Origin of the sequence: Rhodovarius crocodyli, from assembly GCF_004005855.1 — a bacterium.
Lineage (GTDB): Bacteria > Pseudomonadota > Alphaproteobacteria > Acetobacterales > Acetobacteraceae > Rhodovarius > Rhodovarius crocodyli.
Genome location: NZ_SACL01000001.1, coordinates 223,741 through 280,008, shown reverse-complemented (window position 1 = coordinate 280,008; position 56,268 = coordinate 223,741). Strand labels below are relative to the sequence as shown.

General features: G+C 70.2%; 53 protein-coding genes (2 of these 53 cut by a window edge). 41 read left to right on the top strand and 12 right to left on the bottom strand.

What is annotated here, in order from left to right; all coding sequences use genetic code 11:
• A protein-coding gene (locus tag EOD42_RS01310) for a hypothetical protein (protein ID WP_127785248.1) crosses the window boundary here: on the top strand, positions 1-1,152 show its 3' portion. Its footprint begins 12 nt before the window's first position; only the last 1,152 of its 1,164 coding nucleotides appear in the window; the start codon falls outside the window, past its left edge; the stop codon is at positions 1,150-1,152.
• 79 nt (positions 1,153-1,231) lie between these two features.
• Entirely contained in the window at positions 1,232-2,320 is a 1,089-nt protein-coding gene (locus EOD42_RS01305) for a TRAP transporter substrate-binding protein (RefSeq protein WP_127785247.1), read from the top strand.
• A gap of 110 nt (positions 2,321-2,430) precedes the next feature.
• On the opposite strand, the gene EOD42_RS01300 is transcribed toward EOD42_RS01305, so the two are convergent.
• Positions 2,431-3,285: a hypothetical protein gene (locus EOD42_RS01300; RefSeq protein WP_127785246.1), complete on the bottom strand. Its 855-nt coding sequence runs from the start codon at positions 3,283-3,285 to the stop codon at positions 2,431-2,433.
• A 34-nt stretch (positions 3,286-3,319) separates the two neighbouring features.
• Here EOD42_RS01300 and EOD42_RS01295 point away from each other — a divergent pair, with 34 nt between their 5' ends.
• The 9 genes from EOD42_RS01295 (at position 3,320) to EOD42_RS01255 (ending at position 10,599) form a co-directional block, all read left to right on the top strand.
• Positions 3,320-3,523: a hypothetical protein gene (locus EOD42_RS01295; protein WP_127785245.1), complete on the top strand. Its 204-nt coding sequence runs from the start codon at positions 3,320-3,322 to the stop codon at positions 3,521-3,523.
• Positions 3,510-4,070: a CvpA family protein gene (locus tag EOD42_RS01290; RefSeq protein ID WP_127785244.1), complete on the top strand. Its 561-nt coding sequence runs from the start codon at positions 3,510-3,512 to the stop codon at positions 4,068-4,070. Before EOD42_RS01295 ends, EOD42_RS01290 begins: the two co-directional genes overlap by 14 nt.
• Before the next feature lie 84 nt (positions 4,071-4,154).
• Positions 4,155-5,627 carry an amidophosphoribosyltransferase gene (gene purF, locus EOD42_RS01285; RefSeq protein WP_127785243.1) on the top strand — a complete coding sequence of 491 codons (1,473 nt, stop codon included), beginning with the start codon at positions 4,155-4,157 and terminating at the stop codon, positions 5,625-5,627.
• A 236-nt stretch (positions 5,628-5,863) separates the two neighbouring features.
• The gene (locus EOD42_RS01280; protein ID WP_127785242.1) at positions 5,864-6,577 is read left to right on the top strand and encodes an SDR family NAD(P)-dependent oxidoreductase; all 714 of its coding nucleotides are present in this window, start codon (positions 5,864-5,866) and stop codon (positions 6,575-6,577) included.
• Complete coding sequence (locus EOD42_RS01275) at positions 6,574-7,377, top strand: 23S rRNA (adenine(2030)-N(6))-methyltransferase RlmJ (RefSeq protein ID WP_127785241.1); 804 nt, start codon at positions 6,574-6,576, stop codon at positions 7,375-7,377. Before EOD42_RS01280 ends, EOD42_RS01275 begins: the two co-directional genes overlap by 4 nt.
• The gene (locus EOD42_RS01270) at positions 7,370-8,323 is read left to right on the top strand and encodes an NAD(P)H-dependent glycerol-3-phosphate dehydrogenase (protein ID WP_127785240.1); all 954 of its coding nucleotides are present in this window, start codon (positions 7,370-7,372) and stop codon (positions 8,321-8,323) included. The genes EOD42_RS01275 and EOD42_RS01270 overlap by 8 nt, the downstream gene beginning before the upstream one ends.
• Positions 8,324-8,345: 22 nt before the next feature.
• A complete protein-coding gene (locus EOD42_RS01265; RefSeq protein ID WP_164867728.1) occupies positions 8,346-9,194 on the top strand; it encodes a metal ABC transporter solute-binding protein, Zn/Mn family in 849 nt (282 codons plus the stop codon).
• An 80-nt stretch (positions 9,195-9,274) separates the two neighbouring features.
• Positions 9,275-9,673: an acyl-CoA thioesterase gene (locus tag EOD42_RS01260; RefSeq protein WP_127785239.1), complete on the top strand. Its 399-nt coding sequence runs from the start codon at positions 9,275-9,277 to the stop codon at positions 9,671-9,673.
• A gap of 137 nt (positions 9,674-9,810) precedes the next feature.
• Positions 9,811-10,599 carry a DUF2076 domain-containing protein gene (locus EOD42_RS01255; RefSeq protein ID WP_127785238.1) on the top strand — a complete coding sequence of 263 codons (789 nt, stop codon included), beginning with the start codon at positions 9,811-9,813 and terminating at the stop codon, positions 10,597-10,599.
• A gap of 177 nt (positions 10,600-10,776) precedes the next feature.
• Here the strand turns inward: EOD42_RS01255 and EOD42_RS01250 are convergent, their stop codons facing one another.
• Both EOD42_RS01250 and EOD42_RS01245 read right to left on the bottom strand, forming a co-directional pair.
• Positions 10,777-11,628, bottom strand: a complete 852-nt coding sequence (locus EOD42_RS01250) for an MBL fold metallo-hydrolase (RefSeq protein WP_127785237.1) — start codon at positions 11,626-11,628, stop codon at positions 10,777-10,779.
• A gap of 3 nt (positions 11,629-11,631) precedes the next feature.
• Positions 11,632-12,612, bottom strand: coding sequence for a Bug family tripartite tricarboxylate transporter substrate binding protein (locus EOD42_RS01245; protein ID WP_127785236.1), 981 nt, complete (start codon positions 12,610-12,612; stop codon positions 11,632-11,634).
• 60 nt (positions 12,613-12,672) lie between these two features.
• Between EOD42_RS01245 and folP the strand changes: the two genes are divergently transcribed.
• The 3 genes from folP to thiD are packed head-to-tail and all read left to right on the top strand — an operon-like array spanning position 12,673 to position 15,868.
• The gene (gene folP / locus EOD42_RS01240) at positions 12,673-13,725 is read left to right on the top strand and encodes a dihydropteroate synthase (RefSeq protein ID WP_240654754.1); all 1,053 of its coding nucleotides are present in this window, start codon (positions 12,673-12,675) and stop codon (positions 13,723-13,725) included.
• Complete coding sequence (gene glmM, locus EOD42_RS01235) at positions 13,722-15,080, top strand: phosphoglucosamine mutase (RefSeq protein WP_164867727.1); 1,359 nt, start codon at positions 13,722-13,724, stop codon at positions 15,078-15,080. Before folP ends, glmM begins: the two co-directional genes overlap by 4 nt.
• Positions 15,077-15,868 carry a bifunctional hydroxymethylpyrimidine kinase/phosphomethylpyrimidine kinase gene (thiD, locus tag EOD42_RS01230; protein WP_127785234.1) on the top strand — a complete coding sequence of 264 codons (792 nt, stop codon included), beginning with the start codon at positions 15,077-15,079 and terminating at the stop codon, positions 15,866-15,868. The genes glmM and thiD overlap by 4 nt, the downstream gene beginning before the upstream one ends.
• A gap of 225 nt (positions 15,869-16,093) precedes the next feature.
• On the opposite strand, the gene EOD42_RS01225 is transcribed toward thiD, so the two are convergent.
• Complete coding sequence (locus EOD42_RS01225) at positions 16,094-17,302, bottom strand: FAD-dependent monooxygenase (protein WP_127785233.1); 1,209 nt, start codon at positions 17,300-17,302, stop codon at positions 16,094-16,096.
• Positions 17,303-17,492: 190 nt separating this feature from the next.
• Between EOD42_RS01225 and EOD42_RS01220 the strand changes: the two genes are divergently transcribed.
• The 5 genes from EOD42_RS01220 to EOD42_RS01200 all read left to right on the top strand — a co-directional run bounded on the left by EOD42_RS01220 (position 17,493) and on the right by EOD42_RS01200 (position 23,297).
• The gene (locus EOD42_RS01220; RefSeq protein ID WP_127785232.1) at positions 17,493-17,831 is read left to right on the top strand and encodes a P-II family nitrogen regulator; all 339 of its coding nucleotides are present in this window, start codon (positions 17,493-17,495) and stop codon (positions 17,829-17,831) included.
• 19 nt (positions 17,832-17,850) lie between these two features.
• Positions 17,851-19,176 (top strand): ammonium transporter, encoded by a 1,326-nt coding sequence (locus tag EOD42_RS01215; RefSeq protein WP_127785231.1) that lies wholly within the window; start codon positions 17,851-17,853, stop codon positions 19,174-19,176.
• 238 nt (positions 19,177-19,414) lie between these two features.
• Positions 19,415-21,874 carry a DNA translocase FtsK gene (locus EOD42_RS01210; RefSeq protein ID WP_127785230.1) on the top strand — a complete coding sequence of 820 codons (2,460 nt, stop codon included), beginning with the start codon at positions 19,415-19,417 and terminating at the stop codon, positions 21,872-21,874.
• Positions 21,875-21,987: 113 nt separating this feature from the next.
• The gene (locus tag EOD42_RS01205) at positions 21,988-22,659 is read left to right on the top strand and encodes a DUF4412 domain-containing protein (protein ID WP_127785229.1); all 672 of its coding nucleotides are present in this window, start codon (positions 21,988-21,990) and stop codon (positions 22,657-22,659) included.
• Entirely contained in the window at positions 22,659-23,297 is a 639-nt protein-coding gene (locus tag EOD42_RS01200) for a LolA family protein (protein ID WP_127785228.1), read from the top strand. The genes EOD42_RS01205 and EOD42_RS01200 overlap by 1 nt, the downstream gene beginning before the upstream one ends.
• Before the next feature lie 6 nt (positions 23,298-23,303).
• On the opposite strand, the gene EOD42_RS01195 is transcribed toward EOD42_RS01200, so the two are convergent.
• On the bottom strand, positions 23,304-24,287 hold the full coding sequence (locus tag EOD42_RS01195; RefSeq protein WP_127785227.1) for a Bug family tripartite tricarboxylate transporter substrate binding protein: 984 nt from the start codon (positions 24,285-24,287) through the stop codon (positions 23,304-23,306).
• Positions 24,288-24,409: 122 nt separating this feature from the next.
• Between EOD42_RS01195 and EOD42_RS01190 the strand changes: the two genes are divergently transcribed.
• From EOD42_RS01190 to EOD42_RS01180, 3 genes are read left to right on the top strand one after another with little or no spacing between them, the layout of a single operon-like run.
• Positions 24,410-25,504, top strand: coding sequence for an NAD/NADP-dependent octopine/nopaline dehydrogenase family protein (locus EOD42_RS01190; protein WP_164867726.1), 1,095 nt, complete (start codon positions 24,410-24,412; stop codon positions 25,502-25,504).
• Positions 25,501-26,913 (top strand): NAD(P)-binding domain-containing protein, encoded by a 1,413-nt coding sequence (locus EOD42_RS01185; RefSeq protein ID WP_127785225.1) that lies wholly within the window; start codon positions 25,501-25,503, stop codon positions 26,911-26,913. The genes EOD42_RS01190 and EOD42_RS01185 overlap by 4 nt, the downstream gene beginning before the upstream one ends.
• A 17-nt stretch (positions 26,914-26,930) precedes the next feature.
• Positions 26,931-27,341 carry a VOC family protein gene (locus tag EOD42_RS01180; RefSeq protein ID WP_240654752.1) on the top strand — a complete coding sequence of 137 codons (411 nt, stop codon included), beginning with the start codon at positions 26,931-26,933 and terminating at the stop codon, positions 27,339-27,341.
• Here the strand turns inward: EOD42_RS01180 and EOD42_RS01175 are convergent, their stop codons facing one another.
• A complete protein-coding gene (locus EOD42_RS01175; RefSeq protein ID WP_127785223.1) occupies positions 27,342-28,259 on the bottom strand; it encodes a threonine/serine dehydratase in 918 nt (305 codons plus the stop codon).
• A 148-nt stretch (positions 28,260-28,407) separates the two neighbouring features.
• On the opposite strand from EOD42_RS01175, the gene EOD42_RS01170 reads away from it, so the two are divergent.
• From EOD42_RS01170 to ptsP, 5 genes are all read left to right on the top strand, one after another.
• On the top strand, positions 28,408-28,854 hold the full coding sequence (locus EOD42_RS01170) for an HPr kinase/phosphorylase (protein ID WP_240654750.1): 447 nt from the start codon (positions 28,408-28,410) through the stop codon (positions 28,852-28,854).
• A complete protein-coding gene (gene rapZ, locus EOD42_RS01165; protein ID WP_127785222.1) occupies positions 28,851-29,933 on the top strand; it encodes an RNase adapter RapZ in 1,083 nt (360 codons plus the stop codon). Before EOD42_RS01170 ends, rapZ begins: the two co-directional genes overlap by 4 nt.
• 34 nt (positions 29,934-29,967) lie before the next feature.
• Positions 29,968-30,381, top strand: a complete 414-nt coding sequence (locus EOD42_RS01160) for a PTS sugar transporter subunit IIA (protein ID WP_127785221.1) — start codon at positions 29,968-29,970, stop codon at positions 30,379-30,381.
• 118 nt (positions 30,382-30,499) lie between these two features.
• On the top strand, positions 30,500-30,781 hold the full coding sequence (locus EOD42_RS01155) for an HPr family phosphocarrier protein (protein ID WP_127785220.1): 282 nt from the start codon (positions 30,500-30,502) through the stop codon (positions 30,779-30,781).
• A gap of 80 nt (positions 30,782-30,861) precedes the next feature.
• The gene (ptsP, locus tag EOD42_RS01150) at positions 30,862-32,754 is read left to right on the top strand and encodes a phosphoenolpyruvate--protein phosphotransferase (protein WP_206020213.1); all 1,893 of its coding nucleotides are present in this window, start codon (positions 30,862-30,864) and stop codon (positions 32,752-32,754) included.
• 100 nt (positions 32,755-32,854) lie between these two features.
• On the opposite strand, the gene EOD42_RS01145 is transcribed toward ptsP, so the two are convergent.
• Both EOD42_RS01145 and EOD42_RS01140 read right to left on the bottom strand, forming a co-directional pair.
• Entirely contained in the window at positions 32,855-33,829 is a 975-nt protein-coding gene (locus EOD42_RS01145; RefSeq protein ID WP_127785219.1) for a Bug family tripartite tricarboxylate transporter substrate binding protein, read from the bottom strand.
• Between the two features lie 33 nt (positions 33,830-33,862).
• The gene (locus EOD42_RS01140) at positions 33,863-35,014 is read right to left on the bottom strand and encodes a multidrug effflux MFS transporter (RefSeq protein ID WP_164867725.1); all 1,152 of its coding nucleotides are present in this window, start codon (positions 35,012-35,014) and stop codon (positions 33,863-33,865) included.
• A gap of 133 nt (positions 35,015-35,147) precedes the next feature.
• On the opposite strand from EOD42_RS01140, the gene EOD42_RS01135 reads away from it, so the two are divergent.
• Positions 35,148-35,621: a nucleoside 2-deoxyribosyltransferase gene (locus EOD42_RS01135; RefSeq protein ID WP_127785217.1), complete on the top strand. Its 474-nt coding sequence runs from the start codon at positions 35,148-35,150 to the stop codon at positions 35,619-35,621.
• Here EOD42_RS01135 and EOD42_RS01130 read toward each other — a convergent pair.
• A complete protein-coding gene (locus tag EOD42_RS01130; protein WP_240654748.1) occupies positions 35,618-36,172 on the bottom strand; it encodes a nucleotide exchange factor GrpE in 555 nt (184 codons plus the stop codon). The two genes, EOD42_RS01135 and EOD42_RS01130, sit on opposite strands and share 4 nt — an antisense overlap.
• Before the next feature lie 229 nt (positions 36,173-36,401).
• Between EOD42_RS01130 and EOD42_RS26470 the strand changes: the two genes are divergently transcribed.
• Positions 36,402-38,519 (top strand): beta strand repeat-containing protein, encoded by a 2,118-nt coding sequence (locus EOD42_RS26470; RefSeq protein WP_127785215.1) that lies wholly within the window; start codon positions 36,402-36,404, stop codon positions 38,517-38,519.
• A 39-nt stretch (positions 38,520-38,558) separates the two neighbouring features.
• Here the strand turns inward: EOD42_RS26470 and EOD42_RS01120 are convergent, their stop codons facing one another.
• The gene (locus EOD42_RS01120; protein ID WP_127785214.1) at positions 38,559-39,548 is read right to left on the bottom strand and encodes a tripartite tricarboxylate transporter substrate binding protein; all 990 of its coding nucleotides are present in this window, start codon (positions 39,546-39,548) and stop codon (positions 38,559-38,561) included.
• Positions 39,545-40,348, bottom strand: coding sequence for an alpha/beta fold hydrolase (locus EOD42_RS01115; protein WP_127785213.1), 804 nt, complete (start codon positions 40,346-40,348; stop codon positions 39,545-39,547). Before EOD42_RS01115 ends, EOD42_RS01120 begins: the two co-directional genes overlap by 4 nt.
• Before the next feature lie 158 nt (positions 40,349-40,506).
• Here EOD42_RS01115 and EOD42_RS01110 point away from each other — a divergent pair, with 158 nt between their 5' ends.
• The 10 genes from EOD42_RS01110 to EOD42_RS01065 all read left to right on the top strand — a co-directional run bounded on the left by EOD42_RS01110 (position 40,507) and on the right by EOD42_RS01065 (position 53,515).
• Positions 40,507-41,490 (top strand): Bug family tripartite tricarboxylate transporter substrate binding protein, encoded by a 984-nt coding sequence (locus EOD42_RS01110; protein ID WP_164867724.1) that lies wholly within the window; start codon positions 40,507-40,509, stop codon positions 41,488-41,490.
• A 133-nt stretch (positions 41,491-41,623) separates the two neighbouring features.
• Positions 41,624-42,871, top strand: a complete 1,248-nt coding sequence (locus EOD42_RS01105) for an HdeD family acid-resistance protein (protein WP_127785211.1) — start codon at positions 41,624-41,626, stop codon at positions 42,869-42,871.
• Complete coding sequence (locus EOD42_RS01100; RefSeq protein WP_127785210.1) at positions 42,868-43,998, top strand: MFS transporter; 1,131 nt, start codon at positions 42,868-42,870, stop codon at positions 43,996-43,998. Before EOD42_RS01105 ends, EOD42_RS01100 begins: the two co-directional genes overlap by 4 nt.
• A gap of 142 nt (positions 43,999-44,140) precedes the next feature.
• Entirely contained in the window at positions 44,141-45,112 is a 972-nt protein-coding gene (locus tag EOD42_RS01095) for a Bug family tripartite tricarboxylate transporter substrate binding protein (RefSeq protein WP_164867723.1), read from the top strand.
• 190 nt (positions 45,113-45,302) lie between these two features.
• Entirely contained in the window at positions 45,303-47,501 is a 2,199-nt protein-coding gene (locus tag EOD42_RS01090; protein WP_127785208.1) for a glycosyltransferase, read from the top strand.
• Between the two features lie 16 nt (positions 47,502-47,517).
• A complete protein-coding gene (locus tag EOD42_RS01085) occupies positions 47,518-48,552 on the top strand; it encodes a class I SAM-dependent methyltransferase (RefSeq protein WP_164867722.1) in 1,035 nt (344 codons plus the stop codon).
• Between the two features lie 163 nt (positions 48,553-48,715).
• Positions 48,716-50,284 carry an ABC transporter substrate-binding protein gene (locus tag EOD42_RS01080; protein ID WP_206020211.1) on the top strand — a complete coding sequence of 523 codons (1,569 nt, stop codon included), beginning with the start codon at positions 48,716-48,718 and terminating at the stop codon, positions 50,282-50,284.
• A gap of 11 nt (positions 50,285-50,295) precedes the next feature.
• Positions 50,296-50,499 carry a hypothetical protein gene (locus EOD42_RS01075; RefSeq protein ID WP_127785205.1) on the top strand — a complete coding sequence of 68 codons (204 nt, stop codon included), beginning with the start codon at positions 50,296-50,298 and terminating at the stop codon, positions 50,497-50,499.
• Positions 50,496-51,896, top strand: a complete 1,401-nt coding sequence (locus EOD42_RS01070) for an amidase (protein ID WP_127785204.1) — start codon at positions 50,496-50,498, stop codon at positions 51,894-51,896. Before EOD42_RS01075 ends, EOD42_RS01070 begins: the two co-directional genes overlap by 4 nt.
• Positions 51,893-53,515: an amidase gene (locus EOD42_RS01065; protein WP_127785203.1), complete on the top strand. Its 1,623-nt coding sequence runs from the start codon at positions 51,893-51,895 to the stop codon at positions 53,513-53,515. Before EOD42_RS01070 ends, EOD42_RS01065 begins: the two co-directional genes overlap by 4 nt.
• Positions 53,516-53,763: 248 nt before the next feature.
• Here EOD42_RS01065 and EOD42_RS01060 read toward each other — a convergent pair whose 3' ends face one another.
• Positions 53,764-54,555, bottom strand: a complete 792-nt coding sequence (locus EOD42_RS01060) for a class II aldolase/adducin family protein (protein WP_127785202.1) — start codon at positions 54,553-54,555, stop codon at positions 53,764-53,766.
• A gap of 173 nt (positions 54,556-54,728) precedes the next feature.
• On the opposite strand from EOD42_RS01060, the gene EOD42_RS01055 reads away from it, so the two are divergent.
• Together EOD42_RS01055 and EOD42_RS01050 are read left to right on the top strand one after the other, a co-directional pair.
• The gene (locus tag EOD42_RS01055) at positions 54,729-55,724 is read left to right on the top strand and encodes an alpha/beta fold hydrolase (RefSeq protein ID WP_127785201.1); all 996 of its coding nucleotides are present in this window, start codon (positions 54,729-54,731) and stop codon (positions 55,722-55,724) included.
• Positions 55,725-55,835: 111 nt separating this feature from the next.
• Positions 55,836-56,268: the 5' portion of an SDR family NAD(P)-dependent oxidoreductase gene (locus tag EOD42_RS01050; protein WP_127785200.1), read on the top strand. Its footprint extends 359 nt past the window's final position; only the first 433 of its 792 coding nucleotides appear in the window; it begins with the start codon at positions 55,836-55,838; its stop codon lies beyond the right edge, outside the window.

The following is a 56,268-nucleotide window of genomic DNA, read 5'->3' as shown; positions in this document are numbered from 1 at the left end:
GTCGCGGCGGAGGAGCGGCGCGCGGCCTTCGTGGCGCGCCGGCCGATGCTGGCGACGCTGCTGGTCATCGCGTGCTGCTTCATTCTCTATGCGCTGGCCGCCGACCGGGTGCTGCAGAGCACCGATCTGTCGGGCCGGCTGGCCGAGAACTGGGCCTTCGCCGATGACCCGGCCGCCCTGGCCGGGCAATGGTTCAGCGCGCTGCTGCTGCTGCTGCTGCACGCCATCCCGGACAGCGGGCCGCAGACGCTGCTGCTTGTGACCGTCGCCACCGGCGCCTGCCTGATGGGGGCGCTGCACTGGCGCCTGATGGGGCGCGGCTGGCCGGTGATGGGCGGCACGTTGGTGGTGATGGCCGTCGCGCTGAACCCGGTGATGCTCATTCTCGTCACCTCCGGTTCCACCCTGCTGCTGGCGGCCATCATGATGGCGCTGGTAGGCATGGCCTTCGACCGCGCTTCCTCGGTGGGTGACAGCCAGTCGCTGATCGCGCTGGGCCTGGCGCTGGCCGGCATGATCATGACCACGCCGACCGCCATCTATATCCTGGCGCCCATGCTGGTGCTGCTGCCGCTGGCCCTGCGGGACGTGCGGGACGGCGCCTCCGCCGTCGCACTCTATCTGTTGACGCTGTTTCCCACTGTCGTGGCGCTTGGCGGCATCCTGGTGGCGGCGGCGACGCTGGGTGAGCCGCCGAAATTCGCCTTCCTGCGCTGGTCGGCCGCCATGCACGGCGCGGATGCCGCCGCGCAGTCGCTCTGGCTGGCGGAACATGGCGGGCAGTTCCTGCTGCCGCTGGGCCTGCTGATGGCCTGGATGCTGGCTGCCGTGCCCCTGTCCGCGCTGCCGCTGATGCTGGTGATCGGCACGGCGGCGGAACGGGCGCGCCCGGCCTTCGCGCTGATGGCGCTGCTGGTGGCGCCCATCGCCGGTGCCATGGCCACATGGCGGTGGCACATAGCTGATCCGCTATGGGCCGCCGCGGCGGGCTTCGCCTTCTCACTGGGGTGGCTGGCATCGCGCGTGCTGCGGCCGTGGGAACGCTTCCTCACGCTTATGCTGTTGATTTTGGGGCTTGTTCTGGCCTGGAGCCCCTTGTGGATGTGGGATGACGAGCTGCGGCTGGCCTGGAGGGGCGCGCTGTTCTGGTAAGTAATGCTCACCTTTTATTGTTAGAAATATCGCGCTACACGCCCGAGCCTTTTCGATAATTGCAAGGATCGGATAGAATATGGAACGCCGCCACATCCTGGGCGCCGCTGCAGCCGCGGCTCCTGCCGCGCTTGCCACCCCCGCCCTGGCCCAGAGCCTGCCTGAGGTGCGGTGGCGCCTCCAGTCCTCCTTCCCGCGCGTGTTCGACATTCTGTTCCACACCGCAGAGCGTATCGGCAACCGCGTCGCCCAGCTGACCGACGGCAAGTTCCGCATCCAGCCCTTCCAGGCCGGTGAGATCGTGGGCGGCCTGCAGGTGCTGGACGCCGTGCAGGCCGGCACCATCGAGTGCGGCCACACCGCCACCTATTATTTCGTGGGCAAGGACGTGTCCTTCGCGCCCTTCACGGCGCTCGCCTTCGGCCTGACGGCCCGCCAGCAGGTGGCCTGGTTCCGCCATGGCGGCGGCAATGAGCTGCTGGCCGACCTGCTGAAGGAATACAACGCCGTCGGCTTCTCCGCCGGCAACACGGGCGCCCAGATGGGCGGCTGGTTCCGCAACGAGGTGCGCAGCCTGCAGGACCTGCAGGGCCTGAAGTTCCGCATCACGGGGTTGGCCGGGCAGCTGTTCACGCGCCTGGGCGCCGCCCCGGTGCTGACCGCGCCGTCCGACATCTACCCGAGCCTGGAGCGCGGCGTGATCGACGCGGCCGAGTTCACCGGCCCGCATGACGATGAGCGCGGCAACTATGTGCGCGTCGCCCGCAACTACTACGCGCCGGGCTTCTGGGAGCCGGGTGCGAACCTGCACCTGATCATCAACCAGCGCGCCTTCGCGGCCCTGCCGGACCTGTACAAGCACGCGCTGGAGATGGCCTGCCTTGAGGCCGACAGCGAGATGATCAGCCGCTACGACCACTTCAACCCGCTGGCGCTGCGCCGCCTGGTGGGTGCCGGCGCGCAGCTGCGCTTCTGGCCGCGTGAAGTGCTGCAGGCCGCCTGGCGCGCCAATGAGGAGATGATCGCGGAGCTGTCGGGCCGCAACCCGCGCTTCAAGGCCATCATGGACAAGTACCTGCCGTACCGCAGCGACCTGTTCCAGTGGTTCCGCGTGGCCGAGAACAGCTACGACAACTTCGCCTTCGCGGCGGCCCAGCAGCGCCAGTAACGCGGTGCGGGCGTGCAGGGGCTCAGCCCCTGCCGGGCCCTGGGCAAAGAAAAAGCCGGAGAGGGACGGGTGTCCCTCTCCGGCTTTTTTGTTTGCGGTAGGCCGGGGCCTTACAGCTGCTGTTCGGCGGCCGCGAAATGCGCCTCGCCATTGGCGCGGGTCCGTGCCTCGCGGCCCGGGTTGCAGTCGTATTCCTGGAACAGGGTGCTGTCCGGGTTCACCACGTCCAGCTTGGCGCGCACGCGGCACACCAGGCGGGCATGGTTGCGGGTGCTGGCGCCATGCCAGCGGCGCAGCGCCTCGTCCCAGCCCAGCTCATGGCCCCAGCGGGCCAGCACGCCGCCGGCCCAGTCGGTGGAGATGCGGGCGTCCAGCGGCCAGGTCTCGCCGCGGGCATGCACGCGGGCGTTGATCTGCAGGCAGCCGGCCATGACGGTGCGGCGGCTGGAAGCGGCGCGCAGCAGCCGGGCGGCGGCCTCGCCGTCCTCGGGGATCACGGTGCGGCCGCCGATGTTCATGGCATAGGCGTGCAGCCCGCTCTCGGACAGGGCGATGGCGGTCAGCAGGCCGCGCGGCAGGCCGTGGATCTGCTCGGCGCGGCGGGTGCCGTCCAGGCAGGCGGCGCGGGGGCCGCCCTGCATGAAGGTGCTGGAATTGAGGGTGCTGCCCATGGCCACCGGCAGAAGCTCACGCGGGCGGTCCGGCATGCGCGGCGCATCGGCGGAGGCATGGCGGCTGGAACGGACGCGGCGGCGGTTGGCGGTGTGGCGGTTGGTGGTGGCGCGCTGGGCGGTGGGGCGATGGGTGGTAGTGCGGCTGGCCTGCGGGGTGCGGGCCGGCCGGGCCTCGTTGCGATGGGAACGGGCGGCGGTGCGCTCGCTCCGGGCATCAGCGGTGCTGGGAACCAGCACCACGGGGGCCGCGAGCAGGGTGGCAACCGCGAAGGCGGCGGCGGCGTTACGCACCTGACGAGCAGCGGATGGAAGTGGCTTTCCCTTGTTGGAAATCGCCATCCTGGACGCGCTCACGTCGGTCGTTTTGGGGCCGAGCTTCTTCATCATGCAACACGCCGTAGCATGGCGTGAAGATGGCGTGCAACCCAAGGTGAATATTCCCACAGATTACGCGCCCTGGCCGCATCCCCTCCGCGCCGCTATACCGCATCTGCGTGATAGCCGAGAGGATGTGGATGAACTGGGTTGATGGCGTTGCTCTCGGCGTATTGGTGCTGTCAGGCGTCATGTCGTTCTGGCGCGGCTTCGTGCGGGAAACGCTGGGCATCGCCGCCTGGGTGGGCGCCATCGTCGCGGGTTTCGCGCTGCGCCCCCAGATCAAGCCGCTGTTCGAACACTACATCGATCCGCCCTGGCTGGCCGACGGCCTGGCGGTGGGCGCGGGCTTCCTCGTGGTGCTCATCCTGCTGACCTTCGTGGTGAACACCCTGGCCAACCGGGTGGAGGACAGCGCGCTCGGCGGTGTCGACCGCTCCCTCGGCTTCGTGTTCGGGCTGGTGCGCGGCGCCTTCCTGATCGTACTCGCCTATATCATCGCGGGGCTGTTCCTGCCCTCCACCGACCGCTGGCCCGATGCGGTGCGTGAGGCCCGCGGCCTGCCCTGGGTGGTGCAGGGCGCCGAGGCGGTGGCCGAACTGCTGCCCCCGGAATACCGCCCGCGCATAGCAACCCCGCCAGAACGCCGTGAGCCAACGCAGGAAGACTTGTTGCGTCCGCGCGTCGGCAGCCGCACATAGGGGCCGCATTCACGGTGCTGTCACAGGCACCGCACCTGCCCCCATTTGAGGCGCCTGCCGGGACGCCACGAGGATGAGGTATCCATGCCGCTGACGACCAACCCCTTCGAAGACGACAAATTCCATGAGGAATGCGGCGTCATCGGCATCTGGAACCATCAGGACGCGGCGGCGCTGACCGCCCTCGGCCTGCACGCGCTCCAGCATCGAGGCCAGGAGGCGTCGGGCATCGTCTCGCTCTCCGCCGGGGCCAGCTTCCATATCCACCGCGGCCTTGGGCTGGTGGGCGACATCTTCGGTGATGCCAAGGTGATGGCGGGCCTGCCGGGCCGCGCCGCCGTGGGCCACAACCGCTACGCCACCACCGGCGAGACGGCGCTGCGCAACGTGCAGCCGCTGTATGCGGATTTCGAGTTCGGCGGCTTCGCCGTGGGCCACAACGGCAACCTGACCAACGCGATGATGCTGCGGCGCGCGCTGGTGAAGCGGGGCTGTCTGTTCCAGTCCTCCACCGACTCGGAGGTGTTCATCCACCTCATCGCCATCAGCCTGTATGCCAATGTGCAGGACCGGCTGATCGACGCGCTGAAGCAGGTGGAAGGTGCCTATTCGGTCGTCGCCCTGCACAACGGCGCGCTGATGGGCGCGCGTGACCCGCTGGGCGTGCGCCCGCTGGTGCTGGGCAAGCTGGAGAACGCCGCCGGCGGCGACGGCTGGATCCTGGCCAGCGAGACCTGCGCCCTGGACATCGTGGGCGCCGAGTTCGTGCGCGACATCGAGCCGGGCGAGCTGGTCGTGATCAACGACGACGGCGTGACCAGCGTCCGTCCCTTCGAGCGCCAGCGCGAGCGCTTCTGCATCTTCGAATACATCTACTTCGCCCGCCCCGACTCCATCATGGAGGGCATCGGCGTCTATGAGACGCGCAAGCGCATCGGCGCGGAGCTGGCGCGCGAGAGCAATGTGGATGCCGATGTGGTCGTGCCTGTGCCCGACAGCGGCGTGCCCGCCGCCATGGGCTATGCGGCCGAGGCCAAGATCCCGTTCGAGCTCGGCATCATCCGCAACCACTATGTGGGGCGCACCTTCATCGAGCCGACCGACCAGATCCGCCACCTGGGCGTGAAGCTGAAGCATTCGGCCAACCGCGCGATGATCGAGGGCAAGCGCGTCATCCTGGTCGATGACAGCATCGTGCGCGGCACCACCAGCAAGAAGATCGTGGAGATGGTGCGCCAGGCGGGTGCCGCCGAGGTGCACATGCGCATCTCCTCGCCGCCCACCACTCATTCCTGCTTCTACGGCATCGACACGCCCTCTCGCCGGCAACTGCTGGCCGCGCAGCACGACGTGCAGGAGATGGCGAAGCTGATCGGCGTGGACAGCCTGGCCTTCATCTCGCTGGACGGCCTGTACCGCGCGCTGGGCCATGCCCGCCGCGACAACGCCAACCCGCAATTCTGCGACGCCTGCTTCACGGGTGACTACTCCATCCCGCTGACGGACTGGCCGCAGGAGCAGGCGGCGCTGGCGGCGGAGATGGCGGTGGGGAAGTAGCGGTCAGGGGCTCCGCCCCCGACACCTCCGCCAGGACCGTAGTGGCCCTGGACCCCGGGGAGTCGGCACCTCGGCTTGGGAACGCCTCTCTTCTTGATTATAAAATGAATCTGGTGCCCCAACTGCCAGGGTAAGGCGCCAAGTATCGGTTTCCAAAGGCCTCTCGGCCTTTGGCGGGGTCCAGGGGCAGCGCCCCTGGTGGGGCATGGGGGAGAAGCCCCCATCGAGGGAACAGCATGACACTTCCACTTTCCGGCAGCGTGGCGCTTGTCACCGGTGCTTCACGTGGCCTGGGCGCCGCGGTTGCCATCGAGCTGGCGCGGCTGGGCGCCCATTGCGTGCTGACCGCCCGTACCCAGGGGGGGCTGGAGGAAACCGACGACGCCATCCGCGCCGCCGGCGGTTCCGCCACGCTGGTGCCGCTGGACCTGACCACGGCCAAGGATGAGTTCGACTATATCGGCCCCTCGATCGTCGAGCGGTTCGGGCGGCTGGACATCTTCGTGCATGCCGCGGCCGTGCTGTCGCGGCTGACGCCGGTGTCCCACATCGTGCCGCGCGACTGGGACCAGTCGGTGGCAGTGAACATGACCGCGCTGTACCGGCTGATCCGCAGCGTGGAGCCGCCGCTGCGCGCCGCCCCCGCCGGCCGCGCCGTGGTGGTGACCGATGCGGTGGCGGAGGAGCCCTCGGCCTATTGGGGCCTGTACAGCGCCGCCAAGGCCGGCGCCGCGCACATGACCCGCGTGTGGGCGAAGGACGCCGCGCAGTCCGACCTCCGCATCAACCTGGCCGAGCCCCCGCCGATGGCCACCGCCACCCGCAAGGTCGCCTTCCCCGGCCAGAACCCGGCGGAGTTGACCCAGCCCGCCCAGGTGGCGCCGCTGCTGGCCGCGCTCTGCCTGCCGGCGGAAACCCGCCACGGCGAGACCATCCGCCTGCAGCCGTGAACTACCGCCACGCCTTCCACGCCGGCAATTTCGCCGATTGCATGAAGCACGCGCTGCTGGTGTGGCTGCTGCAGATGCTGACGCGCAAGCCCACGCCCATCCGCGTGCTGGACGTGCATGCGGGCATCGGCAGCTACGACCTGTCGGGGCCGGAGGCGGTGCGGACCGGGGAGTGGCATGAGGGCATCGCCCGGCTGCTGAATATCGAGACCGGCCCGCTGGTCGATTACCTGGATGTGGTGCGCCCGCGCCTGTATCCCGGCAGCCCGGCCATCGCGCAGGCGATGCTGCGCCCGATCGACACGCTGGTGCTGAACGAACTGCACCCCGAGGACAACGCCACGCTGAAGCGCGGCTTCAAGGGTGTCGCCGTGCATCAGCGCGATGCCTACGAGGTCGCGCGCGCCCTGACGCCGTTTCCCGAACGCCGGGGCCTGGTGCTGTTCGACCCGCCCTTCGAGCAGGGTGGCGAGTTCGATCGCCTGGCAGAGGGCATGGCCGGCGTCTGGCAGCGCGCGCGCGGCCATGTGCAGGCCGCCTGGTACCCGATCAAGAACCGCGCGCCCGTCATCCTGTTCCATCAGGCGCTGCGCGATGCGGGCATCCGCGATATCGTCACGGCCGAGCTGTGGCTGCGTGACCCCACGGACGCCACCCGGCTGAATGGCTGTGGCCTGGCGGTGGTGAATCCGCCCTGGGGGTTCGAGGCAGAGGGCGGCGCCATCCTGGCCGCGCTGTCGGAGCGGCTGTCCGACGAGGCGGGGGCAGGCTGGCGCATGCTGCGGGTGTGCGATGAGTAAGGTTGCCGTTCTCGGCGCGGGCGCCTGGGGCACCGCGTTGGCATTGTCGGCGTTGCGGGCGGGTTCGCGCGTGACGCTCTGGGCCCGCAGCAATGCGGCGGAGACGGCGGCCAGCCGCGCCACGCCGCGCCTGCCGGGCGTGGCGCTGCCGCCGGAACTGGCCATCACGGGCGACATGGCCCAGGCGTTGGAGGGTGCCGACATCACCATCCTGGCCGTGCCGGTGCAGCATCTGCGCGGCGCGTTGGCCGATGTGGCGCCGCGCCCCGCGCTGATCGCCAGCAAGGGTGTCGAGGCCACCAGCCGCCTGTTTCCCACCGAGTTCCTGGGCTGGCCCGCGCTCGGCATCGTCTCGGGCCCCAATTTCGCGCATGAGATCGCGGCCGGGCTGCCGGCGGCGGCCGTCATCGCCAGCGAGGACGCGGCGCTGATCGAGGCCGCGATCGCGGCGCTGGCCGGCCCGCGGCTGCGGCTTTACGCCAGCGCCGATGTCATGGGCGTGCAGGCAGGGGGCGCGGCCAAGAACGTGCTTGGCATCGCCGCAGGCTGCGCGACCGGTGCGGGCTTCGGCGAAAACGCCCGCGCGGCCCTGATCACGCGCGGGCTGGCGGAGCTGTCGCGGCTGGTGCTGGCGCTGGGGGGCAGGGCGGAGACCGCCGCCGGCCTGTCCGGCCTTGGCGACCTGATGCTGACCGCCTCCTCGCCCAGCAGCCGCAACACCGCGCTCGGCATGCGGCTGGGTGAGGGGTTGAGCCTGGATGAAGCCCTTTCCCGCAGCCGTGGCGTGGCCGAGGGCGTGGCCACCGCCCCCGCCTTGCTGGCGCGGGCCGCTGCGCTGGGCGTGGAAATGCCGATCTGCGCGGCGGTGGCCGAAATCCTGTCGGGGCGGCTGACCGTGCCGGCGGCGATGGAGGCGCTGCTCGCGCGGCCCTTCCGCACAGAGTAGCGATACATTATATCATTGCGGCATGATCCTTCGCCGCGCCCTCCTTCTCGCCCCGCTTGCCGCCCCGGCCCTGGCCCAATCCAGGCCGGTACTGGTGGCCTCCTTCTCCATCCTGGGTGACCTAGTGCGCCGCGTGGCGGGTGACGCCGCCGAGGTGCGGACCATCGCGGGCCCCGAGGTCGACGCGCATCACTTCCAGCCCCGCCCCTCCCATGCGGAGGCACTGCGCGGCGCCACCCACGCCTTCCAGAATGGCTGGGGCTTCGATGACTGGTTCGCGCGGCTGGCGCGCGGTGCCGGGGGCAACGCCCGCATGGTGACAGTGACAGAGGGGCTGCCGGCCCGCCCCGTTCGCGGCGGCGGCCATTCCCATGGCGGCAGCGACCCGCATGCCTGGCAGGATGTCTCGGCCGCGCGGCACTATATCCGCCGCATTGCCCAGGCCACGGGGCTGGACGCCGCCGCCCAGGAAGCGCGCCTGGCGGAGCTGGACGCCTGGGTGAAGGCCGAGATCGGGCGCGTGCCGGAGGCCCGCCGCGTCGTGGTGACCAGCCATGACGCCTTCGGCTGGTTCGCCGCGGCTTATGGCGTGCGCTTCCTGGCGCCGCAGGGCGTCTCGACCAGCGCCGAGCCCAGCGCCCAGCAGGTGGCCAACCTGATCCGCCAGCTGCGCGCCGGGGGCATCCGCGCGCTGTTCATGGAAAACCTGACCAACCCCGCCACCCTGAACCGCGTGGCCGCCGAGGCCGGCGTGCAGGTCACCGGCCGTCTCTATGCCGATGCGCTGTCGCCGCCCGATGGCCCGGCCGCGGATTACGAGGCGATGATGCGCCACAACGTCTCGCTGCTGGTGCGCGGCATGCTGGCCTGAAGGGCAATTCGCGCGGCCGCTTGCCGATTCGTCACCCCGGCGCGGATGACCGCGCGCCCGCGCCGCGCTAAAGCCCGATCATGTCCGAAAAGCCAGCCCCGCCCTGCCCCCCGCAGGAGCCGCCCGCGATCCGCACCGTGGCCATGCCGGCCGACACCAACCCCGCCGGGGACATCTTCGGCGGCTGGCTGATGTGGCAGATGGACCTCGCGGCCGGCAACGCCGCCGCCAGGCGCGCCCGGGGCCGCTGCGCCACCATCTCGGTGGAGGGCATCACCTTCCTGTCCCCGGTGCTGGTGGGTGATGAGGTGAGCCTCTATTCGCGCGTCCTCTCGGTGGGCCGCACCTCGATGAAGATCGCGGTCGAGGCCTGGCGGCGTGAGCGCGAGAGCGACGAGATGAACAAGGTGACCGAAGCCACCTTCACCTTCGTCGCCATCGACGCGGCCCGCCGCCCGCGCGCGGTGCCGAAGGAATAGTTCTTTCCCCGGAATGTGACCGATTGATTCCCCGCTTGAATCGCGGGCGCAGTCGGGCCACATCTCGTTCCTGAACGGCATGTAATATTCGCCGTCGCACGTGAGTGTCCATCATCTGGAAGGAACCCCGAGGGGCCATGACCGACGAAGAACGCCGTATCATCACGGAGTTCGTGCAGCGCATCGCTGGCGCCAATCAGCCTGCCGCAGCCGCCTCCTCCCCCTGGGGGGGGCGCATGCCGAGCGTGGGCGCCCAGCCCCAGCAGCCGCCCTTGCCCCCGGTCGACCGTGACGCCGATCAGATGATCGACGGCCTGTTCCGCCAGTATCCGGAAGCGCGCTACCGCATCACCCAGACCGCCTTCGTGCAGGAGCACGCGCTGGTCGAGGCGAACAACCGCATCCAGCAGCTCGAGTGGGAGCTGGAAAGCTCTCGGCGGCAGGAGGAGGCCGGGCGCAATCGCGGCTTCCTGGGCTTCGGCGGCGGCCGCGCCGCGCCCATGCCCCCGCCGCCGCAGCCCCAGTATCCGCCCGGCTATAACCCGCAGGCCCTGCAGGGCCGCCAGGGCCCGGGCTTCCTGGGCACGGCGCTGACCACCGCCGCCGGCGTGGCCGGCGGCATGGTGCTGGGCAACATGCTGATGAACGCCTTCAGCGGCCATTCCGGTGCGGCCGCTGCCGCGCAGAGCGTTGCGAACGACCCGGCCGGCGCCGCCGCCGGCGCCTTCGGCCAGGAAGCGGTGCCCGCATCCTCGCCCTGGACCAATCCGGGCGGCAGCACGGGCGGCCAGGACGCGGCCGGCGCCTATGAGCAGACCGGCTACGACCAGGGCGGCTATCAGCAGGACGCCACGGGCGGCTACGAGGACAGCAGCGCGGGCGGCTACGACGACGCCTCGGGCGGTTACGAGGACGAAGAGTACTGATCGTCCCTGTCTGCGCCAACACCATCGGCGAAGGCGGCAGGGCTACTATCAGAATGCCGCGGTCCGGTTGGTGCCGGATCGCGGGCGGGAGCGGCGGTTGCGGGGTTTCGCCGCCGAGGCCCGGCGCCTGATCGCCATCCGCCCGCTGGGCGACCGCGTGCCGATGCTGGAGGCGGCCTAGATTTCCACCACCAGGCCATCCTGGGCGATGGTCAGCGTGCCGGCGAAATCGGCTGCCACCTCGGCGCGCAGGGTCTCCAGCATCTCGGGCGTGGCGTTCGGGCGCAGATGCGTCAGCACCAGCTGCTTCACCCCGCATTCCTGCGCGATCTTGCCCACCGTATCGCCGCAGGCCAGCGTGTGTTGCGCCAGCTTCTTCAGGTGGTCGCTGACCAGCAGGCTGCCCGCGGTCCAGCAGCACAGCACCAGCACATCGGCGCCCTGGGCCAGGCTGCGCAGCCCGGGGCAGTCCACCGTGTCGCCGCTGAAGGCGAACACCTTGCCGCCCAGCGTGAAGCGATAGCCGTAGCAGATCCATTGCTTCAGGAAGGCCGCCGGCAGGGTCGGCAGGCCATGGCCGTGGCTCATCTCATGCGCCACCGCTTCCCAGCCCTTGCCGGTCACGGGCTCGCCCAGGCCGATATCCTCGGCGATGACGGGTGACCAGCCGCCATGGGCGGGCTCGCCCAGGCTGCGCCAGTTCAGGTCGCGGTCATAGATCTGGGTCAGCAGCGCATCGACGATGCGCTTCGTGCCCGGCGGCCCCTGGATCAGCAGCGGCTCGCGCCGGCCCTCGATCCAGGTGGTCAGGATCACGTCGTACAAGTCGCCGATATGGTCGAAATGGTGATGGGTGATCAGTACGCGGGTCAGGTTGCGGAAATCCGCCCCGGCCTGGGCGAGGCCATGGATGGCCCCGCGCCCGGTGTCGATCATCACCTCCTCCTCACCGCTGCGCAGCAGCAGGGAGGTGGCGCGCCGGGTATCGAGCCGCGGGCCGCCCGTGCCCATCAACGTCACGCTCGGCATGGATCAGTTCTCGATCCGGAAGCCGCTGGCCTCGATCAGCGGGCCCCAGCGGCGCACATCCGCCTGGATGTTGGCGGCGAACTCGGTCGGGCCCAGCGGCAGGGGCGGCATGTCAAGCTGCGTCAGGCGGTGGCTCTGCTCCGGCAGGGCGATGGTGTCCAGCGCGGCACGCGCCTGGTTGGCGATGGTCGAGGCGGCGGTGTGCCCCGGCGCGAACAGCCCGTACCACAGCACGGCCTCACCCATCTGGCGCAGCTGCGGCCCCAGCTCCGCGAAGCTCGGCACATCCGGCAGCAGGGGGGAGCGCGTGTCGCCCGTGATGGCCAGCGCGCGCAGGGAGCCATCCTGCAGCCGGCCCACGATGGTGCCGGTGGTGGGGAAGCCGCTGTCGACCTCGCCCGCCAGCAGGGCGGTCATCAGCGGGGCGCTGCCGCGATAGGGGATGTGCCGCAGCTTGCAGCCCGTCGCCTGGTTGAACAGGTCGCCCAGGAAGTGCGAGGGCGTGCCGGCGGACAGCGAGCCATAGGTCGCGTTCTCGCCCTTCTCACGCGCCCAGGTGATGAAATCGGCCAGGTTCTGCGCCGGGTGATCCCGCTTGACGGTCAGCGCGAAGTTGAAGGCCGTCAGCCGCGCGACGGGCGCCAGGTCCTTGATCGGGTCGAAGGTCATGCGCGGATAGACGAAGGGGAAGAACACCGGCACGACGATGGGGGCCACCATCAGCATCTCGCCGTCGCCCGAGGCATGGGCGAGAGCCTCGGCCGCGACCAGGCCACCGGCGCCGGCGCGATTTTCCACCACCACGGGGCGGCCCAGCCGTTCGGCCATGCCCTCCGCCAGCAGCCGGGCCAGGATGTCCAGGCTGGCGCCGGGCGGGAAGCCCACCAGCAGGCGGATCGGCCGGCCGGACTGCGCATGGGCGCCGAAGGGCGACAAGGCAGGCGCTGCGAGGCCCGCGAGTGCGAGGCGGCGGGAAAGTGTCATGGCGGGCTCTCGTCTCGGTTGTGGCGCCAGCCTAGCGCGGCTTCCCGCCGGGGCGAACCCATGAGGCTTGCACTGATGCGTGCGCTGGGGTTTCTGCGGGGCATGGACATTGCGGAACCCTGGGGCCTGCTGGCCGGCGAGGAAGCCCTGGCGGCCGTGGCGGCGGGCCGGGCCGTGCCGCTGGCGGGCGGGGCACTGGCCTTTTCCCTGGTGCGGCTGGCGGGTGCGGTCATCCCGGCCACGGACCTGCCGCCCGCGCTGCGCGAACGCATGTCGGCCGCCCCGCCGCCCTTCGCCGGGCTGCCCGGCGACCGGCCGCTGATCATGGGCATCCTGAACGTCACGCCTGACAGCTTCTCGGACGGCGGCCTGCACGATGCGCCCCAGTCCGCCATCGCCGCCGCCCGCGCCATGCTGGCCGAGGGCGCGGACCTGATCGACATCGGCGGCGAATCCACCCGCCCCGGTGCCGCGCCGGTCACGCCGGAGCAGGAACTCGCCCGCGTGCTGCCCGTGGTGCGCGCCCTGGCGGGTGAGGCCGTGCTGTCCATCGACACCCGTCACGCCCTGGTCATGGCCGAGTGCCTGGCGGCGGGGGCCCATATCATCAACGACGTCTCGGCCCTGCGGCATGACCCGCAGGCGGTGGGCGTGGTGGCCCGCGCCCAGGCACCCGTCATCATCATGCACATGCCGGGCGACGATCCGCGCACCATGCAGTCCCTGGCGCATTACGAGGACGTGGCGCTGGAGGTGGCGGGCTTCCTGGCCGGGCGCATCGCGGCGCTGGAGGCAGCGGGCATCCCCCGCGCACGCATCATGCTCGACCCCGGCATCGGCTTCGGCAAGACCGCGGCGCATAACCTGGAGCTGACGCGCCGCCTGCCGGTATTGGCCGGGCTGGGCTGCCGGGTGCTCTATGCCGCGTCCCGCAAGACCTTCATCGGCCGCATCGCGGGTGTCGAAACCCCGGCCGACCGCATGCCCGGCAGCCTGGCCGTGGCGCTGGCGGCGCTGGAGCGCGGCGCCACCATGCTGCGCGTGCATGACGTGGCCGAGACACGCCAGGCCGTCGCGCTCTGGCAGGCGATGACGGAGGCGCGTAAACCGTGACCATGACGAGACGACTTTTCGGCACGGACGGCATTCGCGGCACCGCCAACAAGGCGCCCATGGACGCGGCCACCGCCCTGCGGCTGGGCCAGGCGGCCGGTCGCTTCTTCAACCGGGGCAGCTATCGCCACCGTGTCATCATCGGCAAGGACACGCGGCTGTCCGGCTATATGCTGGAACCGGCGCTGACGGCGGGCTTCGTCTCGGCGGGGATGGATGTGGTGCTGGTGGGGCCGCTGCCGACGCCGGCCATCGCGGCCCTGACACGGTCCATGCGCGCCGATCTGGGCGTGATGGTCTCTGCCAGCCACAACCCGTTCGAGGACAACGGCATCAAGCTGTTCGGCCCGGAAGGGCTGAAACTGTCGGATGCCGACGAGATGGCGATCGAGCGCCTGATGGCCGGTGACCTGACCGACGCGCTGGCGACCCCGGGGCGCCTCGGCCGCGCGAGCCGGCTGGAGGATGCCCCCGGCCGCTATATCGAGGCCGCCAAGCAGACCTTCCCCCGCGGCCTGACGCTGGAGGGCATGCGCATCGTCGTCGATTGCGCGCATGGCGCCGGCTACAAGGTGGCGCCCACCGTGCTGTGGGAGCTGGGCGCCGAGGTCGTTCCCATCGGCGTGACGCCGGACGGCTTCAACATCAACAAGGGTTGCGGCAGCACCCATCCGGGGCCGCTGGCGGATCTGGTGCGGGAACGCCGCGCCGATCTCGGCATCGCGCTGGACGGCGACGCCGACCGCCTGGTGCTGGTGGATGAGGAAGGCACCGTCATCGACGGCGACCAGATCCTGGCCCTGATCGCGGAACGCTGGCACGCCGAGGGGCGCCTGCGCGGCGACGGCGTGGTGGCCACCGTCATGTCCAACATGGGCCTGGAGCGCATGCTGGAGGCCAAGGGCCTGACCCTGCACCGCACCGCCGTGGGCGATCGCTATGTCAGCGAGCGCATGCGCGAGATCGGTTGCAACCTCGGCGGCGAGCAGTCGGGCCACATGATCATGTCCGATTTCGGCACCACCGGGGACGGTCTGGTGGCGGCCCTTCAGGTGCTGGCCCTGCTGGTCGAGGAAAAGCGCCCGGCCAGCGAGGCCTGCCGCCGCTTCACCCCCCTGCCGCAGAAGCTGAACAATCTGCGCCACAGCGGCGGCAAGCCCCTGGCCCGGCCCGAGGTGAAGGCCGCCATCGCCGCCGAGGAAGCCGAGCTGAACGGAAAGGGCCGCGTTCTGATCCGCGAATCCGGCACGGAACCCGTGATCCGCGTGATGGTGGAAGCCGAGGAGGAAGCCATGCTGGACCGCACCATGCTGCGCCTGACCGACATCATCCGCGCGGCGGCGAACGCGCCGTGAAGGGCCGCGTCCTCATCGTCGCGGGCAGCGATTCGGGCGGCGGCGCCGGAATCCAGGCCGATATCAAGGCGGTGATGGCCATGGACGCCTATGCCGCCACGGCCATCACGGCCCTGACGGCGCAGAACACGCTGGGCGTGTTCGGCGTTGTGCCGGTTCAACCAGAGTTCATCCGCCAGCAGATGAAACTGGTGCTGGACGACATCGGCGCGGACGCGCTGAAGACCGGCATGTTGCATGATGTGCCGACCATCGAGGCGGTGTGCGCGGAAATTGAGCAGAGCGCGGCCGGCGTGCCCCTGGTGGCCGATCCGGTGATGGTCGCGAAGGGCGGGCACCGCCTGTTGCAGGAGGATGCGGTGGAGGCGCTGAAGCGCCGCCTGCTGCCGCTGGCGACCGTGATCACCCCGAATATCCCCGAGGCCGAGGTGCTGTCCGGCCGGGAGATTCGCGATGAAGCCGACATGCAGGCCGCCGCCGAGGCCATGCTGGAACTGGGTGTTCCCGCCGTGCTGCTGAAGGGTGGTCATATGGAGGGCGAAGTGCTCGTCGACCTGCTCGTGACGCGCGCAGGCACGGAACGCTTCGAATCCAGCCGCATCCGTTCGAGGCACACCCATGGCACCGGCTGCACCATGGCCAGCGCCCTGGCGGCCGGGCTGGCGCAGGGAATGAGCCTGAGTGCCGCGACCGTGCGGGCGCGGGACTATGTGCGGGCAGCGATGCTGGCGGCACCAGGGTATGGCGCTGGGCATGGGCCGTTGAACCATGGGGTGCGGCTGGGGTGAGGCCCCGGGGCGTTGCCCCGGACCCCAGTCAGGGGCGCTGCCCCTGACAACCCCGCCAGGACCGTAGCGGCCCTGGACCCCGGGGAGTTGGTGCAAAATATTGAAAACGTTGATATTTATAATAATATAAGCGACCCGCCTGCGAAGGCCGGGCGCCAAACTCCCATCAGGTCCAGGAGATATTATCTCCTGGTGGGGGTCTCGGGGGCAAAGCCCCTGAGCCTTTTACCCCATCGCCGCCCTGGCAAACGCCTGTTTCAGCGGCCCGATCCGATCCACCGCCGCGATCCCGAGCCGCCTCGCCAGCCTGACCGGCCCGAAACCGTTGCCGAACAGCCGTTCCAGCGCATGTGTGGCCCCCAGCATCGCCACCGTCTTGGGCCGCCGCGCGGCCTGATAGCGCGCCAGCAGGGCTGCGCTGCCAGGGTCATCGCCGGCCTCGACCGCCGCTGCCACCAGCTCCGCCAGGGCCGTCGCGTCGTGGAAGCCCAGGTTCAGCCCCTGGCCCGCGATGGGGTGGATGCCGTGCGCCGCGTCGCCCACCAGCGCCAGGCGTTCGGCCGTATAGCGCGCGGCGTGCAGGGCGCTGAGCGGGTACGACCAGCGCCGGCCGACCACCGCGACCTCACCCAGAGAGCCGTCGATGCGGCGCGCCAGCTCACGCGAAAACGCCGCGTCATCCAGCGCCATCATGCGCTTCGCGACCTCCGTGCGGTCGCTCCAGACGAAGGCGGAGGCATAGGGGAAGGGCGATCCGGGCGGTGCCTCGGCCAGGGGAAGCTGGGCGAAGGGGCCGGCGGGCAGGAACATCTCCAGCGCCTGGTTGCCGTGCGGGTGTTCATGGGCGAAGGCGCCCACCATGCCCAGGCGGCGGTAATCCAGCCGGTCCACGGATATCCCGGCCTCGCGCCGCAGCGGGCTGCCGCGCCCTTCGGCCGCGACCAGCAGGCGGGCCGTGATGTCCTGGCCGGTGGAAAGCCGCAGCCGCACGCCGGCGGGGCCGCGTTCCAGCACCTCGGCGGTGGCGGGGGCGAAGACGGAGAGGCTGTCGAGCATCGGCAGGCGGGCGTTCAGCGCCACCCGCAGGCTGCGCGCCTCCACCATCCAGCCGAAGGCGTCCACGCCGCTCTCATCCGCGCGGAATGTCAGGCCCAGCCTGGAAGGCGGGCGGCCGGGCTCGCCATCGGCCACGCGGATGCTTTCGATGGGGCAGGGGGGCGCGGGCAGGTGTTCCCAGATGCCCGCGGCCTCCAGCACGGGCCGTGACCCGCGTGAGATGGCGTAGCAGCGCCCGTCGAACTCGGGCATTTCCATGGGCGGCAGGGGGGCCGCGTCGATCACGGCGGCGCGCACGCCGCGCGCGGCGAGTGCCGTGGCCAGGGTGGCCCCCACGGGGCCCGCGCCCACCACCGCGACGGAAACTTCGAGCGTCATGCCCGCCTATATGCGCGCGCGGTGGCATCCCTGCCACCCCTGCATGGCCGAGGCAGCCTGCACGCGATTTGTGCACATCTTGTCCAGCCTATTGTTTCTGGCGTGTCACGCCCCCTCCCGCCCGGCGCCTCTGACGTGGCATGCCGCAATGAGCGTCATGCGCGACGCTTACACAGGCAGGAGACAAGGGATGAAGCTGGTTGTGGCCATCATCAAGCCCTTCAAGCTGGATGAGGTCCGCGAGGCCCTCACGCCGCTTGGGGTGCAGGGCCTCACGGTGACCGAGGTGAAGGGTTTCGGGCGCCAGAAGGGGCAGACCGAGATCTATCGCGGTGCCGAATATCAGGTGAGCTTCCTGCCGAAGTTCAAGATCGAGGTCGTCGTGCCCGACGACCTGGTGGATGGCGTGGTCGAGGCGATCTCCACCTCCGCCAAGACGGGCAAGATCGGTGACGGCAAGATCTTCGTCCTGGATGTGGAACGCGCCCTGCGCATCCGCACCGGCGAAGCTGACGCCGCGGCGCTGTGATATCGAGGGGATACGCACCATGAAGCTGTTCACGCGCGCCGCCGTCCTGGCCGCGCCACTTTTCGCCGCGATGCCCGCCATGGCGCAGGACGCCACGGTCAACACCGGCGATACCGCCTGGATGCTCGTCAGCACCGCCCTGGTGCTGATGATGACCATCCCGGGCCTGGCGCTGTTCTATGCGGGCATGGTCCGCAAGAAGAACGTGCTGGCCACGCTGGCGCAGTCCTTCGCCATCACCGCCATCGCCTCCATCGTGTGGGTCGTGGCCGGCTACAGCCTCGCCTTCGGTGAGGGTGGCGCCTGGGTGGGCGACTTCTCCCGCTTCATGCTGGCGGGCCTGGCCGAGGGCTGGGACAAGCCCTTCACCCTGGGCACGGGCGACGCCGCGGTGGCCTTCACCATCCCGGAAAGCGTCTTCCTGACCTTCCAGATGACCTTCGCGATCATCACCCCGGCGCTGATCACCGGTGCCTTCGCCGAGCGCATGAAGTTCTCGGCGCTGGTGATCTTCACCATCCTGTGGTCGCTGATCGTCTACTCCCCGATCTGCCACTGGGTCTGGCATCCGAACGGCTGGATCTTCGGCCTGGGCGCGCTGGACTTCGCGGGCGGCACGGTCGTGCACATCAACGCCGGCGTGGCGGGCCTCGTGGCCGCGATCGTGCTGGGCAAGCGCGTGGGCTACGGGACGGACAACCTCTCCCCGTACAACCTGGCCTTCGCCGTCATCGGCGCCTCCCTGCTGTGGGTGGGCTGGTTCGGCTTCAACGCGGGTTCCGCCGGTGGTGCCGGCGCGCGTGCGGGCATGGCCTTCCTGGTGACGCACCTGGCCGCCGCCGTGGCCACCATGGCCTGGCTGCTGGCCGAGTGGATGACCAAGGGCAAGCCCTCCGTGCTCGGCGCCATCTCGGGCGCCGTGGCCGGCCTCGTGGCCATCACGCCTGCCGCCGGCTTCGTGCTGCCGGGTTCCGCGATCATCATCGGCCTGCTGGCCGGCCTCGCGGGCTTCTGGGGCGCGACCGCGCTGAAGCATGCCCTGGGCTATGACGACAGCCTGGACGCCTTCGGCGTGCACGGCATCTGCGGCATCGTCGGCGCGCTGCTGACCGGCCTGTTGGCCTATGGCCCGCTGTCCGCCACCACGGCGCTGCCGGAAGGCACGAGCGGTTCCTTCGATCAGTTCCTGATCCAGGTCTACGCCGTGGCCGCGACGCTGGTGTACACCGCCATCGTCACCTTCATCCTGCTGAAGATCGTGGACGTGATCGTCGGCCTGCGCGTCTCCGAGGAAGAGGAGCGCGAGGGCCTGGACGTGACGCAGCACGGCGAGCGTCTGGGCTGAGCATCGCTGCAGCTTGAGAAAGGGGGGCCGGGGCGAAAGCTCCGGCCCTTTTTGTTGGGCTTCCCCCGACGCGGCCCGACGCGCTATTCTGGACATCCCCCCGACAGTGCAACCCGATCCCTGGCATGTGATCTGTTCGCCCCCGCTCACAGATCCCACGCCAAGCTTTTGATTGATCGCGTGATTCACGCCTGCGGTGCTCCGCACCTACGGCGATCACGCTCAAGGACCGGAACCGATGGCTCGTGCCGAGATTGCTGATGACAACGGGGGCAGCCGCTTCGCCTCGCCGGCCGTAAAGGCCGCGCTGGCGCGCAGCGGGGCGCATGTGATGGCGCTTCTGGCGGGTTTCGCCGGTTTCGCGCTGCTGCTGGCGCTGGTCACGCATCACGCGGCAGACCCCTCGGGCTCCACCGCCACCTCCCTGCCGGTGCGCAACCTGGCGGGGCCGCTGGGCGCCACCGTCAGTGACCTGCTGCTGCAGGGGGTGGGCTTCGCGGCCTATATGCCGGCCGTGGCGCTGATGGCCTGGGCCTGGCGGCTGGCCATGGGGCGCGGCATTTCCCTGTTCCCGGCGCGGCTGGCGGCCGTGCTGCTCGGCATGCCGGTCCTCGCGGCGGGCTTCTCGTCCATTTCCTCCAGCGTGGAGGTGCCGGTGCAGGCCGGGGCCGGCGGGGCGCTCGGCCCGCTGGTGGCCGCGGGCATCACCGGCTGGCTGCAGGCCATACTGGGGCCGCTGGGCGCCGTGATCGGCCATGGCCTGCTGGCCATCCTGTGCGTGCTGGTATTGCTGGCGGCACTGGCCTTCGCCCCGCATGAATACCGCCGCGCCGCCGCCATCACCGGCGATGCGGCCGCCACCGTGGCCCGCGCGGGCGCCGCCCGCCGCCACCTGGTCACCCGCGTGCTGCTGGGCACCGGCCGCGCGGTGCTGTGGCTGTTCGGCTTCGGCCGCCGCCGCAAGGTCGAGGCCGGCGCCGATCTGCGCGGCCTGCTGCAGGCCGCCGATGCCGCGGCCGACACCCACCACGCCCCGCGCGACCATTGGCGCGAGGAACCCTCCGCCCCCGCCACCCCCGCGCCCTTCGAGGCCGCCGAGGCACCCGCCCCCGCCCGCCCCAGCGTCGGCCCCGCCCGCAAGCCCGCCGGCAAGCCGGTGCAGCCCATCCTGCCGCTGGAGCCCGGCCGCAGCCTGGTGCCGCCCATGGAACTGCTGCGCGAGGCGCCGCCGCGCGGCGACTACAACGGCGACACCGCCGCCCTGCAGGCCAATGCCCGCCGGCTGGAGACGGTGCTCTCCGACTTCGGCGTGAACGGCACGATCGTCGACATCCGCCCCGGCCCCGTCGTCACGCTGTATGAGCTGGAGCCCGCGCCGGGCACCAAGGCGTCCCGCGTCATCGGCCTCGCGGACGATATCGCGCGCAACATGTCCGTCACCGCCGTGCGCATCGCCACCGTGCCGGGCCGCACCGTGATGGGCATCGAGATGCCGAACGCGAAGCGCGAGACGGTCTATTTCTCCGAGATGCTGAACAGCGAGGAATGGACGCGCACCAACGCCCGCCTGCCCATGGCGCTCGGCAAGGACATCGGCGGCACGCCGGTGCTGGCCGACCTCGCGCGGATGCCCCACCTGCTGATCGCGGGCACCACCGGCTCGGGCAAGTCGGTCGGCATCAACACCATGATCCTGTCGCTCCTCTACCGTTTCGGGCCGGAGGAATGCCGCTTCATCATGATCGACCCCAAGATGCTGGAACTGTCGGTCTATGACCGCATCCCGCACCTGCTGGCGCCCGTGGTGACCGAGCCGCCCAAGGCGATCGGCGCCCTGAAATGGACGGTGCGGGAGATGGAGCGCCGCTACCGCGCCATGTCCAGCATCGGCGTGCGCAACATCGGCGGCTACAACGAGCGCGTGAACGCGGCCCGTGGCCGTGGCGAGGTGCTGACCCGCAAGGTGCAGACCGGCTTCGACCCCGAGACCGGCAAGCCGGTGTTCGAGGAACAGTCGCTCGCCCTGGAACCCCTGCCCATGATCGTGGTCGTCATCGACGAGATGGCGGACCTGATGATCGTGGCCGGCAAGGAGATCGAGGCCGCAGTGCAGCGCCTGGCGCAGATGGCGCGCGCCGCCGGCATCCACGTCATCATGGCGACCCAGCGCCCGTCGGTGGACGTCATCACCGGCACCATCAAGGCGAACTTCCCGTCGCGCATCAGCTTCATGGTGACCAGCAAGATCGACAGCCGCACCATCCTGGGCGAGCAGGGCGCCGAGCAGCTGCTGGGCCAGGGCGACCTGCTGTTCATGGAAGGCGGCGGGCGTATCAAGCGCGTGCACGGCCCCTTCGTGAGCGACGAGGAAGTCCAGCGCGTGGCCGACTGGCTGCGTGAGCAGGCCGAGCCGAACTATGTGGATGAGGTGACGGAGGCCGCCGAGGACGACGAGGGCGGCTTCGGCGGGTCGGGCGGTATCAATTCCGCCTCGGACGGTGACAAATCATTGTTCGACCGCGCCGTGGACATGGTGGCGCGCGAGGGCAAATGCTCCGTCAGCCTGGTCCAGCGGCACCTGTCCATCGGCTACAACAAGGCCGCGAAGCTGGTGGAACAGATGGAAAAGGAGGGCATCGTCGGGCCCGCCAACCATGTCGGAAAGCGCGAGATTCTCGTCCGCCGTTCGGACGATTGAGGCGTTGATGCCCCGGTGGCACCTTCTTGCCGCCGGGATCCGCCCCCATATGCCGGGCGGAGCCAACGCCAGATCCCAGGTGAAGCCGATGCCTGGAAAAAGGAGTATAAACCATGCGCAAAGCCGCACTTATCCTGCCGCTGATGATGGCTGCCGCACCCGCCATGGCCCAGGATCGTCCCGCCTCCATGTTCCCGACGCGTGACGTGACGATCACCTATCGCATCAACAGCGACGGGCCGGTCAGCCAGACGACCATGGCGTTCCAGTCCTCGACGCGCAGCATGCGCATGGATATGGGCCAGCAGGGCTATCTGGTGGCTGACCAGCGCGCCGGCAGCGGCTTCATGGTGATGCCGCAGCAGCGCATGATCATGGACATGCCCACGAGCCAGAACCCCGCCGCCCGCATCGGGCGCGAAAGCGCGACCGCGCGCTTCACGCGTGAGGGCAGCGACCGCGTGGCGAACACCCCCTGCACGAACTGGCGCATCGAGGACCAGGGCCAGTCCGCGCGCGCCTGCATCAGCAATGACGGCCTGACGCTGCGCGTGGCCAACACCCAGGGCCAGGTGATCATGGAGGCGACCCAGGTGGATTATGCCGCCATCGATGCCAGCCGCTTCGCCCGGCCGCAGGGCTTCCAGACCATGCAGCTGCCCCCCGGCATGGCCGAGATGATGGCCCGCCAGGGCGCCCAAGGGGGTGCCCCCGGTGGCGCACCTGGGGGCCAGCCCTTCCCGCAGCGCGGCACCGCCCTGCCGCCCCCGGGTGTGACCCGCTGATGAACCGCCGTGCCCTGATCGCGCTGCCCGCCTTGGCCTTGCCGAAGCTGGCGCTGGCCCAGGCGGGCCGCCCCGCAGCCCGCGGCCGGGTGGACCCCGCCGTGGTGCAGCGGGTGGAGGCCTATTTCAACGGCCTGACCACCCTGCGCGCCCGCTTCACCCAGGTGGCGGAAAACGGCGCCACGGCCCAGGGCACGGCACTCATCTGGCGCCCCTCGCGCATGCGCTTCGACTATGACCCGCCGGAGCCCACCCTGCTGGTCGCGGCGGACAACCAGTTCTTCCACTATGACCGCGCGCTGCGGGAACCCACGGTGGTGCCCGTCAACTCCACGCCGCTGGGCGTGCTGCTGCGCAACCCGCTGCGGCTGTCGGGCGACGTGACCGTGACGGAGACCGAGCGCGGCGGCGGGCTGATGCGCGTGACGGTGCGCCGCACCTCGGCGCCGGAGGAAGGCAGCATCACCCTGATCCTGGACGATGACCCGCCGGCCCTGCGGCAATGGGCCGTGCTGGACGCCCAGGGCCGCACCACCCGCGTCACGCTGCACAATGTCGAGCTCGGCGTGCGGCTCGATCCCTTCCAGTTCCAGTTCAACAACCCCCGCTTCCGCGAGGAGCTGGAACAGGCGCGCTGAGCGCCGTCAGTTCATGCTGGCGCCGGAGGCCCGGACCAGCTCTCCGTGGCGCCTGATCTCGGCGGTCAGGAACTCCGTCAGGCGCTGCGGCGGGCCGCCGAGGATATCCAGCCCCTGTGCCGCCAGCCGGGTCTTGGCGTCCTCATCGGCCAGGATCTCGTTCACCAGCCGGTTCATCGCGGCCACGATCGGCTGCGGCGTGCCGCGCGGGAACATCAGGCAGAACCAGGTGCCGAATTCGAGCCCGGGCATGCCCAGCTCGGCGGCGGTCGGCACATCGGGCAGGGCAGGGGCGCGGCGGTCGCTCAGCACCGCGATGGGCGTCAGCATGCCGGCCCTCACTTGGTTCTGCACCCCAGTCACCAGGTTGAACATGGCCTGGATGCGCCCCGCGATCAGGTCGTTGATGCCCTGGGCCACGGCGTTGTAGGGCACATGCACCATGTCGGTGTGGGTGGCCTGGCGGTACATCTCTCCCGCCAGGTGCATTGAGCTGCCATTGCCCGACGACCCGAAGGAGATCTGGCCGGGATGGGCACGGGCATAGGCGGTGAAGCCCGCCAGGTCCCGCACGCCCATGCCGTTGGTCACCACCAGGATGTTGGGCACGTTGCCGATCAGGATGCAGGGCTCGAAGTCCCGCAGCGGGTCGAAGGGCAGGTCCCGGTACATGGCCGGGTTGGTGGCCAGCGTGCCGGCCCAGCCATACAGCATGGTGTAGCCGTCCGGCGCGGCCCGCGCGGCCAGCGCGGCGCCGACATTGCCGTTGGCACCCACCCGGTTGTCCACCAGCGTGCGCTGGGGCAGGCGCTTGTCCAGCTCCTGCGCCAGGATGCGGGCGATGGTGTCGGCCGTGCCGCCGCCGCCGGCCGCCGGCACGATCATGCGCAGGGAATGGTCGGGCCAGCCCGCGGGCAGCCCTTGCGCCATGGCCGCCGCCGGCGTGGCGAGGACGGTCGAAAGCAGCACGCGGCGGGTGGTCTCGGCCATGGCAAGCTCCTGATGCGGCGCCATTCTGTCGTGCCCGCCGCATGGAGGGAAAGACATTCCGCACGGCTGGACAGGGCGCACGGCGGTGCCGATGCTCATGCCGCGAGCAGAAGGGATGCGCGATGCGGCTGGCGGTGCTGGGGGCAGGGGCGGTGGGCCCGGGTATCGCGGCGCTGGCGGCCTCTCGCGGGCATGAGGTGGCGATCTGGTCGCCCTCCGGCGCCGGAACCGCCGGGCTGGGCGACAGCATCGAGGCCGAGGGGCTGCTGGCCGGCCGCTTTCCGCTACGCGTCGCGCGCGACCTGCCCGATGCGCTGGGCGATGCGGAGGCCGCGGTGCTGGCCGTGCCGGCCTATGCCTTTCCTGCCCTGCTGCCGCGCATCGCGGCGGCGCTGCCGGCCCATGTGCCTTTGCTGATCTCGCCCGCGTCGTCGCTCGCGCCGCTGGCCTTCGAGGCGCTGATGGCGGGCCACGGCCACCGCGCGCCGGTGGGCTGCCTCGGCACCACGCCCATCGGCGGCCGCCGCACCGCGCCGGACCGCGTGCGCGTGGCCATGATCCGCAGCGCGCTGGACATCGCGGCCATCCCGGCGGACCGCGCGCCCGAGATGGCTGCGCTGGCCGAAACCCTGTTCGGCAACCGCTATATCCCGGTGCGGGACGCGCTGGCCGTGGCGCTGGTCGGCTCCAACCCCATCATCCATGGCGTGCTGGCCCTGACCAACCTGACGCGCATCGAGAAGCGCGAGGCCTGGCCGCAATATGAGATGATGACCGAGGCCGCCTGCCGCATGATGACGGCCATGGATGCCGAACGCGCGGCGCTCGCCGCCAGCTTCGGGCTGGAGGTGCCGAGCCTGCCCACCCTGCTGCACCGGGCGAACGGCGTGCCGCTGGGCCCGATGCATGAGATGGCGGCCGCCATCGCCGCCGGGCGCGGCGCGGTCTATGGCCCCACCGACCTCGGCAACCGCTACGTGACGGAGGACGTGCCCTATGGCCTCGTTTTCTATCTGCGGCTGGCGGCTGCCCAGGGCGTGGCCATGCCCGTCACGGCGGCCTGCGCCACGGCGCTGGCGGCGGCCTCGGGCGGGGCGCTGGATGTGAACCCGCTGCTGGACGGGCTGGATCTGTCTGCCCTGGATCAACAGTTACGTCATGGAATCGGGCGCGTGGACAAGCCGGCCCCGAAGGGTGGATATTGCAACGCACCATGAACCATAGCCCGCCCCTCGGTCTCGCCGCCCTCGAACAGGCGGTCCGGCGCGACCTTGAGATGCTGAACCTGCCGGCCAAGGACTGGGTGCCGCGCCGGCCGGGCGTGCGCGACGTGGTGGTGGTGGGCGCCGGCATGAACGGCATCGCCGCCGCCGGCGCGCTGAAGCTGAAGGGCATCCGCAACATCGAGGTGCTGGAGGCCGCCGCCGCGGGCCAGGAAGGCCCCTGGGTGACCTATGCGCGGATGGAGACGCTGCGCAGCCCGAAGAACCTCACGGGCCCCTGTTTCGGCATCCCGAGCCTGACCTATCGCGCCTGGCATGAGGCGAGCTTCGGCCTGGATGCCTGGAACGCGCTGTACAAGATCCCGAACCAGGACTGGCAGGACTATCTCGGCTGGCTGCAGCGCATGCTGCGCCTGCCCATCCGCCACGGCGTGACCATGAAGTCCATCCAGCCGGCCGACGGGCTGCTGCGCGTGGTCACCGACAGCGGGGAGCCCATCCTGGCCCGCCGCGTTGTGCTGGCCACCGGGCGCGGCGCGGTGGGCGGCATGTTCTGGCCCGGCTTCGTGCCGGAGGAGATGCGCCCCCACCTCGCGGCCCACACCAACGACATGATCGATTTCGCCGCGCTGCGCGGGAAGTCGCTGGCGGTGATCGGCGCGGGGCCATCGGCGCTCGACAACGCGGCGGTGGCGATGATCAACGGCGCGGCCAGCGCGGATGTCTATGTCCGCCGAAAGGTGCTGCCGCAGATCAACAAGGGGCGCGGCACCGGCAGCGCCTATCACCATGGCTGGGGTGAACTGCCGGACGAGGACCGCTGGCAGGTCATGACCTATATCCAGGACCTGCAGGCCCCACCCCCGCATGAGACGGTGCACCGGGTGATGCGCCTGGGCGTGAACATCCACCTGGACATGCCCACCGCCTCTGTCCGGCGTGAGGGCGACAAGGTCGTAATGCGCTTCGCCGACGGCAGCGAGCGCGTGCATGACTTCCTGATCGTCGGCACCGGCTTCCTGGTCGATATGGACCGGGTGCCGGAATTGTCAGCCTTCGCCCCGCATATCGCCCGCTGGGCCGACCGCTATGTGCCGCCGCCCGAGCTGGTGCGACATGACCTGGCGGCCTTTCCCTATCTGGGGGCGGGGTTCGAGCTGCTGCCGCGCGACCTGGGCGCGCCGCCTGAACTCAAGCAGATCCATCTGCTGAACTACGGCGCCCATACCAGCTTCGGCGGCATCGCCAGCGACATCCCGGCCGTGGCCATCGCGGGGGAGCGCGTGGCGCTGGCCATCCTGCGCGGCCTGTTCCGCGAGGATTTTGCGAAGCTGCGCGAGGAGTTGGAGGCCTTCGACGAGCCGGAGCTGGAAAGCACGCCCTTCTTCGTGCCGAGAAGCTGACCGTCATGTCGCACCGCATGTCGCTGATCACCCTGGGCATCCAGGATGTGGAACGCTCGAAGCGCTTCTACCGCGAGGGCTTCGGCTGGGAGCCGGTGTTCGAGCACGACGACATCGCCTTCTACCAGATGAACGGCTTCATCCTGGGCCTGTGGGCGAAGGCCGCGCTGGAGGAGGACATGCGACGCGGTGGTCTGGCCTCGCCCGGCGCCTTCGCCCTGGCGCATAATGTGGGCTCGGCGGCCGAGGTGGATGCGCTGATCGCGAAGCTGGCCGCGGCCGGCGCGCAGGTGCTGCGCCCGGGCGACGAGCCGCCCCATGGCGGCTATCGCGGCTATGTGGCCGACCCTGACGGCCACGCCTGGGAGATCGCGTGGAACGCTTCCTGGCCCATCGATGCCGAGGGCCGCGTCACCTTCGCGCTGTAGTCACCCGATCGCGGTATTCCCGCCGCAGACCAGCACGCCCACGCGCGCGCCCCTGGGCGGCACCCAGGCGCCGCTGAGCAGCGCGGCCAGCGCCGTCGCACCCCCGGGCTCGGCCAGGATGCGGGCGGCTTCCCACAACCGGGCCTGGGCCGCGCGGATCGCGTCGTCGGCCACCAGCACGCTGGTACGGATGTTCTGGGCGGCGATGGGGAACATGGCCGCCCCCACCTGCTTCGCGCCCAGGCTGTCGGCCGCGACGCCGGAGACCGGCACCTCGACGGGCTTGCCCGCGGCCAGCGCCGCATGCAGGGCGCAGCTGGTCTCGGGCTCCACCGCGATTACCTCGGTCGCGCAGCCGGCGTGCCAGGCGGCCATGCCGCCGATCAGCCCGCCGCCACCCACGGCCACCAGCAGATGCGTCAGGCGCGGGGCCTGGGCTTCCCATTCCAGCGCCACCGTTCCTTGCCCCGCCAGCACCTCGGGCTGGTCGTATGCGTGGACTTCGAGCGCGCCGGTCATGTCCCGATGCGCCTGGCTGGCCGCCAGCGCATCGGCATAGCGCGCGCCGCCCACCACCAGGTTTGCGCCATAGGAGCGGATGCGCGCCTGTTTCTCGGGTGCCGAGACCTCAGGCACAAAGATGTCCGCCCGCACGCCCATCGCCTGCGCGGCATAGGCGACGGCGGCGCCGTGATTGCCGCCGGAGGCCGCGACCACCCCATGCGACAGGTCACCCGCCAGCCGCAGGCGGTTGAAGGCGCCGCGCGGCTTGAAGCTGCCGGTCACCTGCGTCAGCTCCAGCTTCAGGTTCAGCGCGGGACCGAACACGCCCTCGGGCAGTTCCAGCACCGGGGTGGTGCGGATGTCGGCGCGGATGCGCGTGTGGGCGGACTGGATGTGAGAGCGCGTGATGGCCATGCCCCGGCATGCCAGGGGCAGGGCGCGCGGCCAAGCCCCGCCGGCCCCGAAACGGCACACGCATGGGTTGAGTCGCGGAACACTTCCGTCGTTACCATTATTGCGCCATATTTCCGCCCCGAATGAGGCAAGCACCGGACCCCCGCCCATGCGCCTTCACGCAAGCTGCGTCTCCCTCCGGGGTGCGGCGGTGCTGCTTCTTGGCGCGCCGGGCGCCGGCAAATCCTCTCTGGCACTGCGCCTGATGGGGAACGGCTGGTCCCTCGTCGCGGATGACCGCGTGGTGCTGGAAGCGCGCGAGGGCGCCCTATACGCCGCCGCCCCCGCCGAGGGCGCGGGCCTGCTGGAGATCAGGGGCCTCGGTATCTATGAAGGGCTGGAACATGCCGGCGCGCCTGTCGCGCTGGTGGCGGAGCTGACGCCCGCCGCCGCCATTCCCCGCCTGCCGGAACCGCGCTGCTGGCAGGCGCTGGGTATCGAGGTGCCCCGCTGCGCCCTGGATGCGACTGACCCCGCAGCCGTCGAGAAAGCCGCCTGGGCCCTGGCCGCCGCCACCGGCCGGCACCGCATGCGCGCGGGTTTCCTCGCGCAATGACCGCCCGCCGCCCCGTCGTCATTGTCACCGGCCTGGCCGGGGCGGGGCGTGCCTCCATCCTCAACATGCTGGAGGACATGGCTTTCGAGACGGTGGACAACCCGCCGCTCGCGATGCTCGAATCGGTGCTGGGCGACGGCGCGCTGCCGGTGGCGGTGGGGGTCGATACCCGCAGCCGCGGCTTCGAGCCCGCCGAGTTGCTGATCGTGATCGAACGCCTGCGCCTGCGCCCCGACCTGGACGTGACGCTGCTGTTCGCCGCCGCCGAGGAAAGCGTGCTGCTGCGCCGCTATTCCGAGACGCGGCGCCGCCATCCGCTGGCCCCGGGCGGGGAGCTGGGCACCCGCGTGCAGGACGGCATCCAGCGCGAGATCGCCCTGATGGCCCCCCTGCGCGAGGCCTCGGACCTGCTGGTCGATACCTCCGAGCTGCCGCTGCCGCAGCTGCGCCTCAAGATGGAGGAGCGCTTCCGCCCCGACGGCGCGCCGGGGCTCGCGATCACGGTGATGTCCTTCGCCTTTCCGAAGGGGCTGCCGCGCGAGGCCGACCTGGTCTTTGACCTGCGCTTCCTGGCCAACCCGCATTATGTGCCGGCGCTGAAGCCGCTGACCGGGCAGGACCCGCGCGTGGCGGCGCATGTGGAGGCCGACCCGGCCTTTCCGGGCTTCTGGCGCAACTTCACGGCGCTGCTGGACCCGCTGCTGCCGCGCTATGTACTCGAGGGCAAGAAATACTTGACGATCGCCCTGGGATGCACGGGCGGCAAGCATCGTTCCGTGGCCGTTGCGGAAAAACTGGCCGCGCATCTTGAACGCATGGCGGCAGAACATGGCTGGCGCGTAAACCTGACGCATCGGGAACAGCCCCCGAAGGAATACATCGCCGCCCACAATCACCATATGCAGTCAACCGCCGGACAGGAATTGCCGTCCGGCGTGGCAGGGGCTACAGCCCCGCGCCCGGATCGTGTTTCAGAACATTGCCCGGATGGCTCCCCCGCCATCCCGGAACCACCTCACCCTTCCACCCCCGAAGGGGCTGCCCGTGACGGGTCGCCCCGGACCTTGGCGAGACTATGAGCGAAGCCCCCCTAGCAGTGAGCAGCAACACCCCATGATCGGTATGGTTCTTGTCACCCATGGGCGGCTCGCGGAGGAACTGCGGTTGGCCATGGAACATGTCGTGGGCCCGCAGCGCGGGGTTGCAACCGTGTGCATCGGCCCGGACGACGACATGGAAACCCAGCGCAGCCAGATCAAGGAAAGCATCGGCTCGGTCGATGACGGTGACGGCGTGGTGCTGATCACGGACATCCTGGGCGGCACGCCTTCCAACCTGGCCTTGTCCCTGGCGAACGGGAAGGTGAAGGTGGTGGCCGGCGCCAACCTGCCCATGCTGGTGAAGCTGGCCAAGCTGCGCAGCGTGGAACCGCTGGGCGAATGCATCGACCATGCGGTACAGGCGGGGCGCAAGTACATCACCGCCGGTGGCGACGGGCCGGGGAAGCCTGTCTGCCAAGGGGGATGACCAAGGTGGCCGGCATGGCAGCTGACGTTACACGGGGGAACGGAAAGTGATGGATCAGAACATCAATAGTGACCCAACTGGCGCCATATTCTCCGGGCAGGATTGCAACTGTCCTGAGATGCCGGGGGCCCATGTGCTGAAGCGCAAGGTTCAGATCATCAATTCCCGCGGGCTGCACGCCCGCGCCGCCGCCAAGCTGGTCAGCGAGGCGGAGCGCTTTTCCGCGTGCATGCACGTCGTCCGTGACGGAGAGGCGGTGCCCGCCTGTTCCATCATGGGGCTGATGATGCTGGGTGCCGGCAAGGGGACGGAAGTCGAGATCACCGCCGAGGGCTGGGACGCGAAGGAGGCCCTGGAAGCCGTGGCGGGGCTGGTGGAAGCGGGCTTCCACGAGGACTAACCCCGGAGCCTTTCCTCCGGGCTGTCATGTGACTGCGTGAGCGACGCCTGCTGCGCCCGCGCCCTGAACCGGAACAGACGATGCCGCCCAAGGTCGAGGCCAAGCCAGAACCCAAGCCCGAGACGAAGCCCGAGGCCAAGCCCGCCGTGAAGGCGGTGGAAGCGGCGCCCCCCGCCCCGTCCAAGGCCAAGCCCGCCAAGAAGGCGCCGAAGGAGGCGCTGTACCGCGGCATTCCGGTGGCGCCCGGCATGGCCATCGGCACCATCTACGACACCACCGAGCCCACCGCCGAGGCCCCGCGCCGCGCCATCCAGGCCGAGCATGTGGAGATCGAGCGCGAGCGCCTGAACAGCGCCGCCGCCACCGCGCGCAAGCAGGTGACGAAGCTGAAGTCCCGCCTGGCCATCCTGCCCGAGGAAGCCGAGGACGAGCTGGCGCCCCTGCTCGATGCCTATCTGATGATGCTGGGCAATTCGCGCCTGCTGCGCGGCGCCCGCAAGCGCATCGGCGATGCCCTTCTGTCGGCAGAGACCGCCGTTCTGGACGAGAGCGAGGAAATCGCGGCCGTCATCCTGAACGCCAAGGACGACGACAAGTCCGGCCTGCTGCGCCGCGCGGGCGAGGTGCGCGAGATCGCGCGCCGCCTGATCCGGCACCTGACGGCCACGCCCTTCCGCTCCTTCAAGGAGGTGCCGCAAGGCGCCATCCTGGTGGCGGAGGAACTGACGCCTGCCGATGCGGCGCTGCTCGACCCCTCACGCATTGCGGGTGTCGCGACCGATGACGGCGGCGCGGACGGCCACACGGCCATCATGCTGCGCGCGCTGGGCATCCCCTCGATCGTCGGCTGCGCGGGCCTGACGGAGGCCGCCAAGCGCGGCGATTTCGCCGTGCTGGACGGCGGCGCCGGCACCATCGCCCTGCACCCCGGCGAGGCCACGCTGGCCAGTGCCAAGGACAAGGTCGCGGCCTATGCCCGCGAACGGGCCAAGCTGTCCAAGCTGCGCCGCCTGCCGGCCGAGACCACGGATGGCGAGCTGCTGGAGCTGCAGGCCAATCTGGAGATCCCGGCGGAGCTGCCGCTGATCGCCCAGGCGGGTGCGCAGGGCATCGGCCTGCTGCGCAGCGAGTTCCTGTTCCTGAACCGAGACAGCCTGCCGGACGAGAACGCCCAGTTCGACGCCTACCGCTCCATCGTCGAGGCGATGGGCGGCGATGCCGTGACCATCCGCGTGCTGGACTGGGGCGGCGAGAAGGACATGGAGGCGCTGGGCGAGGGCGTGCCGGCGCCCGGCGGGCCGAACCCGGCCCTGGGCCTGCGCGGGTTGCGGCTGCTGCTGAAGAAGCCGGAGCTGCTGGAGGAGCAGTTCGCCGCCATCCTGCGTGTGGCCGTGCGTGGCCCGGTGCGCGTGATGCTGCCCATGGTGACCATCCCGCAGGAGGTGGCCCAGGCGCGCGACATCTATGAGCGCGTGGCCAAGCGCCTGCGCCGCCGCGGTGAGACCCTGCCCGAGAAGCTGCCGCCGCTGGGCGTGATGATCGAGACGCCGGGCGCCGCCCTGGCGGCCGATGCCATCGCGCTGGAGGCCGATTTCTTCTCGATCGGCACCAATGACCTGGCGATGTACACGCTGGCGGTGGACCGCGCCGAAACCGAGGTGGCGCATCTGTATGACTCGCTGCACCCCGCCGTGCTGCGCCTGGTGCAGTTCGCGACCGAGGCCGCGCTGCGCATGCGCATGCCCGTCAGCGTCTGCGGCGAGATGGCGGGCAATGCCAAGTTCGTGCCGTTGCTGATGGGCCTCGGCCTGCGCAGCCTGTCGATGAACGCCAGCTCCATCCCGCGCGTGAAACAGGCGGTGCGTGGGCTGACCATCGACGATTGCGCGCGCTTGGCGCGGCGGGTGATGGAACAGAGCGACCCGCAGCGGATCAGGGAACTGGTCGAGGCGTTCGCGGCGGAGAAGCTGTAAGGACTTCTTCTTTTTCTGAAGGAAAAGAAGTTGACGATTGGCATGGAGGTGAAGGGCCCCCTTCACCTCCGGCGCAGCCTAAAACTGCCAAAAAAGAACATCAATCCAGGGTGATGTTATGATCCCTGATGATCTTCCCCCAACGCTCCGTCTCCGGCCCCATCCGCCGCGCGAATTCGCCGGGCGCGTTCTCCAGGAAGATCAGCCCCTGTTCCGCCAGGAAGGTCTGGGTCGCGGGCTCACGCCCCACGCCGGTATAGGCATCGTACAGCCGGGACTGGATGGCGTCCGGCGTCGCCTTGGGGGCGATCAGCCCGTACCAGGTCACCACCTCGATATCGATGCCCTGTTCCTTCATCGTCGGCACGTCGGGCAGGTGGGGCACGCGCTCGGGCGTCGTCACCGCGATGGGCTTCACCTGGCCCTGGCGGATGGGCGACAGCATGCTGGGCAGCGCGTCGAAGAAGGCCTGCACGTCATTGGACATGATGGCCACCATGCTGTCCGAGACACCGCGATAGGGCACATGCGTCATGGACAGGTTCCGGCCCGTGCCCATCATCTCGAACAGCAGGTGCTGGGCGGTGCCCACCCCGACCGAGCCGTAGTTGAGGCCGCCGGGCCGGCTGCGCGTATAGGCGATCAGTTCCGCCACATTGTTCACCGGCAGGTCCTTGTTCACCACCAGCACGAGGGGCGAGGCCGCGAACATGCAGATCGGCGCGATGTCGCGCAGCACGTTGTATTGCGGGTTGCGGTCCAGGTTCGGGAAGATGGTCAGCGGGCCGAGGTTGCCCATGCCGATGGTGTAGCCGTCGGGGGCGGCGCGCACGATCTCACCCACGCCGATGCGGCTGCCGGCGCCGGGCTTGAAGTCGTTGACGATGTTCTGGCCCAGGCGCTGGCCCACGCGCTCATTGATGAAGCGCGCCACCAGGTCATTCAGGCCGCCGGGCGCCCAGGGAATGACGAAGCGGATAGGCCGGGTGGGGTAGGGGGCCTGGGCGGCGGCGAAGGCGGGTGCCAGGGCCGGTGCGGCCAGCAGCCCCGCGAGGGCGCGTCGGGTCGTGTTCATGGGCGGGCAAGCTGAGGCCCGCCCACGCAATCGTCAACGGCGGAACCAGACCAGGGCCGCCAGCGTGAAGCAGATGACCATCATGGATGCCATCGGCATGCCCGTTCCGTCGCTCCAGGCGCCCATAACGACGCCAGACGCGGCACCGATACCGAACTGCAATGTGCCCAGGATGGCCGAGGCCGTGCCCGCCACCGGCGCGAAATGCTGCATGGCCAGCACCGTGTTCACCGGAAAGACGATGCCCATGCAGGCCATGATGACGAACAGGCAGCCGAAGATGACGAAGAAGGGCGCGCCCAGCCAGCTGGCCACGAACAGCAGCACCGCATCGGCCAGCAGGATGAGCATGAGGTAGCTGATCAGCTTTTCCCGCGTCAGCCACTCGGCCAGCTTGCCGGTGAACTGGCTCATCATGATCAGGCCGAAGGCGTTGAGGCCGAACCAGATGCCGAACTGGCTGGCGGGGATGCCGTGCACCTCCATCAGCACGCTGGGGGAGCCCGAGATGTAGGCGAACATGGCGCCGGAGCAGAAGCCGGTGGTCAGGCCCGGGCGCAGCATGCGCCAGTCCGTCAGCAGCCGGGCATAGTCGGTCAGCACCGCGGAGAAGGGCACGCGGCGGCGACGCTCCTCGGGCAAGGTCTCCGGCAGCACGAAGGCCACCATCGCCAGGGCCAGGCCCCCGAAACAGGCCAGCACCAGGAAGATGGCGCGCCAGCCGGCGACATGGGCCACCAGGCCGCCCAGGAAAGGCGCCAGCATGGGGGCGGCACCCATCACCAGCATCAGCCGGCCCATCAGCCGCACGGGGTCGCGCAGATGCGCCACGTCCCGCACGACGGCGCGGGAGACGACCATGCCCGCGCAGCCGCCCAGCGCCTGCAGCACGCGGAAGGCCACCATCTGCGGCAGGCTGCCCGCCATGGAACACGCGACGGAGGCCAGCACGAACAGCCCCACGCCGAAATACAGCGGCGCCTTGCGCCCGTGCCGGTCCATCAGCGGGCCATAGACGATCTGCCCGCAGGCCATGCCGAGGAAATAGGCCGCGACCGTGACCTGGGCGGAAGCGGTGTCGCTGCCGAGCGCCGCCGCCATCTCGGGCATGGCCGGCAGGTACATGTCGATGGACAGCGGCGCGAAGGCGGCCAGCATGCCGAGGATCAGGGGAAGGGTGTTCACGCACCGCACAATAGGCGCGATGCGGGCGGCGCCTACCCCCCTGCCTCGGGAATGCGGCGGGCGGTACACAACCGGAACGTGTGAGGTTGGGCGCGGGCTTGTAAGCATCCCCCCGGGCGTGGTTTCTGGCCTCATGCGCATCTATCTCGCCGGGCCCGACGTGTTCTTCCCCGATGCCGCGGCACGCGCCGCGCGGCTGAAGGCGGCCTGCGCCGTCTTCGGCTTCGAAGGGGTGTTCCCGCTCGACGACCCTGCCGAGCCGCCGCTCTACCCGGCCGATTCGCCGGAATGGCAGCGCATCTTCCTGGCCAATGAGGCGCATATCAGGGGTTGTGACGCGATGATCGCGAACATGACGCCCTTCCGCGGCCCCTCGGCCGATGCCGGCACGGCGTGGGAGATGGGGTTCATGCGCGCCCTGGGCCGCCCGGTGCTGGGCTGGACCGAGGAGACGCGGGACTATGCCCCGCGCGTGGTGCCGGACGGCATGCAGGTCGAGGCCTTCGGCCTGGCCGACAATTTGATGCTGGAAGGCGGCGCCGTCGCCGTGTTCCGGGGCGAGGGCGCCTTCGAGGCCTGCCTGCGGCGGCTGGCGGCTGGCGGCTAAGCCTTAGCCGCCACCACCACCATGGCCGGGCGCAGCAGCCGCCCGTTCAGCGTCCAGGCGGAGCTCCAGGCCTGGATGACGGTACCCGGCTCCACGCCCTCGGGCGCCGGCTGCTCGGACATCGCCTGGTGCAGCTCGGGGTCGAAGGCCTTGCCGGTCGCGTCCTCGCGCTTGATGCCGTTGCGCTCCAGCGTGGCGATGAAGGACTTCTCCACCCCCTCGAAGCCGCCGCGCAGCTTGCCCAGCAGTTCGGCCTCGCCCTCGACCGGGGCGGGCAGGGCAGAGAGGCCGCGGCGCAGGTTCTCGGCCACTTCCACGACGTCGGTGGCGAATTTCTGCACGGCATAGGCGCGGGCATCCTGCACCTCACGCGTCGAGCGGGCGCGCAGGTTCTGCATCTCGGCCTCCGCGCGCAGCCACTTTTCCTTCATGGCCGCCACTTCCTCGGCCAGCTGCTGGATGCGCTGTTCCGGGGTCAGTTCCTGCGCGTCGGTCTGCGCTTCGGCTGGGGTCTGGTTGTCCTCGGGGGGCGTCTGGTTCGTGTCGGTCATGGTTTCCATCGCGGATGGTCGCGCGGGCGTGGATGTCAGGCCATCACCTAGGCGGCATGGCGCCCCGTCACAAGCCCTTGAAAGGGCGGAAGGGCGCGCCTGTGAGGCTGCGATGTCATGAAATCATCACCCGATCGGGCCCTTCCGCGCCTTCTGCGGCACAGCGTGCGGGGGCATGGTCCGCGCGCCTTACGAACCCGCCTGCCAGCGCCCCGCCGGAGAGATACCCATGGCCACCACGACCATCGCCAACGGCACGACGCGCACCACGCGCCTCAACATGTCGGGCACCGACATCCTGAACGTGGCGGCGGGCGGCGTGTTCACCGTGGCCGACAATGCCCAGACCGTCCGCTTCAACGCAGCGACCAGCAACGGGCAGATCACCAACTCCGGCACGATCGAGAACACCAATTCCGGCGGCCGCGCCATCCGCGTGGAGACGGGGGTGGGCACCACCACCTTCAACGCCACCATCACCAACAATGCGGGCGGGCTGATCACCGCGGTCGACGACGCGATCCAGGTCCAGGCCTCGACCTTCACCGGCGTGGCGACGCTGGCCATCGGCAATGCCGGCACCATCACCTCCGCCACCGGCCAGGCGCTGGACCTGGCGGGCGGCGGCGGCACCTTCGTCTCCACCGTGACGAACACCGGCACCATCACGGCGCAGACGAATGACGCGGTGCGCATCTTCACCGGCAGCTTCACCAACACGGGCGGCACCGTCACGGGCGGGTCCGCCGCCGGCTACACCGTCAGCGCGGACGGCGTGCAGTTCGAGGACAACGGCACCGGCACGCTGGTCAACCAGTCCGGCGGCACCATCACGGGCGACCGGCACGGCGTGAATGCGGGTGTGGGGTCGGTCCTCACCGTCACGAACGGCGCGGGTTCCACCATCACCGGCAACAACGGGTCGGGCGTGGGGTCGGACGGGTCGGCCACCATCACCAACTACGGCACCATCAGCGGCAATTTCAGCGACAGCGCGGGGTCGGACATCAACGGCTCCACCCCCGGCGCCACGGATGGCGGCGGGCCGGACGGCATCAATGACGGCGACGGCGACGGCGTGGACGTCGACTTCCAGATCACCCTGTACAATTACGGCCGCATCGAGGGCACGGGCGCGGGCGGCACCGGCAGCGACGGCTATGCCAACACGGCCGAGGGCGTGGCCGCCGGTGGCGGCCTGATCCACAACTACGCCGGGGCCACCATCATCGGCCTGGGCCGCGGCATCCTGATCGACGACAGCTCGACCGGCAACGCGCCCTACGCCACCACCATCATCAATGAGGGCACGATCACCGGCACCCAGGTGCTGGGCATCAAGATCGTCGGCACGCAGAACGACACCATCGACAACAGCGGCACCATCAGCACGGGCGGCACCTATGCCATCCTGATGGGCGACGGCAACGACACGCTCGTGATCCGCAACGGCTCCTCCATCACGGGCCTCAGCGACGGTGAGGCCGGGACCGACCAGCTCGACTACAGCCACTGGACCGGCACCGGCATCAGCGTGAACCTGACGGACGGGCTGGCCACCGGCACGGGCGGCGTCGCGGGCTTCGAGAACGTGACGGGCAGCGGCCTGGCGGACCTGATCCACGGCAGTGCCGTGGCCAACCTGATCTCGGGCGGGGAGGGCGACGACCAGCTCTATGGCTGGGCCGGCGACGACACGCTGGGCGGCGGCGCGGGCAATGACGTGCTGTACGGCGGTGCCGGCAACGACACGCTGATGGGCGGCACGGGCGACGACGTCTATCTGATCGAGGATCTGGGCGACGTCATCTCCGAGGTTTCGGGCGAGGGCACGGACACGGCCTATGTGGCGGTCACGGGCTACACGCTCGGCGCCAATGTCGAATACGGCTATCTGGTGGGCGCGGCCTCCGCGCTGACGGCGGGCTCCACCGGCACCAACCTGATCGCCAATGCCTCGATCGGCAGCGTGCTGACGGGCGGCACCGGCGACGACACGCTCTGGAGCCAGTCGGGCAACGACACGCTGAACGGCGGCGCGGGCAACGACATCCTGCGCGGCAGCAGCGGCAATGACCGCTTCGTGGGCGGCGCGGGCGACGACCAGATGGTGGGCGGCAGCGGCGCCGACACCTTCGGCTATGAGGCCGCCAGCTGGGGCTATGACCAGATCTGGGGCTTCAGCGTGGCCCAGGGCGACAAGCTGGACTTCACCGGCAGCGGCCTGACCTATGCCGAGCTGACCGTCTATGAGGTGGGCGGCAGCACGGTGGTGGCGCATGGCGCCGACCGGATCGACATGTATGGCGTGACCGGCCTGACCTCGGGCGACTTCATCTTCGGCTGAGGCCGGGAAGGGGGGGCGGATGCCCCCCGAAGCCGGGGCTCAGTCCGCGGTGATGCCGCGCTCGCGGATCACCCGCGCCCACATGGCGGTCTCGCGCTTCAGGCGCTCTGCGAAGGGGGCGGGCGCCTCGCACACCACATCCATGCCCTGGGCGGCCAGGACCGGCGCGGTCTCAGGCGCGCGCAGCACCGTTTCGGTCAGTTCGGAGATGGCCTGCACCACCGGCGCGGGCGTCGCGCGGGGCACCAGCAGCCCGTACCAGCTGGTGACGTCCATGCCCGGGAAGCCGCTCTCGGCCAGGGTGGGCACATCCGGCAGGGCGGGGGTGCGGATGGCGGTGGTCAGTGCAATGGGCACGGCCCGCCCATCGCGCACCAGCGGCAGGGCCACGGGCAGGTTGCTGGCCAGCAGCTGGGTCTGGCCGTTCAGCAGGTCCGCCACGGCCTGGGTGGTGCCGCGATAGGGCACGTGCTGGATGTCGATGTCCGCCCGGCTGCGCAGCAGTTCCATCGCCAGGTGCAGCTGGCTGCCGACGCCCGGCGAGCCATAGGTGACGGCGCCCGGGTTCGCCTTGGCCTTGGCGATGAGGTCCGCGACGGAGCGGATGCCCGACTGCGTGCTGGCCAGGATGATGTTGGGCGTGGTCGCCATCATCGAGACGGGCGCGAAATCACGCTCCACGTCGAAGGTCAGGCCGCGCAGCAGGGTGGGGTTGATCGTCAGGTTGCCGGCGGGGATGACCAGCATGGTCGTGCCGTCGGGTGCTGCGCGGCGCACCAGGTCGATGCCGATGTTGCCGGCGCCGCCCGCGCGGTTGTCCACCGCCGCCGTCTGGCCGCTGCGGGCCTGGAAGCCCTGCGCCAGGGTGCGGGCCAGGATGTCGATGGGCCCGCCCGGGGTGAAGGGCGCGATCAGCGTCAGCGGCTTGCGTGGGAAATCCGCCGGCGGGGAGGCGGGTGCCTGGGCGAAGGCCGGGGCGGCGAGCAACAGGCCGGGCAGGGCCAGGGCGTGGCGGCGCGTGGGCATCATGGGCGGGTTCCTTCTCGGCAGGCGAACCAGGGGTGCAGAAGGGCGGCCAGTTCCGCCGGAGCCTCCTGCGGCAGGGCATGGCCTGCCCCGGGGATGAGATGCAGCGGCGAGCCCACGGGCAGCGCGGCATGCAGCGCGCGGGCATTGGCCGGGGGTGTCACGACGTCCTCGGCGCCGGCGGCGACAAGGGCCGGGAAGGGCAGGGCGGCGGCGTCGGCCGCCAGGTCTCCGGCGCCCAGGGCATGGACGGCATCGGCGTAGCCCGGCGGGTTCACGGCGGCCATGGCGCCGCGCACCGCGGCCAGCACCTGCGGTTTCCGCTCGGGCTCGAACACCAGCCGGGCGGCGCGCCGGGCGGCGAATTCGGCGGGGCCCAGTGCCTCGAGATCGGCGATGCGGGCGGCCACGGCGGGGGGCAGCGGCGCCCCGGCCGGCACGCGATACCCGAGCGCGGGTGACAGGAAGCCAAGCCGCGCCACGCGCCCGGGTGCCAGGCGGGCGAAGGCGCCGGCGAACAGGCAGCCCAGGGAATGCCCCAGCAGACCCACCTGATGCAGGCCCAGCGCCTCCAGCACGGCGGCCAGCCGCGCGGCATAGGCAGCGGGGGTGGGGGAGGCCACCCGGGCAGAGGCGCCATAGCCCGGCGCCCACCAGGCCAGCACGTCCCAATCCGTGGGCAGCGCCTGGATCAGCGGCAGCCAGCTTTCGGCATTGCTGCCGATGCCGTGCAGCAGCACCAGGGACGGGCCGGGCCCAGGGCGGCGCAGCAGTTCGGTCTGGGCGATGGTGAGGCGCTGCATGGGAGCCCCTGTCATGGGAAGCAATGTTCAATAATGAACATGAAAAGCAAATATGAACAAAGCTACGCCCCAGGCCCTTTCCTGTCGAGAGCATGTTCCCCTTCGGCCCATGGGAATGCCAAGATGTACGAACAACAAGACAATTGCCGAGGAAACCCATGCCACCCATCAGCCTGCCGCGCCGTGCCCTGTTGGCCGGGCTTACCCTGCCCGCGCCTTTGCTGGGCGCGCCCGCCCTGGCCCAGTCCTTTCCCACCCGCCCCCTGCGTGTCGTGGTGCCCTTCGCCGCCGGCGGGCTGACGGACAGCCAGATGCGCGTGGTGTGCGAAGGCGCGGCCCGCCGCCTGGGCCAGGCGATCGTGGTGGAGAACCGCAGCGGCGCCGGCGGCATCCTGGGCGCCCAGGCCCTGGCCAATGACCGCGCGGCGGACGGCTACCTGTTGAGCCAGATGCCCTCCAGCGTGTTCCGTTATCCGCTGGTCGCCGCGCGCCCGCCCTTCAACCCGCTGACCGACTTCACCTACATCATCCAGCTGACGGGCTATGTGTTCGGCGTGGCGGTGCGGCATGACAGCCCCTTCCGGACGCTGCGCGACGCGCTGGACTACGCCAAGGCCAATCCCGGCCGCTTCACCTTCGGCACCACGGCCACCGGCGGCACCCCGCATGTGACGATGGAGCAGGTGGCCCGGCTGCATGGCGCGGAACTGACCCATGTGCCGTTCCGCGGCTCCTCCGAGATCATTCCCAATGTGCTGAACGGCTCCGTCGAGGCGATCGCCTCCTCCTCCGACTGGTTGCCGCTGGTGCGGGAAGGACGGCTGCGCGCGCTGTGCACCTGGGGCGCCGCGCGCTCCGAGAACCTGCCCGACACGCCGACGCTGAAGGAGCTGGGCTTCAACATCGTGCAGACCGGCCCCTATGGCATCGCGGGGCCGAAGGGCATGGACCCCGCGGTGGTGAAGCGCATCCACGATGCCTTTCATGAGGCACTGAGCGACCCTGAGCACCTGACCACCCTGCGGCGCTTCAGCATGGTGGTGGACTATCTGGACACCGCCGCCTTCACCGCCAGCATCCCGCCGCTGATCGAGGAGAACCGGGTGGTGGTCGAACAGTTGAACCTGCGGGAACCCCGCTGAGAATCAATGCCTTGTGATCGGCTGTTCCTGGCCCGCCGGCGCCGCTATTTTGGCGTCGGCGGGTAAAGGGTGACGCGTGGGACAGCTTGTCTTTCTTCTGGTCGGTTCGGATTCCCTCCGCCGGAGATGGTATGTGATCGCGGCCCTGGCGGTCGTGCTGCTGGCACTCGGCCTGGTGATGATGACCGATGCCTCCCACGGGGTGGTGGTGGCCACCACCGCGGTGCTGGGGGTGCTGACGCTGCTGCACGGGCTGCTGGTCACCGTCTCCTCCATGCCCGGGGTGCCGGGCAGCGGCGGCTGGCTGAATCTGGCACGCGGTGCGGCGCTGGCCACCAGCGGGGGGCTCATCCTGGCCCAGCTGGCGGGCGCGCCCCTGCCGGCCGGGGTGCTGGTGGGCATCGCCTTCGTCGTGGATGGCGGGTTGCGCATCTTCGGCGGCCAGCTGATGCGCTTCGCCGCGTGGCGGCGCGTGGTGCTGTGGGGCGCGATCGAGGTCGTGCTCGGCCTGCTGTTCCTGGTCGGCTGGCCGATTTCGGGTGAGCGCGTGGTGCCGTTTTCGGTGGGCATGCTGCTGGTCGTCTCGGGCTATGTGCTGCTGCGCATGGGGTGGGAGCTGCGGCAGCTGGAACCCGAGGCCGCCATCCTGCTGCTGTCGGTCTTCGGCGGGCGCGGCTGGCAGGACAATGCGCCCGTGCTGCTGGGCGGCAGCGACGGCGCGGCGCCCTCGCATCCGCTGATCATCCATGTCTGGACGCCCGCGGTCTCGGCCGGGGTCAGGCCCACCGTGCCGGTCATCAACCGCTATGTCGCGGCCATGGACAGCACGGGGAAGGTCTCGACCGGCCATTGCTCGCTGGAGGCGGGGCCCGTCTATATCAGCCACTACCCGGCCAATGAGATGGCCTATGCCCCCGACCAGTTCGCGCTGACGATGCGCGCCACGGCCGACAACGACCAGCCGGGCCGCTTCCTGCCGAACCTGGCCGCCGAGATCGCGGAATGGTGCCCGCCCGACCAGCAGCTGGTGTTCCACCATTACGATGAGCGCCGGCTGCGGGCCTATTGGGCCGGCTACCGGCAGGACGACACCTACAACACCTCCAACCGCAACTGCGCCATCTGCGTGGCCGCCGCGCTGGAATCGGCGCTGGAGGGGCGGCTCGCCTCGCCCCGGCCCTGGCTGCGCATCCTCAGGCTGCTGTGCAACCCGGACATCTGGTCGGCGGCCGCCCTGCGCAAGCACGCGTCCTCCATTACCTGGACGCCCGGTTCCGTGCTGGACTACGCCCGGGCGCTGCGGGAAGTGGTGGAGCCGCATGAGAGCCATCCCGCCCAGCGCCTGCGCCGGGCCTTCCGCCTGGTTCTGGGGGTGCGATGAACCGCCTGCTTTCCGGCGTGGCCGTCACCACGGTCGCGATGATGTTCGGGCTGACCTACAGCCTGTCCGCCGCGCTGATCGCGCTGGACCTGGCGGCGCGTGATCTGAGCGAGGCCGTGATCGGCGCCAATGCGGCCATGCATGCGCTGGGCGTGCTGACCACCGCGATGTTCCTGCCGCGCGTGGTCATGCGGCTGGGGGTGCGCCCCATGGTGCTGGGCGCGCTGGCCCTGGCGGCGCTGGTGCTGCTGGGCATGCCGGCGCTGCCCTACCTGTGGCTGTGGTTCCCGCTGCGCTTCCTGCTGGGCGTGGCGGCGGAGGTGCTGTTCGTCCTCTCCGAGACCTGGATCAACAGCCTCAGCGCCGAGGAAACGCGGGCGCGTGCCATGGCGGCCTATACCGCGGCCATGTCCGTGGGCTTCGCGGCGGGGCCGTTCATCCTCTCGGTGGTGGGGCGGGGCGGCATGGCGCCCTGGCTGATCGGCGCGGGGCTGGCGGTGGCGGCCATGGCGCTCATCGCCTCTCCGCGCGTCACGGCGCCCGTGTTCGACCGCCCGGCCCATGGCGGGCCGCTGCGCTATTTCCGCCTGGCGCCGCTGGCCATGGCCGCCACCGTGCTGAATGCCGCGATCGAGACGGCGGGGCTGTCCTTCCTGGCGCTGTATGCGGTGCGCCTGGGCTGGGCCGAGGCCGATGCGACCGCGCTGATGACCTGCATGATGGTGGGCGCGATCCTGCTGCAGCTGCCCATCGGCTGGCTGGGCGACAAGATGGACCGGATGGTGCTGGTGCGCTGGCTGGCCGTGCTGGCGGCGCTGGGCGGACTGGCCTGGCCGCTGGTGCTGGGCTGGGCCTGGGCGGCCTATGCGCTGCTGTTCTTCTGGGGCGGGGCCTTCATGGGCATCTATGCGGTGATGCTGGCCGTGGTCGGCAGCCGATTCCAGGGCGGTGAGCTGGTGGGCATCTATGCCGTGATGGGGCTGGCCTGGGGTGGCGGGGCGCTCGCCGGCCCCCTGCTGGCCGGGGCGATGATGGAGGGGCTGCCCCCGCACGGGCTGGCCTTCTTCGCGGCGCTGGCCTGCGGCAGCTTCGCACTGGTGGCGTTCAGGCTGCGCGGGCGCGATTAGCGCCGGCGAACACCGCGGGGGCGGCCGCGTCCGGACTCTGCCCGGAAATCAGGCGGTTCCGGCCGGAAGCAGTTGAATTTCCCCACCCCGGCGCGGCGGGGGCGTGCTTCCATGCCGCCAGTCCATGTCCGGGGAGAGTCCGATGTCGCGCCGCCTGTTCCTTGCCAGCCTGCCAGGCCTGGTTGCCCCTTTGGCCGCCCCCGCCCTGGCCCAGCCCGCCTGGCCCACCCGCCCCGTTCGGATGCTGTGCGGCTTTCCCCCCGGCGGCCTGCCCGATGTCTATGCCCGGCTGCTGGCGGAACGCTTCCAGGCCGCGCTCGGCGCGCCGGTGGTGGTGGAAAACCGGGTGGGCGGCGGCGGCACCCTGGCCAATGAGATGCTGGCCCGGACCGATGACGGGCACACGATGCTGTCCACCTCCATCTCCATGACCGCCGGCGCGGCCTTGCGCGCCGGGCGGCTGAACTATGACGTGATGCGCGACATCGCCCCTGTCTCCGGCATCTCGGTGGTGGCGAACGGGCTGTTCGTGCATGCCTCCGTGCCCGTGAACACGGTCGAGGAGTTCGTGGCGCTCGCCAAGGCGCGGCCCGGCACCTTCAACTGCGGGTCGCCGGGCAACGGCACCTCGCCCCATGTCACGCAGGAATACTTCAAGCTGCGCACCGGGGTGGACATGGTGCATGTGCCCTATGCCGGCACCGGCCCGCTGATGCCGGCCTTCCTGGCGGGGCAGGTCACGGTCGTGATCGACAACATCCCCCTCTATATGTCCCATGTGCGGGAGGGGCGGCTGAAGCTGCTGGCCGTCAGCACCCCCGCCCGCTGGCCGAGCGCGCCGGAGGTGCCCACCATCGCCGAGACGGTGGCCCCCGGCTTCGACGTGCGCGCCTGGTTCGGGCTGGTCGCGCCCATGCGCACGCCGGAGGCGGTGCTGGAGCGCATGAACGCCCTGGCCGTCGCCGCGCTGAACGACCCCGCGGTCTCTGCCCGCATCCGCCAGGGCGGTGCCGAGCCCTGGCCCACCAGCCGTGAGGAATTCGCCGGTTTCATGCGCGCGGACATGGAGCGCTGGACCGAGGTGGTGCGGCTTTCCGGTGCGCGGGTGGATTAGCCCGCGCCGATAACACCCTGATTTCATGAAATCGGCGCAAGCTCTGCCCGTCCGGCCGCATTGCTGACGCAAAGCCTTGGGATAGCTGACAGTTACTTCTGGTTGCGGGGCTGGACATCGGCTCGCCTTCGCGCCATCCGCTTTGCTTAATGACCAGGACTATGCAGCCTTGAACGCCACGTTGCCTGTCATGCCGGCTCCGGATGCACCGCCCCCCCGCCCGGGCCAGCGCTGGCTCTCGCGGCAGATCCGTCGTGCGCGGCTGGTTCTGCGCTGGACGCTCGCCGGTGAACTTGGCCCGGAACTGCGCAAGCGCAAGGAGCCGCTGCTCGCCCGGCTGGATTATCTGCTGTCCCGTGTCGGGCTGCGGCTGCCCCGGCGCCCAAGCCCCCTGCGCCAGGAACTGGGCCTGCCCGCGCTGAAGGACGTGCCGAAGGCGGAGGCCATCCGCCTCACGGTCAGCGACACGCCGGTGGTGACGGTGCTGATCCCGACCTATGGCCAGGTGGACTACACGCTGCTGTGCCTGAACAGCCTGGCGCAATTCCCGCCCCGCACGCCGATCGAGGTGCTGGTGGCCGAGGATGCCTCCGGCGACCGCCGCATCCCGGAATTGCGGAACGTGCCCGGCCTGCGCCTGCTGGAGCGCGAGAAGAACCTTGGCTTCCTGCTGTCCTGCAACGATGCGGCGAAGCACGCGCGCGGGGAGTTCATCTTCCTGCTGAACAACGACACCGAGGTGATGCCGGGCGCGATCGACGCGCTGGTGGCCACCCTGCGCGCCCACCCCGATGCGGGCATGGTCGGCGCGCGGCTGCTGTATCCCGACGGCTACCAGCAGGAGGCAGGCGGCATCGTCTGGCAGGACGGCTCGGCCTGGAACTACGGCCACCGGGACGACCCGACGCGCCCCGACTACAATTACGTGCGTGAGGCCGACTACATCTCCGGCGCCGCGATCATGCTGTCGCTGGAGGTGTGGAACCGCATGGGCGGCTTCGACGAGCACTACGTGCCGGCCTATTGCGAGGACAGCGACCTCGCCTTCCGCATCCGCGCCGCCGGCATGAAGGTGCTGTACCAGCCCGAGGCGAAGGTCATCCATTACGAGGGGATCAGCCACGGCCGGGACGTGAATGCGGGGCTGAAGGCCTATCAGGTGGCCAACACGCAGAAGCTGCTGGCCCGCTGGGCGCCGGAGCTGGGGCGGCACTACCCCAACGGCACCCATGTGATGCGCGCGCGCGACCGTGCCTTCGACCGCCGCATCACGCTGGTCATCGACAACAACCTGCCCGAGCCCGACCGCGATGCGGGCTCCCGCACCATGCTGGCCTTCATGCAGGCGCTGCAGGCCGGCGGGCGCATCGTGAAGTTCTGGCCGCTGAACGGCTATGCCACGCCCGGCTATCTGGAAGCGCTGCAGCAGATGGGCATCCAGGTGTTCCACAACCCCTGGTATGGGCACATGCGGCCCTTCCTGGAACAGAACGGCGCGGACATCGATGAGGTCCTGCTGTCGCGCCCGCATGTCGCGGCAGAGTGCCTGGCGCTGATCCGGCAGTACTGCACCGCTCCGGTGGTGTTCTATGGCCATGACCTGCATTTCGCCCGCATGCGGCGGGAGGCGGAGGCCCGCCAGGACAGCGCCGCCCTGCGTGAGGCCGATGAGATGCTGGAGGCCGAGCGCGCCGTGTGGCGCGCGGTCGACCTGGTGCTGTACCCCAGCGAGGACGAGGCCGCCGAGGTCCGCCGGCTGGAGCCGCAGGTGCCGGCCCTCGGCATCGTTCCCTATGCCCTGCCGCCGGCGGCCCAGGGGCCGCTGCCGCTCGAAGGGCGCTCGGGCGTGGTGTTCGTGGCGGGCTTCGGCCATTCGCCCAATGTGGACGCCGCCCAGTGGCTGGTGCGCGAGATCATGCCCCTGCTGCGGGCCCGCCACCCGAGTCTCCGGCTCTCGCTCGTCGGCTCCAACCCCACCAACGAGGTGAAGGGCCTGGCCGATGCGCTGACGGAAGTCACGGGCTTCGTCAGCGACGAGGAACTGGCCCGCCGCTATGCCGCCGCCCGCGTCACGCTCTGCCCGCTGCGCTTCGGCGCGGGGGTGAAGATGAAGGTGGTCGAGGGCCTGCATTCCGGCGTGCCGCTGGTCATGACCAGCACCGGCGCCCAGGGCCTGCCGGATGTCGAGCAGGTCGCCGGCGTGACGGACGACCCGGCCGAATTCGCCGAACAGGTGCGCCTGCTGCTGGAGGACGACGCCCTGTGGGCCGAGCGTTCGGCCGCCCAACGTGCCTATGTCGATGGCCGCTTCACCCTGGCCGCCATGGGAACCGCGCTGGAGGAAGCCTTCGCCATCGCGGCCCGCCGCCCGCCTTGCCGCAAGGCCTGAACACAGGAGAACCGCCTTGGGCGAGATATTCCCGCGCGAACGCGCCAAGACCGAGCTGGGCTTCACCGGTGAGCGCCTGACCGGCGCCATCCACGGCCAGATCGAGATCGAGCACCTGCACCGCTATTTCCTGGCGCGCGAGATGGCGCGCGGCAAGGACGTGCTCGAGATCGCCTGCGGCGAGGGCTATGGCGCGGCGATGATGGCCCAGGTGGCCAACTCGGTCCTGGCGATGGACGTCTCGACCGAGGCCGTGGCCCATGCCGCCCGCAACTACCGGCGGGACAATCTGCGCTTCGCCCTCGGCGATGCGCGCAAGCTCGATGCCCCCGATGCCTCGGTGGACCTGCTCACCTCCTTCGAGACGCTGGAGCATTTCTACGAGCATGAGCAGTTCTACGCCGAGGCGCGGCGCGTGCTGCGCCCGGGCGGCGCGCTGATCGTCAGCACGCCCGAGCGCGAGGTCTATTCGCCCGAGGGCTCGAACGCGAACATGCACCATGTGCGTGAGCTGACGCGCAGCGAGTTCGAGGCCGGGCTGCGCGCGCAGTTCCCGCATGTGACGCTGATGGCGCAGCGGCCCATGCACGGGTCGGTGATGGCCGCGATCGAGCCGGCCCAGGCCGCGCCGCGCGTCATGTCCTTCGAGCAGCGCGGCGAGGATGCCTTCGAGACGAATGAGGGCCTGCCGCGCGGGGTCTATCTGGTGGCCGTCGCCTCCGACCAGCCGGTGCAGGTGCCGGTGGCCAGCCAGTATATCGCGACCTCGCGCCTCGACTGGCAGCTGGACCACTGGAAGCATCTGGGCGTGCAGGAAGCGCGTGAGAAGCTGCGCGAGGAGCAGGCCCGGCTGCGCGACGAGGCGCGTTCCGAGATCACCGCGCTGGAGGAGGAACTGGCCCGCCGCATCGCGCGTGAGCAGGAGCTGCTGGGTGAGCGCGACAACGCCCTGGCCGTGCTGCGTGAGGCGGAGGCGAGCCTGACCGGCCTGCGCAACAGCACCAGCTGGCGCCTGACGGCACCCCTGCGGCGGATGCTCGGCAAGGGCTGAACAGCCCGCGCAAATGTCATAACGTTTATCCGTTGACGCCCCCGCGGACGGCCCACATGCTGCCCGCAAGAGGACGCCGTCACACCACCGAGCTGGATGGGGTGTGCGGATGCAGGATATTCTGGGGGGCGGCCTTGGCCGTCGTCATCTTCTGGGTGCGGCCATGGCCGCGCTGCCTTTCGATCTGGCCCAGGCCCAATCGCCGGGCGGCACGCTGCGCGTCGGCATGACGCTCGCCTCCGTGCCGCTGACCAATGGCTGCCCCGACCAGGGCGGCGAGGGCCAGCGCTTCATGGGCATCACCCTCTATAACGCGCTGTGCGAATGGGACCTGTCGCGTTCCGACCGCCCCTCTCCCATCAAGGCGGGGCTGGCCACCGAATGGGCGCCGGACCCCGCCAACCCCAAGCGGTGGTGGTTCACCATCCGTGAGGGCGTGCGCTTCCATGACGGCAAGATCCTGACGGCGGAGGACGTGACCTTCTCCTTCGACCGGGCCTTCCGGCGTGAGGCCGCATGGTACGACCAGCGCGCCAATGCCCAGGTCTCCAACCGCGTGCCCAACATCACCGACTGGGGGCATGAGGGTGAGCGGCGTTTCTGGATGGAAACCAGCTACATCGACGCCACGGTGCCCTTCGGCATCATCTATGTCGGCATCACCCACAAGGGCGCGTGGGAGGCCGCTGGCCGCAGCTGGGAGACCTATCTGACCCGCCCCGTGGGCACCGGCCCCTGGAAGCTGGAGCAATGGTCGATCCGTGAGCGCGCGGTGATGGTGCGCAACGCCGAACATTGGGAGGCCGCGCGCATCCCCAGGACCGAGCGGCTGGTGCTGCTGCCGCTGCCCGATGCCAATACCCGCGTGGCTGCCCTGCGCTCCGGCCAGGTGGATTTCATCGAGGCGCCCCCGCCCGATGCCATCCCCACCCTGCGCAATGCGGGCTTCAACATCGTCACCAATGTCTATCCGCATAACTGGACCTGGCATTTCTCGATGCTGGAGGGCTCGCCCTGGCGCGACATCCGGGTGCGCAAGGCGGCGAACCTCGCGATCGACCGCGCCGGCATGAAGGAAATGCTGGGCGGCACCATGGCCGAGGGCGCGGGCATCGTGACCCCGGACAGCCCCTGGTACGGCAACCCGACCTTCAAGCTGGAACACAACCCCGCCGAGGCGCGCCGCCTGCTGGCGGAGGCGGGTTTCTCCACCCGCAACCCGGTCCGCACCAAGATCGCGATCTCGGCCAGCGGGTCGGGGCAGATGCAGCCCCTGCCGATGAACGAGTTCATCCAGCAGAACCTGCGCGAGGTCGGCATCGAGATCGACTTCGAGGTGGTGGAATGGAACGCGCTGCTGGTGATCCGGCGCGAGGGCGCGGCCAAGGCGATGCAGCGCGGCGTCACGGGGCTCAACTGCTCCTACGGCGCGGCGGACCCCTACAGCGGCTTCATGCGGCTGCTGAAATCCAACCTGACCCCGCCGCAGGGCGGCAATTTCGGCTGGTACAGCGACCCCGCCATGGATGCGATGATGGATGAGGCCTTCCTGACGCCCGATGTCGCGGCCCAGAATGCGCTGATCGCGCGCATCCACACCCGCATCGTGGACGAGGCGCTGTTCCTGTTCGTGGCGCATGACCTGAACCCGCGCGCCATGAGCCGGCGGGTCAAGGGCTTCGTGCAGGCGCGGTCCTGGTCGCAGGACCTGGCGCCGATCAGCATGGCTTGAGGGGAAACATCGTGAGTGACACTGCCGAGGCCGATTTCCAGGCCCTGCTGCGCATCGCCGGCATCAGCTTTTCCGAGGAACGCTACCCCATCATGCTCGATGCCTATCGAAGCTGGCTGAAGCTGGTGGAGGTGCTGGACGAGCCCCTGCCCATGGCGGTGGAGCCTGCGGCGGCACCCCGGCTGGAGCCCCCGCTTAAGGCGATGGGCAAATGAGCACCCCCGCACCGCTGCCGGGCCTGGCCGAATCCTCGCGCATGATCGCTGAGGGCAGCACCACCCCCACCGCGCTGGTCGAGCAGGCGCTGGGCCGCATCGCAGCCCTGGAGCCCCGGCTGAACGCCTTCATCACCCTGACGGCGGACCGGGCGCTTGCCGCAGCCAAGGCCGCCGGGGCCGAGATCGCCGCCGGCCGCAGGCGCGGCCCGCTGCATGGCGTTCCCTATGCGCTGAAGGACATCTATGACGTGGCGGGCGTGCCCACCACGGCGCATTCCCGCGTGCTGCTGGGCAACACCCCGACGCAGGACGCCGAGACCACCGCGCGGCTGGAAGCCGCCGGCATGGTGCTGATGGGCAAGCTGTCCACGCATGAATTCGCGCGCGGCGGGCCGACCGACAGGCTGTATTGGCCTTCCGCCAAGAACCCCTGGAAGCTGGATCACTTCGCGGGCGGTTCCTCCTCGGGCTCCGGTGTCGCGGTGGCGTCGGGCATGGTGGCCATGGCGATGGGCACCGACACGGGCGGGTCGATCCGCGCGCCCGCGGTCTATTGCGGCATCACGGGGTTGAAGCCGACCTATGGGCGGGTGTCGCGCCGGGGCATCGTGCCGCTTTCCTTCGGGCTGGACCATGCGGGGCCGCTGACCCGCAGCGCCGAGGACTGCGCGATGAGCATGCAGGTCCTGGCCGGGCATGACCCGGGCGACCCGGGTTCCGCCCCCGTGCCGCCCGGCGACTATCTGGCCGGGCTGAAGGACGGCATCCGGGGCATGACCATCGGCTATGCCAAGGCCTTCAACGCAGGGTTCGCCATCTCCGCCGAGGCGCATGCCGCCCAGGAGGAAGCCGTCGAGGTGCTGCGGGGCCTGGGGGCCAGGGTGGTCGAGGTCACGCTGCCGTCGATGCGCCACATGGAGGCCGCGACCTGGACCATCCTGCAAGCCGAATCCTTCGCCATCCACCAGGAGCACCTGCGCAAAACGCCCGAGCTGTACGGCCGGGTGACGCGGGAACGCATCGCGCTGGGTGCCTTCGTCACCGGGCCGCATTACGTCCAGGCACAGCGCCTGCGCAGCCTGCTGACCGAACAGATGAGTGCGGTGTTCCAGCATTGCGACGCCTTCCTCTGCGCGCCGGTCGGCGGCACGGCGCCGGCGCTGACGGATGTGGATGAAGGCCCCTGGCGCAAGCAGCAGCCGCTGACCGCGCCCTTCAACCTGACCGGCCACCCGGCGCTGTGCGTGCCGGGTGGCTTCGGTGCCAACGGGTTGCCGCTGTCGCTGCAATTCGTGGGGCCGGCCTTCGCCGAGGCGGTGCTGCTGCGCATCGCCCATGCGCTGGAAACCGTGACCGACCACCACACCCGCCGCCCGCCGGAGGCCTGGGCATGACCGAGCTGCATTTCCTCTCGATCGCGGAGGCCGGCGCGCTGATCGCGGCGCGCAAGCTCTCGCCCGTCGAGCTGACCCGCGCCTTCCTGGCGCGGATCGAGGCGCTGGACGACCAGCTGAACGCCTATCTGCTGGTGACCGCGGACCAGGCGCTGGACCAGGCCCGCACCGCCGAGACCGAGATCATGGCCGGGCGCTATCTGGGGCCGCTGCATGGCATCCCCTATGCGCTGAAGGACATCTTCTGCACCGCCGGCATCCGCACCACCGGCCATTCCCGCACCGCGCTGGACCATGTGCCGGAGCAGGACGCCTTCAGCGTGGCGCTGCTGCGCCAGGCGGGGATGGTGCTGCTGGGCAAGCTGGCGACGCATGAATTCGCCCATGGCGGGCCGAGTTTCGACGTGGCCTTCCCGCCCGCGCGCAACCCGTGGGACACGGCGCGTTTCACGGGCGGGTCGTCATCCGGCTCCGGGGCCGCGGTGGCGGCGGGGCTCGCCATGGCGGCGATGGGCAGCGACACGGGCGGGTCCATCCGCAACCCGGCGGCCCTGTGCGGCCTGGCGGGGCTGAAGCCCAGCTATGGGCTGATCAGCCGGCGCGGGGTCTGGACCAACAGCTTTTCCTTCGACCATGCCGGCCCCATGGCCTGGACGGTGCGCGACGTGGCGCTGCTGATGCAGGCGCTGGCCGTGCATGACCCGCTGGACCCCGGCAGCGCCGCCATGCCGCCCACCGATTTCGCGGGTGCCCTGGGTGGCGATCTGAAGGGCATCCGCATCGGCGTGCTGCGCCACCAGTATGAGGAGGAACTGCCCGTCGCCCCCGCCCTGCGCGCCGCGATGGAGGAGGCGCTGGGCGTGATGCGCGGCCTGGGCGCGGAGCTGGAGGATGTGCGCATCCGCCCCGCCCAGGATTATTGCGACGTGAAGATCGTGGCCGCCGAAAGCGAGCTGTATTCGGTGCATGAGGCCATGTTGCGCGCCGACCCCGGCGGCTTCGGGGAGGATTTTCTGGGCCGGTCCCTGCCCGCCATCCTGATCGGGGCTGGGGATTACATGAACGCTCAGCGGGAACGCCGGGTGATGATTGAACAGGCCGCGCCGCTGTGGGAGAAATACGACGCGCTGGTCACGGCGGGGCCCGGCCCGGCACCGCTGCTCTGTGCCTGGCGCACCATCCAGTTCTGGCAGAAGGCCTCGCTGACCACGCCCTTCAACGTGCTGGGCGGCCCGGCGCTGGCGCAATGCATCGGCTACACGGAGGGCGGCCTGCCGCTGTCCATGCAACTGGTGGGCGCACCCCAGGCCGATGCGCGCATCCTGGCCATCGCCGATGCCTATGAACGCGCGACGCCCTGGCGCGCCCGCCGGCCCGCCCTGGTGCCCGGCGCGCCCCAGCCGCCGCTGCCGCCCGTGCCGGAACCGGCACCGGTGGAACTGACCGTTGCCGAGTTGGCGCTGGTCGAGGGCATGGCCAGGCAGGCCGGGCTGAGGCTGACGGAGCGGCAATTCGCGCTGCTGGCCTCCGCCGCGCCCTATGTGTGGGGGATGACGGCGCGGTTGCGCGGCAGCCGGCATTTCGGAGCGGAGCCGGCGAACAGTTTTCATCTGGGGTAGCGCCGGGGGGCCTTGCCCCGGACCCCGCGCAGGGGCTCCGCCCCTGCACCCCGCCAGGACCGTAGCGGCCCTGGACCCCGGGGGGTTGGCGCCAAACCCTGATGGCGTTGATTATTATAATAAAAATGGCGCCCGGCCTGCGAGGGTGGGCGCCAACTTATATCAGGTCCAGGAGATATTATCTCCTGGCGGGGAGTTTGAGGGGCGGCGCCCCTCAATGGGGGCCGGGGGCAACGCCCCCGCCTTCCTCAGCTCCGCCAGTCGCTGCCCTGGCCCTCGATCAGCGCCAGCGAGGAGTCCCAGGCGAACTGGGAGCTGTCGAGCGTGCGCGGGCTGTTGAACTGGGCAGCGGTCTTGAGGCGGACTTCCTCGGGCGGCAGCACCAGCTCGGCACCGCCGGCCAGGGCCGCGACCTGCGCCTGGCAGGCACGCTCCAGGTAGTAGATCTGCGACCACGCCTCGGGGATGGTGCGGCCGCCGACCAGCAGGCCGTGGTTCAGCAGGATCATCGCCTTGTGGGTGGGGCCGAGGTCGGCGATCAGGCGCTCGCGCTCGTCCAGGTCCAGGGCGATGCCCTCATAGCCGTGATAGGCCAGGTGGCCGTAGAAGCGCAGCGCATGCTGGCTGATGGGCAGCAGCCCGTGCTTCTGGGCAGAGACCGCGATGCCGGCGGAGGTGTGGGTGTGTACCACGCACATCAGGTCCTCACGCGCCATGTGGATGGCGGAGTGGATGGTGAAGCCGGCCGCGTTCACCTTGGGCGAGGACATGGCATCGCCCGCGCCGTCCTCCAGCACGTTGCCGTGCAGGTCCACCTTCACCAGGTCGCTGGCGCGCATCTCATGGAACAGCACGCCGTAGCGGTTGATCAGGAAGTGATGCTCATCGCCGGGCAGGCGCGCGGACAGGTGGGTGTAGATCAGGTCCGTCATGCGGTGATGCGCGACCAGCCGGTACAGCGCGGCCAGGTCGCAGCGGATCTGCCACTCTTCCTCGGAGATATGCGCGGGCTTCGCGCTGGTCTTCACGGCGATATTCATGCGGGTCTCCTGTGCCCTTGCCCCTGCTCGGGCCCCAATGCTGCCGCGCAGCTTGGCACGATGTCAGACAGGTGACGAGGCACGAAAGCGCGCGTTTTCCGCCGAATTCCGCTCCGCTTGCCCACCCCTTGGGCGCATGAGAGCCTTCCGCGCAGTCGAAGCAGGAGCGCGCGATGGGCTGGCCGAAGCAGCAGGGCATTCTGGAACTGGGCGACATGCCCCTCCATGCGGGCGGGGTGCTGCGCGGCGCCCGGCTCAGCTGGAAGGCGCACGGCACGCTGTCGGCCGCGCGGGACAATGTGATCGTCTACCCGACCAGCTATTCGGCGCAGCACCCGGAGCTGGAGTGGCTGATCGGGCCCGAGGGCATCCTGGACCCCACGCGCTGGTTCATCGTGCAGCCGGACATGTTCGGCAACGGGCTGTCCAGCAGCCCGAGCAACACGCCCGACTACCCCGCTCTCGTCACCGCCTTCGACAATGTGCGCGCGCAGCAGCGCCTGTTGGCCGAACAGTTCGGTGTTCGGCGCGTGGCCTGTGTCTATGGCTGGTCCATGGGCGCGCAGCAGGCCTATCACTGGGCGGCGGAGTTTCCCGAGGCGGTGGAGCGCATCGTGGTCAATTGCGGTTCCGCCCGCACGGCCGTGCACAACCAGGTGTTCCTGCGCAGCCTGATGGCCCTGCTGGAGGCAGCGCCGGAATATCTCGGCAACGGGCGCTTCTCGGCGGAGCCCGAGGCCACGGTGCGGGCCTTCGCCCGGGTCTATGCCGGCTGGGCGCTGAGCCAGGATTTCTACCGCGCCGGGCTGCATCTGGCGCAGGAGCCGGATCTGGAGAGCTTCCTGGTCAACCAGTGGGAAAGGCGCTGGGCCATCCGCAGCGCCGCCAACCTCTATGCCCAGCTGAAATGCTGGGACGCCGGAGACATCGCGCGCGGCGGGGATCTCGCGGAGGCCCTTGGCGCCATCCGGGCCAGGGTGCTGCTGATGCCCGGCGCCACGGACCTGTATTTCCGCGTGGCCGACAATGAGGCCGAGCTGCCGCATCTGCGCCAGGCGAAGCTGTCGCCCATTCCGAGCATCTGGGGGCACCGGGCTGGCAATCCGCTGGGCAATCCGGCCGATACCGCCTTCATCCGCCAGGCGGTGGCCGAATGGCTGGCGGCGTAGAATGTCCTGAATCGAGGCATCCCTGACATTCAAGACATAGCGGGCCGTGCCTAGTTTCCGCCCAACCGCCGCGGCATGTCGCCGCGGCCGATTGAGACAGGAAGCAGGCCCATGGCCAGCAACATTGGTACAGCCGTCGTCACCGGCGCCTCGACGGGCATCGGCGCCCTCTATGCCGAGGGCCTCGCCGCGCGCGGGCATGACGTGATCCTCGTGGCGCGCAACGCGCAGCGCCTGGAGGCCACCGCGCAGCGCATCCGTGACCGCCACGGCGTGGCGGTGCGCAGCATCGCGGCCGATCTGGGCGACGCCGCCCAGCTGCACGCGCTGGAAACGGAGCTGGCGGCCGATCCGTCCATCACCGTGCTGGTGAACAATGCCGGCATGGGCGCGGCCGGCACGCTGGAGCAGACCGACCCCGCGCGGCTGGACGCGATCGTGGCGCTGAACGTCACCGCGCTGATGCGCCTGACCCGCGCGCTGGTGCCGGGCATGCGCGCCCGGGGCAAGGGCAGGGTGGTGAACATCGCCTCCGTCCTGGCGA

Coding starts and splice junctions, on each gene's coding strand:
- EOD42_RS01305 (WP_127785247.1), top strand. CDS start 1,232: ATGGAACGCCGCCACATCCTGGGCGCCGCTGCAGCCGCGGCTCCTGCC.
- EOD42_RS01290 (WP_127785244.1), top strand. CDS start 3,510: ATGAACTGGGTTGATGGCGTTGCTCTCGGCGTATTGGTGCTGTCAGGC.
- purF (WP_127785243.1), top strand. CDS start 4,155: ATGCCGCTGACGACCAACCCCTTCGAAGACGACAAATTCCATGAGGAA.
- EOD42_RS01280 (WP_127785242.1), top strand. CDS start 5,864: ATGACACTTCCACTTTCCGGCAGCGTGGCGCTTGTCACCGGTGCTTCA.
- EOD42_RS01270 (WP_127785240.1), top strand. CDS start 7,370: ATGAGTAAGGTTGCCGTTCTCGGCGCGGGCGCCTGGGGCACCGCGTTG.
- EOD42_RS01265 (WP_164867728.1), top strand. CDS start 8,346: ATGATCCTTCGCCGCGCCCTCCTTCTCGCCCCGCTTGCCGCCCCGGCC.
- EOD42_RS01260 (WP_127785239.1), top strand. CDS start 9,275: ATGTCCGAAAAGCCAGCCCCGCCCTGCCCCCCGCAGGAGCCGCCCGCG.
- EOD42_RS01255 (WP_127785238.1), top strand. CDS start 9,811: ATGACCGACGAAGAACGCCGTATCATCACGGAGTTCGTGCAGCGCATC.
- EOD42_RS01250 (WP_127785237.1), bottom strand. CDS start 11,628: ATGCCGAGCGTGACGTTGATGGGCACGGGCGGCCCGCGGCTCGATACC.
- EOD42_RS01245 (WP_127785236.1), bottom strand. CDS start 12,612: ATGACACTTTCCCGCCGCCTCGCACTCGCGGGCCTCGCAGCGCCTGCC.
- folP (WP_240654754.1), top strand. CDS start 12,673: ATGAGGCTTGCACTGATGCGTGCGCTGGGGTTTCTGCGGGGCATGGAC.
- EOD42_RS01225 (WP_127785233.1), bottom strand. CDS start 17,302: ATGACGCTCGAAGTTTCCGTCGCGGTGGTGGGCGCGGGCCCCGTGGGG.
- EOD42_RS01220 (WP_127785232.1), top strand. CDS start 17,493: ATGAAGCTGGTTGTGGCCATCATCAAGCCCTTCAAGCTGGATGAGGTC.
- EOD42_RS01215 (WP_127785231.1), top strand. CDS start 17,851: ATGAAGCTGTTCACGCGCGCCGCCGTCCTGGCCGCGCCACTTTTCGCC.
- EOD42_RS01210 (WP_127785230.1), top strand. CDS start 19,415: ATGGCTCGTGCCGAGATTGCTGATGACAACGGGGGCAGCCGCTTCGCC.
- EOD42_RS01205 (WP_127785229.1), top strand. CDS start 21,988: ATGCGCAAAGCCGCACTTATCCTGCCGCTGATGATGGCTGCCGCACCC.
- EOD42_RS01200 (WP_127785228.1), top strand. CDS start 22,659: ATGAACCGCCGTGCCCTGATCGCGCTGCCCGCCTTGGCCTTGCCGAAG.
- EOD42_RS01195 (WP_127785227.1), bottom strand. CDS start 24,287: ATGGCCGAGACCACCCGCCGCGTGCTGCTTTCGACCGTCCTCGCCACG.
- EOD42_RS01190 (WP_164867726.1), top strand. CDS start 24,410: ATGCGGCTGGCGGTGCTGGGGGCAGGGGCGGTGGGCCCGGGTATCGCG.
- EOD42_RS01185 (WP_127785225.1), top strand. CDS start 25,501: ATGAACCATAGCCCGCCCCTCGGTCTCGCCGCCCTCGAACAGGCGGTC.
- EOD42_RS01180 (WP_240654752.1), top strand. CDS start 26,931: ATGTCGCTGATCACCCTGGGCATCCAGGATGTGGAACGCTCGAAGCGC.
- EOD42_RS01175 (WP_127785223.1), bottom strand. CDS start 28,259: ATGGCCATCACGCGCTCTCACATCCAGTCCGCCCACACGCGCATCCGC.
- EOD42_RS01170 (WP_240654750.1), top strand. CDS start 28,408: ATGCGCCTTCACGCAAGCTGCGTCTCCCTCCGGGGTGCGGCGGTGCTG.
- rapZ (WP_127785222.1), top strand. CDS start 28,851: ATGACCGCCCGCCGCCCCGTCGTCATTGTCACCGGCCTGGCCGGGGCG.
- EOD42_RS01160 (WP_127785221.1), top strand. CDS start 29,968: ATGATCGGTATGGTTCTTGTCACCCATGGGCGGCTCGCGGAGGAACTG.
- EOD42_RS01155 (WP_127785220.1), top strand. CDS start 30,500: ATGCCGGGGGCCCATGTGCTGAAGCGCAAGGTTCAGATCATCAATTCC.
- ptsP (WP_206020213.1), top strand. CDS start 30,862: ATGCCGCCCAAGGTCGAGGCCAAGCCAGAACCCAAGCCCGAGACGAAG.
- EOD42_RS01145 (WP_127785219.1), bottom strand. CDS start 33,829: ATGAACACGACCCGACGCGCCCTCGCGGGGCTGCTGGCCGCACCGGCC.
- EOD42_RS01135 (WP_127785217.1), top strand. CDS start 35,148: ATGCGCATCTATCTCGCCGGGCCCGACGTGTTCTTCCCCGATGCCGCG.
- EOD42_RS01130 (WP_240654748.1), bottom strand. CDS start 36,172: ATGACCGACACGAACCAGACGCCCCCCGAGGACAACCAGACCCCAGCC.
- EOD42_RS26470 (WP_127785215.1), top strand. CDS start 36,402: ATGGCCACCACGACCATCGCCAACGGCACGACGCGCACCACGCGCCTC.
- EOD42_RS01120 (WP_127785214.1), bottom strand. CDS start 39,548: ATGATGCCCACGCGCCGCCACGCCCTGGCCCTGCCCGGCCTGTTGCTC.
- EOD42_RS01115 (WP_127785213.1), bottom strand. CDS start 40,348: ATGCAGCGCCTCACCATCGCCCAGACCGAACTGCTGCGCCGCCCTGGG.
- EOD42_RS01110 (WP_164867724.1), top strand. CDS start 40,507: ATGCCACCCATCAGCCTGCCGCGCCGTGCCCTGTTGGCCGGGCTTACC.
- EOD42_RS01100 (WP_127785210.1), top strand. CDS start 42,868: ATGAACCGCCTGCTTTCCGGCGTGGCCGTCACCACGGTCGCGATGATG.
- EOD42_RS01095 (WP_164867723.1), top strand. CDS start 44,141: ATGTCGCGCCGCCTGTTCCTTGCCAGCCTGCCAGGCCTGGTTGCCCCT.
- EOD42_RS01090 (WP_127785208.1), top strand. CDS start 45,303: ATGCCGGCTCCGGATGCACCGCCCCCCCGCCCGGGCCAGCGCTGGCTC.
- EOD42_RS01080 (WP_206020211.1), top strand. CDS start 48,716: ATGGCCGCGCTGCCTTTCGATCTGGCCCAGGCCCAATCGCCGGGCGGC.
- EOD42_RS01070 (WP_127785204.1), top strand. CDS start 50,496: ATGAGCACCCCCGCACCGCTGCCGGGCCTGGCCGAATCCTCGCGCATG.
- EOD42_RS01065 (WP_127785203.1), top strand. CDS start 51,893: ATGACCGAGCTGCATTTCCTCTCGATCGCGGAGGCCGGCGCGCTGATC.
- EOD42_RS01060 (WP_127785202.1), bottom strand. CDS start 54,555: ATGAATATCGCCGTGAAGACCAGCGCGAAGCCCGCGCATATCTCCGAG.
- EOD42_RS01055 (WP_127785201.1), top strand. CDS start 54,729: ATGGGCTGGCCGAAGCAGCAGGGCATTCTGGAACTGGGCGACATGCCC.